51 protein-coding genes and 1 riboswitch (1 of these 52 running past the window's edge) are annotated in these 57,671 nt (G+C 43.8%); of the genes, 41 read left to right on the forward strand and 10 right to left on the reverse strand.

Annotated elements, in window-relative coordinates:
• The first annotated feature begins 344 nt into the window (after positions 1 to 344).
• The 5 genes from Q1J64_RS04310 (at position 345) to Q1J64_RS04330 (ending at position 5,601) form a co-directional block, all read left to right on the forward strand.
• Positions 345 to 911 carry a TetR/AcrR family transcriptional regulator gene (locus tag Q1J64_RS04310; protein WP_301107852.1) on the forward strand — a complete coding sequence of 189 codons (567 nt, stop codon included), beginning with the start codon at positions 345 to 347 and terminating at the stop codon, positions 909 to 911.
• 62 nt (positions 912 to 973) lie between these two features.
• The gene (locus tag Q1J64_RS04315; protein ID WP_301107853.1) at positions 974 to 2,032 is read left to right on the forward strand and encodes a phosphotransferase family protein; all 1,059 of its coding nucleotides are present in this window, start codon (positions 974 to 976) and stop codon (positions 2,030 to 2,032) included.
• 11 nt (positions 2,033 to 2,043) lie between these two features.
• Positions 2,044 to 2,796, forward strand: coding sequence for a 2-phosphosulfolactate phosphatase (locus tag Q1J64_RS04320; protein WP_301107854.1), 753 nt, complete (start codon positions 2,044 to 2,046; stop codon positions 2,794 to 2,796).
• A gap of 12 nt (positions 2,797 to 2,808) precedes the next feature.
• On the forward strand, positions 2,809 to 4,458 hold the full coding sequence (locus tag Q1J64_RS04325; protein ID WP_301107855.1) for a long-chain-fatty-acid--CoA ligase: 1,650 nt from the start codon (positions 2,809 to 2,811) through the stop codon (positions 4,456 to 4,458).
• Positions 4,459 to 4,659: 201 nt separating this feature from the next.
• Positions 4,660 to 5,601, forward strand: a complete 942-nt coding sequence (locus Q1J64_RS04330) for a carbohydrate kinase family protein (RefSeq protein ID WP_301107856.1) — start codon at positions 4,660 to 4,662, stop codon at positions 5,599 to 5,601.
• A gap of 283 nt (positions 5,602 to 5,884) precedes the next feature.
• Here the strand turns inward: Q1J64_RS04330 and Q1J64_RS04335 are convergent, their stop codons facing one another.
• A complete protein-coding gene (locus Q1J64_RS04335) occupies positions 5,885 to 7,570 on the reverse strand; it encodes a methyl-accepting chemotaxis protein (RefSeq protein WP_301107857.1) in 1,686 nt (561 codons plus the stop codon).
• 301 nt (positions 7,571 to 7,871) lie between these two features.
• Between Q1J64_RS04335 and Q1J64_RS04340 the strand changes: the two genes are divergently transcribed.
• The 4 genes from Q1J64_RS04340 to Q1J64_RS04355 all read left to right on the forward strand — a co-directional run bounded on the left by Q1J64_RS04340 (position 7,872) and on the right by Q1J64_RS04355 (position 11,980).
• On the forward strand, positions 7,872 to 8,309 hold the full coding sequence (locus tag Q1J64_RS04340) for an SRPBCC family protein (protein WP_301107858.1): 438 nt from the start codon (positions 7,872 to 7,874) through the stop codon (positions 8,307 to 8,309).
• A 116-nt stretch (positions 8,310 to 8,425) separates the two neighbouring features.
• Positions 8,426 to 8,803, forward strand: coding sequence for a MerR family transcriptional regulator (locus Q1J64_RS04345; protein ID WP_301107859.1), 378 nt, complete (start codon positions 8,426 to 8,428; stop codon positions 8,801 to 8,803).
• Between the two features lie 4 nt (positions 8,804 to 8,807).
• On the forward strand, positions 8,808 to 10,313 hold the full coding sequence (locus Q1J64_RS04350) for a class I adenylate-forming enzyme family protein (protein ID WP_301107860.1): 1,506 nt from the start codon (positions 8,808 to 8,810) through the stop codon (positions 10,311 to 10,313).
• Entirely contained in the window at positions 10,310 to 11,980 is a 1,671-nt protein-coding gene (locus Q1J64_RS04355) for an acyl-CoA dehydrogenase family protein (protein ID WP_301107861.1), read from the forward strand. Before Q1J64_RS04350 ends, Q1J64_RS04355 begins: the two co-directional genes overlap by 4 nt.
• A gap of 65 nt (positions 11,981 to 12,045) precedes the next feature.
• Here the strand turns inward: Q1J64_RS04355 and Q1J64_RS04360 are convergent, their stop codons facing one another.
• The 5 genes from Q1J64_RS04360 to Q1J64_RS04380 form a co-directional block, all read right to left on the reverse strand.
• Positions 12,046 to 12,330, reverse strand: a complete 285-nt coding sequence (locus Q1J64_RS04360) for a hypothetical protein (RefSeq protein WP_301107862.1) — start codon at positions 12,328 to 12,330, stop codon at positions 12,046 to 12,048.
• 537 nt (positions 12,331 to 12,867) lie between these two features.
• On the reverse strand, positions 12,868 to 13,632 hold the full coding sequence (locus tag Q1J64_RS04365) for a 3-oxoacyl-ACP reductase (RefSeq protein ID WP_301107863.1): 765 nt from the start codon (positions 13,630 to 13,632) through the stop codon (positions 12,868 to 12,870).
• Positions 13,633 to 13,688: 56 nt separating this feature from the next.
• A riboswitch (TPP riboswitch) is annotated at positions 13,689 to 13,787 on the reverse strand.
• A gap of 61 nt (positions 13,788 to 13,848) precedes the next feature.
• Positions 13,849 to 15,171, reverse strand: a complete 1,323-nt coding sequence (locus Q1J64_RS04370; protein ID WP_301107864.1) for a CitMHS family transporter — start codon at positions 15,169 to 15,171, stop codon at positions 13,849 to 13,851.
• 188 nt (positions 15,172 to 15,359) lie between these two features.
• The gene (locus Q1J64_RS04375; protein ID WP_301107865.1) at positions 15,360 to 16,061 is read right to left on the reverse strand and encodes a response regulator; all 702 of its coding nucleotides are present in this window, start codon (positions 16,059 to 16,061) and stop codon (positions 15,360 to 15,362) included.
• Between the two features lie 12 nt (positions 16,062 to 16,073).
• Positions 16,074 to 17,717, reverse strand: coding sequence for an ATP-binding protein (locus Q1J64_RS04380; RefSeq protein WP_301107866.1), 1,644 nt, complete (start codon positions 17,715 to 17,717; stop codon positions 16,074 to 16,076).
• Between the two features lie 306 nt (positions 17,718 to 18,023).
• Here Q1J64_RS04380 and Q1J64_RS04385 point away from each other — a divergent pair, with 306 nt between their 5' ends.
• From Q1J64_RS04385 to Q1J64_RS04490, 22 genes are all read left to right on the forward strand, one after another.
• Positions 18,024 to 18,479: an RbsD/FucU family protein gene (locus Q1J64_RS04385; protein ID WP_301107867.1), complete on the forward strand. Its 456-nt coding sequence runs from the start codon at positions 18,024 to 18,026 to the stop codon at positions 18,477 to 18,479.
• Positions 18,464 to 19,243, forward strand: a complete 780-nt coding sequence (locus Q1J64_RS04390) for a DeoR/GlpR family DNA-binding transcription regulator (RefSeq protein ID WP_301107868.1) — start codon at positions 18,464 to 18,466, stop codon at positions 19,241 to 19,243. Before Q1J64_RS04385 ends, Q1J64_RS04390 begins: the two co-directional genes overlap by 16 nt.
• Before the next feature lie 127 nt (positions 19,244 to 19,370).
• Complete coding sequence (locus Q1J64_RS04395) at positions 19,371 to 20,870, forward strand: sugar ABC transporter ATP-binding protein (RefSeq protein WP_301107869.1); 1,500 nt, start codon at positions 19,371 to 19,373, stop codon at positions 20,868 to 20,870.
• 24 nt (positions 20,871 to 20,894) lie between these two features.
• Positions 20,895 to 21,887 carry an ABC transporter permease gene (locus Q1J64_RS04400; protein WP_301107928.1) on the forward strand — a complete coding sequence of 331 codons (993 nt, stop codon included), beginning with the start codon at positions 20,895 to 20,897 and terminating at the stop codon, positions 21,885 to 21,887.
• A gap of 65 nt (positions 21,888 to 21,952) precedes the next feature.
• On the forward strand, positions 21,953 to 22,933 hold the full coding sequence (locus tag Q1J64_RS04405; protein WP_301107870.1) for an ABC transporter substrate-binding protein: 981 nt from the start codon (positions 21,953 to 21,955) through the stop codon (positions 22,931 to 22,933).
• Between the two features lie 71 nt (positions 22,934 to 23,004).
• Complete coding sequence (locus Q1J64_RS04410) at positions 23,005 to 23,976, forward strand: Gfo/Idh/MocA family protein (protein ID WP_301107871.1); 972 nt, start codon at positions 23,005 to 23,007, stop codon at positions 23,974 to 23,976.
• A 16-nt stretch (positions 23,977 to 23,992) separates the two neighbouring features.
• Positions 23,993 to 24,649 carry a class II aldolase/adducin family protein gene (locus Q1J64_RS04415; protein WP_301107872.1) on the forward strand — a complete coding sequence of 219 codons (657 nt, stop codon included), beginning with the start codon at positions 23,993 to 23,995 and terminating at the stop codon, positions 24,647 to 24,649.
• Between the two features lies 1 nt (position 24,650).
• Positions 24,651 to 26,120, forward strand: coding sequence for a rhamnulokinase (locus Q1J64_RS04420; protein WP_301107873.1), 1,470 nt, complete (start codon positions 24,651 to 24,653; stop codon positions 26,118 to 26,120).
• An 11-nt stretch (positions 26,121 to 26,131) separates the two neighbouring features.
• Positions 26,132 to 27,916, forward strand: a complete 1,785-nt coding sequence (locus tag Q1J64_RS04425; RefSeq protein ID WP_301107874.1) for an L-fucose isomerase — start codon at positions 26,132 to 26,134, stop codon at positions 27,914 to 27,916.
• 16 nt (positions 27,917 to 27,932) lie between these two features.
• Positions 27,933 to 29,603 carry a ribulokinase gene (locus Q1J64_RS04430; RefSeq protein WP_301107875.1) on the forward strand — a complete coding sequence of 557 codons (1,671 nt, stop codon included), beginning with the start codon at positions 27,933 to 27,935 and terminating at the stop codon, positions 29,601 to 29,603.
• Positions 29,604 to 31,673 (forward strand): bifunctional aldolase/short-chain dehydrogenase, encoded by a 2,070-nt coding sequence (locus Q1J64_RS04435; RefSeq protein ID WP_301107876.1) that lies wholly within the window; start codon positions 29,604 to 29,606, stop codon positions 31,671 to 31,673.
• A 136-nt stretch (positions 31,674 to 31,809) separates the two neighbouring features.
• Positions 31,810 to 32,676: an ROK family protein gene (locus Q1J64_RS04440; RefSeq protein WP_301107877.1), complete on the forward strand. Its 867-nt coding sequence runs from the start codon at positions 31,810 to 31,812 to the stop codon at positions 32,674 to 32,676.
• A gap of 50 nt (positions 32,677 to 32,726) precedes the next feature.
• The gene (locus tag Q1J64_RS04445) at positions 32,727 to 33,431 is read left to right on the forward strand and encodes a CoA transferase subunit A (RefSeq protein ID WP_301107878.1); all 705 of its coding nucleotides are present in this window, start codon (positions 32,727 to 32,729) and stop codon (positions 33,429 to 33,431) included.
• Complete coding sequence (locus Q1J64_RS04450) at positions 33,431 to 34,072, forward strand: CoA transferase subunit B (protein ID WP_301107879.1); 642 nt, start codon at positions 33,431 to 33,433, stop codon at positions 34,070 to 34,072. Before Q1J64_RS04445 ends, Q1J64_RS04450 begins: the two co-directional genes overlap by 1 nt.
• A gap of 376 nt (positions 34,073 to 34,448) precedes the next feature.
• Entirely contained in the window at positions 34,449 to 35,828 is a 1,380-nt protein-coding gene (locus Q1J64_RS04455; RefSeq protein ID WP_301107880.1) for a trypsin-like peptidase domain-containing protein, read from the forward strand.
• Positions 35,829 to 35,944: 116 nt separating this feature from the next.
• Positions 35,945 to 37,375, forward strand: a complete 1,431-nt coding sequence (locus tag Q1J64_RS04460; protein WP_301107881.1) for a helix-turn-helix transcriptional regulator — start codon at positions 35,945 to 35,947, stop codon at positions 37,373 to 37,375.
• Positions 37,376 to 37,544: 169 nt separating this feature from the next.
• Positions 37,545 to 39,227: a urocanate hydratase gene (gene hutU / locus Q1J64_RS04465; RefSeq protein ID WP_301107882.1), complete on the forward strand. Its 1,683-nt coding sequence runs from the start codon at positions 37,545 to 37,547 to the stop codon at positions 39,225 to 39,227.
• Positions 39,228 to 40,481 (forward strand): imidazolonepropionase, encoded by a 1,254-nt coding sequence (gene hutI, locus Q1J64_RS04470; protein ID WP_301107883.1) that lies wholly within the window; start codon positions 39,228 to 39,230, stop codon positions 40,479 to 40,481.
• Between the two features lie 90 nt (positions 40,482 to 40,571).
• Positions 40,572 to 41,891, forward strand: coding sequence for a YjiH family protein (locus Q1J64_RS04475; RefSeq protein WP_301107884.1), 1,320 nt, complete (start codon positions 40,572 to 40,574; stop codon positions 41,889 to 41,891).
• 142 nt (positions 41,892 to 42,033) lie between these two features.
• Complete coding sequence (locus Q1J64_RS04480) at positions 42,034 to 42,735, forward strand: CBS domain-containing protein (protein ID WP_301107885.1); 702 nt, start codon at positions 42,034 to 42,036, stop codon at positions 42,733 to 42,735.
• A 19-nt stretch (positions 42,736 to 42,754) separates the two neighbouring features.
• Positions 42,755 to 43,498: an ABC transporter ATP-binding protein gene (locus Q1J64_RS04485; RefSeq protein WP_301107886.1), complete on the forward strand. Its 744-nt coding sequence runs from the start codon at positions 42,755 to 42,757 to the stop codon at positions 43,496 to 43,498.
• The gene (locus Q1J64_RS04490) at positions 43,498 to 44,262 is read left to right on the forward strand and encodes an ABC transporter permease (protein WP_301107887.1); all 765 of its coding nucleotides are present in this window, start codon (positions 43,498 to 43,500) and stop codon (positions 44,260 to 44,262) included. The genes Q1J64_RS04485 and Q1J64_RS04490 overlap by 1 nt, the downstream gene beginning before the upstream one ends.
• Positions 44,263 to 44,264: 2 nt before the next feature.
• Here the strand turns inward: Q1J64_RS04490 and Q1J64_RS04495 are convergent, their stop codons facing one another.
• Positions 44,265 to 45,596, reverse strand: a complete 1,332-nt coding sequence (locus Q1J64_RS04495; RefSeq protein ID WP_367183428.1) for a cation:proton antiporter — start codon at positions 45,594 to 45,596, stop codon at positions 44,265 to 44,267.
• A gap of 144 nt (positions 45,597 to 45,740) precedes the next feature.
• Here Q1J64_RS04495 and Q1J64_RS04500 point away from each other — a divergent pair, with 144 nt between their 5' ends.
• The 5 genes from Q1J64_RS04500 to Q1J64_RS04520 are packed head-to-tail and all read left to right on the forward strand — an operon-like array spanning position 45,741 to position 49,276.
• On the forward strand, positions 45,741 to 46,712 hold the full coding sequence (locus Q1J64_RS04500; RefSeq protein ID WP_301107888.1) for an ABC transporter substrate-binding protein: 972 nt from the start codon (positions 45,741 to 45,743) through the stop codon (positions 46,710 to 46,712).
• A 4-nt stretch (positions 46,713 to 46,716) separates the two neighbouring features.
• Complete coding sequence (locus Q1J64_RS04505) at positions 46,717 to 47,748, forward strand: FecCD family ABC transporter permease (RefSeq protein ID WP_301107930.1); 1,032 nt, start codon at positions 46,717 to 46,719, stop codon at positions 47,746 to 47,748.
• Entirely contained in the window at positions 47,735 to 48,526 is a 792-nt protein-coding gene (locus tag Q1J64_RS04510; RefSeq protein WP_301107889.1) for an ABC transporter ATP-binding protein, read from the forward strand. Before Q1J64_RS04505 ends, Q1J64_RS04510 begins: the two co-directional genes overlap by 14 nt.
• The gene (locus Q1J64_RS04515; protein ID WP_301107890.1) at positions 48,516 to 48,935 is read left to right on the forward strand and encodes an ankyrin repeat domain-containing protein; all 420 of its coding nucleotides are present in this window, start codon (positions 48,516 to 48,518) and stop codon (positions 48,933 to 48,935) included. Before Q1J64_RS04510 ends, Q1J64_RS04515 begins: the two co-directional genes overlap by 11 nt.
• On the forward strand, positions 48,935 to 49,276 hold the full coding sequence (locus Q1J64_RS04520; protein WP_301107891.1) for an antibiotic biosynthesis monooxygenase: 342 nt from the start codon (positions 48,935 to 48,937) through the stop codon (positions 49,274 to 49,276). The genes Q1J64_RS04515 and Q1J64_RS04520 overlap by 1 nt, the downstream gene beginning before the upstream one ends.
• Before the next feature lie 281 nt (positions 49,277 to 49,557).
• Here the strand turns inward: Q1J64_RS04520 and Q1J64_RS04525 are convergent, their stop codons facing one another.
• On the reverse strand, positions 49,558 to 50,928 hold the full coding sequence (locus Q1J64_RS04525; RefSeq protein ID WP_301107892.1) for a YjiH family protein: 1,371 nt from the start codon (positions 50,926 to 50,928) through the stop codon (positions 49,558 to 49,560).
• A gap of 181 nt (positions 50,929 to 51,109) precedes the next feature.
• Here Q1J64_RS04525 and rbsK point away from each other — a divergent pair, with 181 nt between their 5' ends.
• Both rbsK and Q1J64_RS04535 read left to right on the forward strand, forming a co-directional pair.
• Positions 51,110 to 51,994: a ribokinase gene (rbsK, locus tag Q1J64_RS04530; protein ID WP_301107893.1), complete on the forward strand. Its 885-nt coding sequence runs from the start codon at positions 51,110 to 51,112 to the stop codon at positions 51,992 to 51,994.
• Between the two features lie 156 nt (positions 51,995 to 52,150).
• Positions 52,151 to 52,681, forward strand: a complete 531-nt coding sequence (locus Q1J64_RS04535) for a DinB family protein (protein ID WP_301107894.1) — start codon at positions 52,151 to 52,153, stop codon at positions 52,679 to 52,681.
• A 60-nt stretch (positions 52,682 to 52,741) separates the two neighbouring features.
• Here the strand turns inward: Q1J64_RS04535 and Q1J64_RS04540 are convergent, their stop codons facing one another.
• Positions 52,742 to 53,653, reverse strand: a complete 912-nt coding sequence (locus Q1J64_RS04540; protein WP_301107895.1) for a methyl-accepting chemotaxis protein — start codon at positions 53,651 to 53,653, stop codon at positions 52,742 to 52,744.
• Positions 53,654 to 53,885: 232 nt separating this feature from the next.
• On the opposite strand from Q1J64_RS04540, the gene Q1J64_RS04545 reads away from it, so the two are divergent.
• Entirely contained in the window at positions 53,886 to 55,760 is a 1,875-nt protein-coding gene (locus Q1J64_RS04545) for an ABC-F family ATP-binding cassette domain-containing protein (protein ID WP_301107896.1), read from the forward strand.
• 19 nt (positions 55,761 to 55,779) lie between these two features.
• A complete protein-coding gene (locus tag Q1J64_RS04550; protein WP_301107897.1) occupies positions 55,780 to 56,898 on the forward strand; it encodes a virulence factor in 1,119 nt (372 codons plus the stop codon).
• Between the two features lie 127 nt (positions 56,899 to 57,025).
• On the opposite strand, the gene Q1J64_RS04555 is transcribed toward Q1J64_RS04550, so the two are convergent.
• The gene (locus tag Q1J64_RS04555) at positions 57,026 to 57,202 is read right to left on the reverse strand and encodes a hypothetical protein (RefSeq protein WP_301107898.1); all 177 of its coding nucleotides are present in this window, start codon (positions 57,200 to 57,202) and stop codon (positions 57,026 to 57,028) included.
• Between the two features lie 135 nt (positions 57,203 to 57,337).
• Here Q1J64_RS04555 and Q1J64_RS04560 point away from each other — a divergent pair, with 135 nt between their 5' ends.
• Positions 57,338 to 57,671 carry the beginning of a hypothetical protein gene (locus tag Q1J64_RS04560; protein WP_301107899.1) on the forward strand. Its footprint extends 1,388 nt past the window's final position, so 334 of the gene's 1,722 nt are visible here — the first part of the coding sequence; it begins with the start codon at positions 57,338 to 57,340; its stop codon lies off the right edge, out of view.

Below are 57,671 nucleotides of genomic sequence, written 5' to 3' on the forward strand. Positions count from 1 at the left end.
GGTTATTATTAGGGGTCAAGTAGTCGATGCCTTGACACCCCCGAATCATACCAAGGGGACTTTTCTATTTCAATAGGGCTCCACTAACCAAACAGGAATGCTCTGGGAGGATCAGCCCGACAGGTGATGACAACTTAGGGGAGCGAAGCGACCAAGTTGGCTCACCGCGGGCCCTCCAGAACGCGTCCGCCTGGAGCGGAAAGCAACTGCCTATGGGAAATGATCAGTATACTATTTTTTACTGTTAACTTATTCATTCAGAATACTTCAACAAGCAGGATTCGATCCGCTAAAAATGTGATATAGTATTGGATAAATAACACGAAGAGGATCGGGGACTTATCATGAAAGAAAAAATTACAAAAGCCAGTATTTTATTGTTTGAAGAAAAAGGATTCAGCGAAACTTCAATCCAAGACATAGTCGAGGCACTCGGCGTAACCAAAGGAACATTCTATTACTACTTCAACAGCAAAGAACAACTACTAATGGAAATTCATCTCGACTATATTTCGGATCTGCTCAATCGCCAACAGACTATTTTGGAATCAAGCAATCTGTCAAACCGCAAGAAACTGGAAGGAATCATCTCACTGCTCATCCATGACATTCAGGACAAAGGGCCGAGCGGACGTGTGTTTTTCCGGGAAATGCGCCATCTGATCGAAGAAAACGTCAAATCAATCGAGAAACAGCGCGATCTGTTCCGTCTGCATATCGAACAGCTTATTACAGACGGCATAGCAACCGGTGAATTCCGCAAAGACCTGCGTGCGGATATTGCTGCGTTTGGCGTATTAGGCATCGTAAACTACAGTTATAACTGGTTTAATCCGATGGGTGAAATATCCGCTAATGAATTAAGTGAACTGTTTTCCAGTATGTTGCTCGAAGGAATCGTTCCACGATAAGCTGATCGTTCTGCTTGTCTGTGTTCAACATACCTACTGGTTAGTATAAAGGAGGATTTAGCATGAAAGATGCAACGACAATTACAGTAAGAACTGGAGAAGAACTCGATAAAGAAAAACTGCAGAAGTTTATTCGAGAGTACATTCCAGAAGCCCCTGAAGGAGAACTGCAAATCCGCCAATTCAGTGCAGGACATTCTAATCTGACCTATTCGCTGCAAATCAATGAGTGGGAAGCGGTATTGCGCAGACCACCGCTTGGGCCAGTCGCACCGAAAGCGCATGATATGGAAAGAGAATATCATATTTTATCGAGCTTGCATCCGTATTTCAAACCGGCTCCAAAATCCTATGTGTATTCTGATGATGAAGAAATTGTCGGAAGTCCATTTTTTATTATGGAGCGCCGGAACGGTATCGTGCTGGATACGGAGTTTCCCGAAGAAATTACCTATACGCCGGAGCTTGGGCGTAAGATTTCAGAGTTGCTGGTTGAGCAGCTTGTGAGCCTGCATCAAGTAGATTATAAGAAAACAAAGCTTGTGGACATGGTGAAACCTGAAGGCTTTATGGAACGGCAGGTTGCTGGCTGGATCGGACGCTACGAACGGTCGAAAACAGATGAAGTAAAAGGTGTGGATGAACTGACCGATTACTTGAAAAATCATGTGCCGGAGTCAGCGGAACCAACAATTATTCATTATGATTATAAATTGAACAACGCGATGTTCTCAGAAGACTTTTCGGAAGTGACGGGGCTGTTTGATTGGGAAATGACGACGGTCGGAGATCCCTTGGCGGACGTTGGTGCAGCGATGAGCTACTGGATTCAGGCGGATGATCCAGAAATCTTGAAAAAAGGTCTCGGCAAACCGCCTGTGACGGTGATGGACGGGTTCTTCACAAGAGATGAGTTCATTAAGCTGTATGCAGAAAAAAGCGGACGTGATGTCAGTTCAATTGATTATTATTTGACGTTTGCTTACTTTAAACTAGCGGTCATTTGTCAGCAGATTTATTACCGTTATAAAAAAGGGCAGACGCAGGATCAGCGCTTTGCTCATTTCAATATTTTTGTAGAGAATCTGATTCAGTATGCCTTGATGAGTTCGAGAAAGTAAGGAGTGACAGGATGAAAATTCACTTGCTATTCAAGAAAGAAGAGCTGGACGAGACAAAGCTAGATGCTTCCAAAACAGTCGTGGTCTTCGATATATTATTGGCTACTTCCACAATATCGGCCTGCCTTTCATTCGGAGCGCGTGCAGTGATTCCAACGGCAGATGAAGACGAAGCATGCGAGATGGCGAAGAATTGGCCAGCTGAAGAAATTTGTGTGGCGGGTGAATGGAACGGTCTGCCGATTGATGACTTTTCATATCCGCTGCCTCTATTAATTAAACAGGAAGTTGCGAATAAAACACTGATTCTCTCGACGACAAACGGTACGGTGGCCATTCGAAAAGCCGCGGCTGCCCGCAAAGTCTGGATTGCTTCATTGCTCAACAGTCCGGCAGTTGCTCGCAAAGTATATGCGGAATATGAAGACAAGACGATTTTACTTGTTTGTGCGGGATCAGCAAATCAATTCAGCCTGGAAGATTTCTATGGCGCAGGCTACTTCCTGACCGAGCTGATACGGCAGGTAGGAGAGGAGTCGGTAGAATTAACCGATAGTGCGCTCAGTGCAAAGTTGTTTTACGAGAGTCAGGCAGACCGCAGTGAAATTTTATTGGCCGGCTCAAAAGTCGGTGTATCTCTGCTGGATCTTGATTTAAGTGAAGACCTCTATTTCGTTAGTCAGAAGAATCAGCTGGAAACAGCCCCTTCTCTATCAGGAAATCAAATAATCTGTGATAAAAATGTAAGCATATATAAAGCGTGAGGAGTGAAGTGAATGAAACATACAGCTCATTTTGAGTTTTGGCCGCCACGGATTGCGAAAACACTGACAGTACCTGAAACGACACTCTATGATAATTTAGCGATTACCGCGAAGAAATATCCGAATAAAACCGCATATGAATTTTACGGCGGATCGGCAACATACAGTGAATTGCTGAATGAAACTGAAAAAATGGCTGGCTATCTCGAGCAGGAATGCCAAGTGAAAAAAGGCGATCGAGTATTGTTGCTTATGCAGAACTCCCCGCAATTTCTCGTCAGTTTATTTGCGATCCTGCGAGTCCGTGCGGTTGCTGTCGCGATCAATCCGATGAGCACGACGGAAGATCTGCAGTTTTTCCTGGAGGACGGCGAAATTAACATGGCATTTGTGGGACAGGAATTGTATTCGAAACTGGCGCCGCTGATCGGCACAACGACACTCAAAACAGTGATTGCTGCAGCCTATTCAGACTGTATTGATGAAGGGAAAGCTCTTGGTGTGATTCCTGAAGAAGTGAAGACGCCGGCAATGGAACTGCCGAAAACGGTTTCTTGGTCAAAAGCATTGAATGCTGATCAAACGCCTTCCGCCTACACAGGTGCAAGTGACGATATGGCAATGATTCCTTATACATCCGGGACGACAGGCGCGCCGAAGGGATGCATTCATACAAACCGCACTGTTCAGGCGAATACGACAGGTTCTTATCACTGGATGACAATGAGTCCGGATACTGTGGCGCTGACGAGTCTGCCTTTATTTCATGTGACTGGATTGACGCACAGCGCGCTGAATCCTATCCTGGCAGGGAGTAAAATGGTTATTCTCACTCGGTGGGACCGTGATTATGCGATCAAAGCAATCGAACATTTCAAAGTCAGTCACTGGATCAATATTAGTACGATGCTGATTGATTTCCTGGCGAATCCGAAGCTTGCGGATTATGATATTTCTTCATTGGATGTTGTTGGAGGAGGGGGAGCCACGTTGCCCGTTGCTGTTGGTGAAAAGCTACGTCAGTGGACGGGGCTTGATTATGTCGAAGGGTACGGCTTATCTGAAACGATGTCACATACCCATTTTAATCCTCCGAATCGGCCGAAACTGCAGTGTCTGGGCATTCCGGCGTTCGGCGTGGATGTGCGCATTATTGATCCAGCAACCGGCGTGGAACTAGGAGTAGAGGAAGAAGGAGAGCTGGTCGTCAACGCGCCGCAGATGTTCAAAGGCTACTATAATCAGGAAGAAGAGACGAAAGCGAGTCAGCTTGTGATTGACGGTAAGGAGTTTTTCCGTACAGGTGACATCGTGCGCATGGATGACGAAGGCTACTTCTTTATCGTGGACCGCGTCAAGCGGATGATCAATGCGGCGGGCTATAAAGTGTGGCCGACAGAAGTGGAGTCGATTCTCTATAAGCACCCTGCTATTCAACAGGCTTGTGTTGTACGGCATCCAGATGAAGTGCGCGGCGAGACGGTCAAAGCTCTACTTATTTTGAATGAAGAGTATAAAGGAAAAGTGACTGGTGACGAGATTATCGAATGGTCGAAGGATCAGATGGCGAGTTATAAGTATCCAAGGATTGTCGAATTCCGCGACAGTTTCCCAACGACAAGCAGCGGGAAGATCTTGTGGCGTCAGCTGCAGGATGGCTGAAATGCGGAGAATGAAGCTGATTTGAGAGATGTCATGTCTTTCAGATCAGCTTTTTCTAATGAAAATGGATCGGGAGTGGGGGCGTCGCACGAAAAAGCTTCATGAGCGAACCAAAGCCGGTGGTAGCCGCGCCAAACCGCCACTTTTACTCAACCCCAGAGAATGATAGGATAGAAAGAAACGTAACGGGAGGCTTTTCGAATGAAACAGCCAACAGAGAAGCATGTGCTGATCTATGGAGATGTTTTTGTAGATTATATTGCAACAGATGAAACGAATACAGAATTCGCGACTTTCCTTGGAGGCGCGACAGTGAATGTGGCGGCAGGCGTTTCACGGCTTGGAGCAAAGTCATCACTCATTACAATTAGTGGAGACGATGAAGGTTCGCGGGTTTCTTTTGAAGAATTGAAGCGGGAAGGCGTCGATCTGACTTATGCGGTTCATTCGTCCGATAAGAAAGTGAACGGGGTGTATGTGCATTTGACATCGGATCATGACCGGGTGTTTGCGAAATATGTCGACGATACGCCTGATTTACAAGTTGAGCCGAGTGATTTGCAGGAAACAGCTTTTCTTGATGCTTCGATTCTGCATATCTGCTCAGGCACGATGTTTCAGCCGACTGCTTTAGAGACGACGAAGCGTGCAGTCGAGCTTGCGAAGTCAGCAAATGTGTTGCTTTCATTCGACCCGAATATACGACCGCTGCGCTGGGAAAGTGAAGAAATCTGCCGGCAGACGATCTTACCTTTTATTGAGCAGACGGATTTACTAAAGCTGACTGAGGAAGAGCTATGTTTCTTGATGGAGACGGAGGAAGTGGAAGTCGGCCTTGCTAAATTAGCGGCTTACGGGGTGCCGGTTGTCATGCTGACGCTGGGGGCGCATGGCACACTGGCGATTATTGACGGTGTGCAACAGCATGTCGGCGTCAAGGCGATTGAACCTGTCGACACAACGGGAGCAGGAGATGCGTTCATCGCTGGCGTGTTGCGGGAAATTCAAATGAACGGCAAACCGGAGACTACGGATGAGTGGCTTGAAATAATCTCGTTCGGCAATCAAATGGGTGCGCTCTGTGCGCTCAAGCCGGGCGCTTTGTCTGCGATGCCGCATGCGAATGAATTGGGCGGGCTATGAGCGTCTGGCGGGGATGTATGATCGGGCTTCATTTGGGTATGAGCGCGCGAAGAGCTGCTATGATCGAGTTTGATGTTTCTATGAGCGCTCAGCGGGGGTGTATGAGCGTTTAGCGTGGTTGAATGATCATACACTGCGGTTTTTCGGTAAAATGTTATCTGCTGTGCAAAACATCGAGCACAAACCACCATCTGCCACACATTCTCGCAACAAGTGGCTGATGTAAAAAAAGGACCATCCAAAAGTCAGATAGACATGACTTGTTGAATGGTCCTTTATGCTGTTATATCTTGAATTCCTGGATAACGTGCTGCAGCCTCATAGCTTGATCGCTGAGATCGCGGGCTACTGTATCAATTTCTTCAATCGTAGCCATTTGCTCCTGTACAGCGCCGGAGTTCTGCTCAGTTTGTGCAGACGCTTCATCCGCTTGGCAAGCGATTTCTTGAACGGAAGCAGATACTTCTTCAGCACTCGCCGAAATTTCCTCCGTAGCGGCAGAAATATCTTCAATCTGACCGCCCATTGCCTGTATAGCTGTAACGATAGTTGAGAAAGCTTTGCCGGCGTCTTCAATGACTTGCACGCCTTGCTCGGCATTTTTCAAACTATCTGCAACAGAAGCTTCGACATTTTTTGTATCAGTCTGAATATCGGCAGTAAGTTTGACAATCTGGGTCGCTGAGTTTTTGGACTGCTCTGCGAGGTTTCGTACTTCATTGGCCACGACGGCAAAGCCTTTACCTTGTTCACCTGCTCTGGCTGCTTCAATGGCGGCGTTGAGAGCGAGAAGGTTCGTCTGCTCTGTAATTTCTGTGATAACTTTTGTAATATTTTCAATTTCGATCGTTTGCTTGCTGAGACGCTGAATCAATTCGCTTGTCAGATGAGAAGAATCGTAAATGATGCTCATCTGATCTTTCGCCAGCTGTACGGACTGTTCGCTGTCGCCCGCCAGTTTTTCTGTTTCATCTGCGCTTGTATTCAGACGCAACGCAGATTCTGCGATCCGTTGTACACCGATTGCCGTCTCTTCCATTGCCAATGAACTTTCTTTTGCGGAAGCAGCAGAGGTTTGCGCACCGGATGAAATCATATCCATATTACGGCTCACTTCCTGCGATGCTTTCGTCACTTCCTGCGTACTTGCGGATAATTCTTCTGCGGAGGCAGTAACGTGCAGTGCGTTGTCATTGATTGTACTAATGACATTCCGCAGATTATGTTTCATCGTATTGAAGGAATTCGCCAGGTCACGAAGTTCGTCTTTCGCTTTCACATGGACATCTTCCTGTGTTAAATCACCGCTCGCCAAGACCGCGGAAGCAGCAGATAGACGTCTGATCGGTCTTGAGATTGTCCGATAAATGAAATAGGCAATTAACATAGCTAGAATGGTATCGGTAATAATGGAACTCACTAACGAGCTTTTGGACTTAGCAGCATCTGCTTGTGCTTCGGAACGTTTTTTATCGAGTTCTTCGTTCTGATAAGCGGCTATTTCTGCAGCAGCCGATTCAATGCCGACACTTGCTTGACTCGTTTCTTCCACCATTATTTTTTCAGCTAAATCATAATTTTTTGCTTGCACAGCAGCAACGATTTTATCGGCATTCGCATCAAATATCGCAATGTTATCGTTTGTTTGCTGTACGAGTTCTTTCATCTGTGCTGACTGTACGACATCAGATAGATGGTTGACTTCATCTTTCAGTGTCTGCTGGTGTTCGCGCAGTGATTCTAACGTTATATCCGAACGCTCGCTCATATAAGCGCGGATATAAAGACCTTGCATGGCCATTTCCTTCAAAATGTTATTTGCTGTATTTGCACGATCTACTTGTGTGTCCAGCATGCCTTCATAGTCCTGTGTAACCTTCGCCAACTGTGAAATACTGAAGAAAGCAAACATCAGCAAGACAGCAAGCATGACACCAAATCCTCCAAAAATCTTTTTCCCTATGGTCATAAGATAACCCCTTTCATGACTAATAACCTATTTATAATTATATTTTACTATAATCTACTGATTTAGAGGTAATCAATTCTTAATTAACAAAAAAATGTTCTCTTATATAGACTAAAGTATGACACAATCTATCTATATATCGGCAGTGTTTTTAGAAAATTAATAGAAAAGGCATACAAAGTTTGAGAATCATTTCAAATGAAAAAGTCTGGTGTCTATTTATTCAGAATAATTTGTATGAAAGGTGTTTCTATGGTAGTATAATGAACACATGATAATAGAAGAAACTGGGGGAATTTAGATGCCTAACGGTACGCAGAAAGAACATATTTCAAAGCCGAAAGAAAATGTTTGGACGTTTTTGCAAGATATTAATAACTGGGCGCCGCTTATTCCTGGATACATTGAGCACGAAGTACTGAGCGATGATCAATTTACATGGAAGTTCCGCGCTGATTTAGGAATGATGCAAAAGAATATCGTACTGCGAGTTGATGTAATGGAGAAAACGGAAGCCTCGAAGATTAGTTTTAATTTAGAAGGCCTGAATGAAAGTTTAGACGGCAATGGCTACTTTGAATTGTATGAGGCAGCTGATCAAACAACTGATCTCACAGGCTATCTTGATATAAAAGGCAAAGGTATGATGGGCTCTATGATTAATACAATGATGAAAAACTATGTGCCACAGACGGTTGAGGAATTGACAAGATCGATTGGCAGTAAGGCAGCGCAATAATAAAGATGAATACCAGGACTTTTCCATAATGGAGAGGTTCTTTTTTTTATATCAGCTTGCCCTTTACGTTAACGTAAATGCTATCATTATAAAAATAGAAGAAAGGGGAATGCGAGGTGAAGACGATTCGGGAGACCGCGGAGCTGTTTGATGTGTCGACGAGGACCATCCGCTATTATGAGGAAATTGGTTTATTGTCACCTACTCGTACAGAAGGCAATCAAAGACTCTACACTTCATCGGAACTGGCCAAAATAAAATTAATTGTACGCGGCAAGAAGTATGGTTTTTCATTGGATGAGATTAAGGAAATGGTGTTGCTATTCGATAAGGATCGCACGGGACGAAAACAGCTGGAGCGGACGATTGAATATGGTGAACGGCGGATTGAAGAAATTGAAATGAAAATTCGGGAGCTGCAGGAAATGAAGTCTGAAATGCAGCAGCTGCACAAAATGTTCCAACATAAGCTTGTAAATTCGAAGGGAGAATGAATAGATGAATAGTTCAAAGTTATTGTCGCGCAACGCACGCAAGTATCCAAATACTGAGGCGGTTGTCAGTATGGGGAAAAGAATGACGTATAAAGAGCTCGATCAACAGGTGAATCAATTCGGCCATGCGCTTCGAAATCAGGGTGTCAAAGCGGGAGCGAAAGTCGCGTTATTCTTACCAAACGTTGCAGAGTTTGTCATCGCGTATTTTGCGGCGCAGCGTATCGGTGCAATTGTTGTTCCGATCAATGTGAAACTGACTGCCAAAGAACTAGAATTTATTTTGGAGCATGCCGATGCCGAGGTGCTGATCGCGCATGAATTAGTATTTGAAGCAGCAAGTGAAATGAAAGCGCCTTCATTGCGGATTAAGACGGGTGGAGCGGCTGACGGCTGGCTGGATTTCCATGAGTTACTGGAGCAAGGCGATCAGACTGCTATTGAATGTGAGTTAAAAGAAGATGATGAATCGACCATTTTATATACATCAGGAACGACTGGAAGCCCTAAAGGCGTACTCTTCAGCTACCGCAATATTTTAACGGTTGCTTCGATGATTTCGGTGGAAATGGAAATGAAACCGGAAAGCCGCATTTTACTGATGATGCCGCTCAGCCACTCGGCACCGCTTCATTTGTTCATGATGGCCGGGGTGTACATGGGTGCAACGCTTGTGCTGACACCGATGTTCACACCAGACTTGTTCATTGATACAGTCGAGAAAGAGAAGACAACACACTTCTTCGGAGCACCGGTTGCCTATCTGCTTTCTGCAGGAAATCCGAAGCTGCAACAAGCCGACCTTTCTTCAATGAAATGGTGGGTCTACGGCGGAGCACCGCTGTCTGCTGAAGAAGTGAAAAAGGTGAAAGCGGCGTTCCGTACCGATAATTTGGTTTGTGTGTATGGACTGACGGAAGCAGGTCCGAGCGGTTCATTATTGATGGCGGATGAACATGATACGAAAGCGGGCAGTATTGGACGGCGTGCACCTTTGCACACGGAACTGCGCATCGTTGATGAAAACGGAAGTGATGTTGCAGCGGGAGAAGTCGGTGAAATTGTGCTGCTCGGTGAAGGGAATATGCTTGGCTATTATAAAAATGAAGAAGCGACGAAAAACTCCTATTACGACGGCTGGCTGCGTACCGGCGATATGGCGATGGAAGATGAAGACGGATTTTATTGGATTGTCGGACGTAAGAAGGACGTGATTTTATCCGGGGGTGTCAATATTTATCCGCAGGAAATCGAAGAAACGATTGTACAATTCCCGGGAATGACCGAAGTGGCGGTTGTTGGTGTACCACATGCGGAGTGGGGTGAAACGGTGAAAGCAGTCTATGCGGCGTCGGGTGCGATTGATGTCGGCGATCTCCAAGCCTATTTAAAGGAGAACTTAGCTTCATTCAAAATTCCGAGAATCTATGAGCAGGTAGAAGCACTGCCGCGAAATGCTTCCGGTAAAATCCTTAAACAGCCGTTGCGGGAAGGAGAATTTGTACAATGAAAGTTTTACAGAAAACCGATCATTATGAAGCGGAAAATTTTTTCATAGGGGATGAAACGCTCGAACTCATTTTACGGGAGCGGCTGCAGGGGCCGTTTCTCGATTACGCACTGCGGGAACTTGACGAGTTCGGAAGGGCATGTGCCAATGAAATTGATCAGCGTGCAGCGCATACCGACCGAGAAGGCGAGCCGCGTTTGCTTCGCTATAATAAATTCGGTGAAGAAGTTTCGGAAGTATGGGTCAATGAAGGTTATAAGCAAACGGTTCAGCAATCGTATGACACGGGAATAGTCGGCTACGTCCATAAAGAAATTCCTGAGCTAGGTCATAAGGGGAATTACACCTATAGCTTTGCGCAAGGGTATTTGTTGTCGCATGCGGAGCCTGGATTTTACTGTCCGGTCACACTGACGATGGCGACGGCTTATCTGCTTGATCATTTTGCTGATGATGAAGTGAAAAAACGCTTCCTGCCGCATGTTTGCGCAACGGGTGATGTTCCTTTATTCGAAGGTGCCACGTTTTTGACAGAGCGTCAGGGTGGATCTGATGTCGGTGCGAACATTGTGCGGGCAGTAGAGGAAGACGGCGAGTACCGATTGTATGGAGAAAAGTATTTTGCTTCAAATGCCGGCATGGCAGGCGTTGCGATGGTATTGGCGCGAAAAGAAGGGGCACAGGAAGGTTCGAGGGGGCTGACATTGTTTGCGGTTCCTTGGCGGAACGAAGAGGGAGAGCTAAACAATCTCCGTGTACGCCGCCTGAAAGATAAACTTGGTGTACGGGCTGTGCCGTCGGGCGAGGTGGAGTTCGAAGGGGCGGTCGCGTATATTGTGGGAGATCCGACGAGAGGACTTGCCTATATGCTGGAGGCATTGAATTTATCGCGTATTTGTAATGCCGTCGCGTCACTCGGAATTATGCGCAGAGCTCTATTGGAGTCAGATACGTATGCCAGCCGCAGAAATGCATTCGGCCAGCCACTGACGGATTATCCGATGGTACGTGATTCGCTAGGTAAGCTGCGTGCGAAGTTGCATGCCGAAACGGTAACGGTGTTCGATTTCATTAAGCTATATGAAAATGTCACGGATGGCAAGGCGAGTGAACGGGAGCAAGTGTTGAACCGGCTTTTCATTGCGCTGATTAAGAAAGAAACGGCTGAGCAGGCGATTCATTTTTCACATGAAGCGATCGAGATGCATGGCGGCAACGGCTTTATCGAAGACTTTGTCACTCCGCGTCTGCTGCGGGATGCGCAGGTGTTGACAGTTTGGGAGGGGACAGCAAATATTTTAGCGCTGGAGCTGATCCGTCTCGTTTCCAAATTCAACGCGCATGAATTGTTTATTGATGAAATGAAATTGCGAATTTCGGGCTTGGTTGATAGTCAATTAAAGCGGGTGCTCGAAGCGGAGCTCGCTAATCAAAACGAGGGTCTCACAGCATTTTCCGGATATGATCATGCACTGCAGACATTCGAAGCAAAGAAGTGGATGAAGCGTATGTCCGATCTCTATGAAAGTGTTGTGACGCTTGAGTGGGCAGATAAATATGGTGAAAAGTATGAGAAGTTGGCGGATGTTTTTATGGAAGATACGTGGAATCTACGGCATTCAGGTGATCGAATGAAGACTGTAGAGTACTTTGAAGATATAATGTAAAGAAAGACAGCGGGGCAGTTTTATGCCTGGCTGTCTTTCCTTTATGCTGGTCTGAATGAAGAGCGTTAGGTTTGATATTTGATCGTACAGATTTCTGATAGAGAGAATTCCTTCACGGTGGTATCTCCGAAGGGCTGGAAATGAACGGTACGGGTACTTCGGTTGAAATCCAAATAATAGCCGGTTAGTTTTGTGTCTTTCGAATTAATTAGCGTGAGTACTACAGGCGTGCCCATCACGAAATCAGTGATGATATGGACCAAATGCAGTTCTTCGTAACATTTCGATTCTCGCTCAGGAATACGTGGAGAATCACAGCCGCTGCAAGGTCTGAATTTTCTAGATGACATAAAAGTATGCACCTCCTTCTTTCCTAGCTTATGTTGATATTTGAAGGGGAGCTGTGCCGTTTTGGTAGGTAAATTGCCGGTTATGAGCACTTACGGCGATTTCATGATCATTTGACGGGGCGTATGGATCATATCTGAAGAGGCTATGATCACTTGGCATATTGTCATGATCACGCTCGCGGGATTTATGAGCGTTTGCGGAGCAGCAATGAGCATCAGCCGGAAATTCGAATGAAAACGGCGGCGGTTTTTCGGCACATGGCATGTACTAAGAAAATGGTAAGAGTATCTTACGCTCAGCGCGCCAAAACAGCAGTTTCCTGAACCAAACTACTCCGACTGCGAACCAAAAACAAGGACTGCCGCACATTTTCTGCTTTGCCCCGCACCAAACCACTGTTCGAACGCACCAAACCGGCCGGCTGCCGCACCATTGCCCGAAAATATTATCAGAGAAGTTCCGATAAACAAAAAAGCTATTCGAAGAGTCTAGAAAACATGACTCTTCGAATAGCTGAGCAATACCTTGCTAATCTATTAATCCATCACCAATCCGCCATCAACAACCAGGTTCTGACCTGTAATCGCGCGGCTTGCAGGGGAAGCGAAGAATACGACTACGTCTGCTACTTCTTCCGGTGTCACGACGCGGTCGATCGGTGTGCTGGCTTTGATGATGTCGAAAACTGCGTCGGGTGTTGCAGCGCTTGCATCTGTTTTCAATAAGAGGCCGCCCGATACCATGTTGACTGTGATGCCGTCAGATCCGAGTTCTTTTGCCATGCTGCGTGTCATGCCGAGAAGTGCCGCTTTGCTTGTGTTGTAGTCGTGATAGGGAACTACCGGATTTTGTACGAGATTCGTTCCGATGTTGATGATTCGTCCGAATTTCTGAACCTTCATTCCTTCTCTAACTGCCTGCAGCGTATGTAATGTCGCGCCGACAGAGCCTTCGAGCTGCTTCAGGTAATCCTGCCAGTCAATTGTATCTAGCTTTTCACGGTCATCTCCGTTGAATGAAAAGTCGATAAGCGCGTTGTTGACGACTGTTGTAATAGGCTGACCGAAATAATTCTTAGCATCTTCCACCAATTTCTGCAGTTCTTCCGGATTGCGCACATCCGCTTTCAGTGCAATCGCACGGTCTGCTCCAATTTCATTGACGACTTCCTGCGCTTTCTCTTCGCTTTGGAAGTAGTTCACAACTACTTTGGCTCCTGCTTCGCCGAATGCTTTTGCTGTTGCCGCCCCTAATCCTCTGCTTGCTCCTGTTACCAGTATAACTTGATCTTTTAATTCCAATGAATACAGCTCCCTTTTACCTATCATCACAAAAAAGACCACTGAGAGTCAGCGGCCTTTTAAGAGCGCCACTTCCCTACGCCGGTGTTAACCGAATCAGGTTCAAAGGGTCGGAATAAATTCCTCTCAGCCAATTGGCACCCCTAGTGATCTTGTTATATATGTGTCTAGTAAGTATAGCATAATGGTAATATTCTGTGTTTAGATGAAACTCTCTTAAAATGTGATAACACCTAGAGCCATAGTGATTAGGAATAATACGATACTGAATCCCCACATGATCAGGAAAGAGTAGCGAATATGTTTCCCCATCTCAAGACCTGCCAGACCAAGTGCAAGCCAAAGTGCAGGAGAGAACGGGCTGACGAATGTTCCAATGATGTTTCCGACGATCAGCGCATAGGCAGCGGAGATCGACGGTATGCCGAATCCGGAAACAACTTGTTCGACGATTGGCAATAGAGCAAAGTAATAAGCGTCTGTACTCAGCAATAAATCGAATGGTACACCGAAGAATCCGATGATGATGTGTAAGTAGGGAACGATGAATGCCGGAAGAACTTTTACTAGATCGGTAGCGATGGAATCCAGCATGTTCGCGCCGTTCAAGATTCCCAAGAATGAACCTGCAGCCAAGATGATTGCAGCCATCAGCAACGCATTCGGTGCGTGCGCTTTGATCCGCTCCATCTGCTCAGTCACAGAGCGATAGTTCAATGGCAGTGCAATACTGAATCCTACCATGAAGATAAAGCCGGCCGGAACTTCTCCCCAAACGAGCAGTCCTATGACACTTATTGCGATGATCACGTTTAGCCAAAGCATTTTAGGACGCTGCAGCGAATTAACAGTTTTGGCAGATTCATCTTCTACAACTGCTTCCTCTTCTATAACTTCTTCTTCCATTCCATCGGCTGCCCGCTTTGCAATACGACGGTTCTCACGCATACCGAGAATGAATGCGACCGCAACCAGAAGCACTAAACCAATGACCTGGATCTTAATCAATGGGCGCCATAGCTCTGTGACATCCATACCGAGAACTGCTGCTGCACGGCCAAGTGGACCGCCCCAAGGTACCATATTGACAATACTTGCAGATGTTCCTACGAGCAGCAAAAGCAGATAAGGACTCATCTTTAGACGTTTATAAAGAGGTAATAATGCAGGAATCGTAATTAAAAACGTCGAGGCACCTGAACCGTCCAGCTGCGCAATTGCTGCAATAACGACAGTTGCCATTGCAACAGCAACAACATTTCCCCGTGAAATACGAATCATTGTATTAATGAGAGGGTCGAAAACGCCGGCATCTTGCATGATTCCGAAAAACAGAATAGCGAAAATGAACATAATAACGACACTGATGACCGAGTCGATCCCGCTTCCGAAGAACTCCCCAATTTCTTTGAAGTTAAACCCGGCAAAGAAGGCACCGAAGATCGGCACAATAACTAATCCAACAATCGGTGTAATCCGACCGCTGATCAGCAAAGCGACAATAATAAAGATGGTTAATAAACCAATAATACTTAACATAGCTTTTCCCCCTTATAAGAATAAGTTTGAAAAGAAGGATGTAAGCGGATACAAATGAAACAATCCAATAAGTCCTTCTTAAGTTGTTCATACTGTAACATGGGGGAAAGGTGCTAAAAAGCTTATGATGATAAGTCCAATAGAGTTTATTCTATGCATTTTGTTCATTCTGCTCACGGCTGGAGTAGTCAGATTTTCAAATAGGTTCGCTCAGGTCTTCCGACATCGCCGTAATGAAGCTGTGCTTTCGCTTTATCCGCAGATACCAGATATTCTAAATAGCGTCTGGCGGTGGAACGGCTGACCCCGGCAGCCTGTCCGACATCAATTGCGTTCATGCCGTCTGCTGAACTGCTTGTCAGAACTTCTTCAATTCGTTCCAGTGTTAACTGATCAATTCCTTTTGGCAGGCCTTCCGACGTAGCGGTGGAAGAAGGACTTAGATCTATTCCATATAACAGACGGTCCAAATCCTCCTGATTAACTTCGTCTTTTGAAGACAGTAAGATTTTGCGTGCCCGATAGCGTGTAAATGTTTTGTGAAAGCGGTCAAAGTCTACAGGTTTAAGTAAATAATCGACAACACCTCCATGTAAAGCTTCCTCTACAGTTAGCGTCTCTTTTGCCGCAGTCACGAATATGATGTCGATAGCTGGGAAGTCATGCCGAATGCGCCAAAATAGTTCAAGTCCGGGGCTGTCCGGTATGTATACATCCAATAAAATTAGCTCAGGGAGTTGCTCTGTCTGCTGTAAAAAAGCCATGGTATCTTCTGCTGTTTTCATTTCTGCAAGGATGTGAAAGCCGGTGATTTCTTCAATAAGTTTCCGATTTATTTGCGCCACACGAAAATCATCTTCCACAATCAATACTCCTATTGTCTGTACCATATCTACCATCCTCTATTCATTATTTTTTGGTATCGACACGACAAAACAGGTGCCCCCAAGTTCACTCGGTTCAATAGACAGCTGGCCGTTTACTGCATCGACTGCTTGTTTCGTCAGTGCAAGGCCGAAGCCTCTGCCAATTCCTGTTTTTGTCGAAGTACCTTTTCTGAAAATATCGTCCAGCAACGAGCTTGCAATACCAGGTCCAGCATCGTCTATTTCAAATAGCAAATCTTGTCCAATATCCGTAAAAAAGACAGATATTTCCCGGGAAATTGCTTTTTCATCATAAACTGCGTCAAACGCATTATCCAATAGATTTCCGACAGCAGTCAACAGAGCCTGCCTATTACGGTCGGATAAAGGTGAATGCAGGCGGCTGCCAGGCTGAATCGTCACGTGGATCTGTATTTCACTCGCTTGGTTTAATTTCCCGACAAGCAAACCGCTGACATAAGGATCTTCAATTTCATCTAGCAATGCATCCATCCATTCCTGCTGAATATTCATTTCATCCTGAATAAAATCTAAAACTTCTTCTTTTTTTCCCAAGCGGGTCAACCCCATGATCGTATAAAGCTTGTTGGAGAACTCATGAGTCTGAGAACGAAGAGCATCGGCGTATTGCTGGATATGCGTCAGTTTTTTTGTCAGATTCTCGATTTCTGTTTTATTTCGGAAAGTCGCAACTGCACCCCATATGTTATTTTCGTAGAAGATGGGCACGCTGTTTACGTACACGCGGTGTGTGCCAAGAATCTTTTCCTGATCAAAGAGAGCCAACTCGGTTTCCAGCACGTACGGCAAATCAGAAGTGGGGAAGCTCTCTTGAATCGATTTGCCAATCCATTTATCCGCCTGAAAATCATCGTCTGTCAACAATTTCAAAGCGGCAGAGTTAATCATCGTGATCTGTCCTTCTTTATTAATTGCGACAATCCCTTCGTGAATAGAATGGAGAATCGTTTCATTTTGGAATAATAAATGGGAGATTTCCTCGGGTTCAAGGCCGTATAAAGTCTTTTTAATATAGTTTGCAATGAATACAGCACCGATGATGGCAGCGGTACTAATTCCAAGTAGAACAAGCCATATTTCTTTACTGTAATCCCATATAACTGAATTAATCGACTCTGCTAAAAAGCCGACAGATACAACACCGACAATCTCTCCGTCTGAATAAATCGGAACTTTTGCACGCAAGGAACTGCCAAGGGTCCCTGTAGATTTAGAAGTGTACGATTCGCCGAAAGTAAGTGCGCGTTCATTATCCTCTCCCACCATCTTCTCACCGATGCGGTCGGGATTCGGATGGGCATAACGAACTTCTTCACGGTTACCTATGACAATAAACTCTGCATCTGTCTGGTCCTGTATTTTTTGTACAACTGGCTGGATAATGGAGGAAGGGTCGTCCGAATTGAAAGCATCAATAACCTCTGGAATCAATGCCACGCTAGTTGCTACGCTCAGCGCCCTCTCACCAATCTGTGTTTCCAGCGTATCCGTAACGAAAAAACTCATGAATCCGCCGATCAGTAAAGTGATCGTTACAACGAGTGCTCCGATCAACCCCACCATTTTCATATGTAAGTTAATGAAGGATTTTGGTTTTATATGATGAATATGCAAGTCTTGTTTATTAATGCGGATCATGAGCGGACATCTCCCCGTAAGTAGCGATAGGTTTAGCATACCATGTGCGTTGTTCAGTCAGGGGAAAATAAGCAGGCATGACAACGAGTGTTAACAGAAATTCTCTAGCACTTTGATAACACCAATTTCCTTCGACAATACTAATTGGAACCCCCGTGATTTTATATGTAAGTCATGAATTCCTTATAGGTACCGTACACTTATTCTTATTGTAATAGAGGGGGAATTCCGACCAAAATAAAAAACAAGTTTTCTTTTTCAGAAAGTTTGTTAGAATGAAATAAAGAAAAGCAAAGGAGAAACCACATGCTCAAAAATATTCCCAACAATTTATCTCCTGAAATACTCAAGGTATTAATGGAAATGGGCCATGGAGATGAAATATTAATAGCTGATGGTAACTTTCCATCAGCTTCACATACAGCTAACATACTGCGTTTAGATGGACAAAACGCACCTGAGATTCTGCAAAGTATCCTTTTTCTATTAGAGTTGGATGATTATGAGGAAGGTGGCGTTATGTTGATGAAACCAAAAGAAAATGAAGAGACTCCAATTATATGGAACGACTATAAAGAAATCTTACAACGAACAGATAATGATCACATTTCAATTTTGAAATTAGAACGCTTTGCATTCTATGAAAAAGCTAAGAAAGCCTATGCAATTATTGCAACGAGCGAGCAAGCATTGTACGCAAATATTATGCTACGAAAAGGTGTAATTAGAATAGGAGATGAATCGTTATGTTGGCAGGAGTAAGACATCATAAAATTAAAGAAATGGTAGATGAACGAGGCACTATTCGGGTTACAGAGCTTAGTCAATTGCTTGGTGTGACAGATGAAACGATCAGAAGAGATTTAGAGCGCTTGGAAGGACAAGGTAAATTGTATCGCACACATGGCGGTGCAATAAGTGCGAAACAAGAAGAAGATGATGTACCTCATTTTCAGAGGGAAGTGATTAATAAAGAAGAAAAAATCATCGTGGCAAGAGAGGCAATTAAATTAATAGAAGAGGGAGATATTATTTTCCTTGATGCAAGCTCATCCGCTCTTTATTTAGCACGTTTAATTCCTGATATGCGGCTAACTGTTTTGACAAATTCTATTCAAATTTGCGTTGTATTATCTGGACATTCAAAGATCCAAGTCATTTCAACAGGTGGTAACCTATCTGCCAGATCCATGTCTTATGTAGGGCAAGTGGCGCTAAATACACTGGATTCTTATTATGTAGATAAATTATTTTTCTCCTGCAAAGGCTTAGATGAAGATTGGGGAATAAGTGACGGGAATGAATTACAGGCATTGGTGAAACAAAAAATAATTGAACGTGCAACTAAGAGAATTTTATTACTTGATCATTCGAAGTTGGGGAAAAAAGCATTTGCTAGAATATCAAGTTGCGCTTGTATTAACACAATCATTGTAGATTCAAAGACAGAGCTTGATAAGCTAGGTTTTTTGAAAGACCAAGGAACTGAAATCTTATTACCCCGGTTAGCAAAAGAAGCTCATTAAAAGAGCTTCTTTTTAGAATTGTTAAAATTCGTATTGCGTTTACAATATTTATCATCTATAATCAACAACAACAAAGAAAAACAAACATTACCAAAGAAGAAAGAAAATTCTGTTTAGGAGTGAGTGCATGGTGCCTGTTTTGCTTTCTATGAGAAACATATCTAAATCATTCCCTGGAGTGAAAGCGCTATCAAATGTAGATTTAGAATTACGGCATGGCGAAGTTCTTGCTTTGGTTGGTGAAAATGGGGCTGGCAAGTCTACTATGATGAAGATATTGAATGGGATCTATTCTAAAGACGAGGGGAAAATTTTATTGGAAGGAAAAGAGGTAAACATTGAAAATATTAATCAAGCGCAAGAGTTAGGTATCTCTATCATTCACCAAGAACTGAACTTAATGAGAGACTTGACAGTCGCTGAAAATATTTTCATCGGGCGGGAACCTAGAAGTGCTTTTAACTTCTTTTTAAAAGATAGAGAGCTAAATAAAAAAACAGCCGACTTATTCCGAAGGTTGAATATAGAATTAGATCCACACACGAAAGTGGCAGATTTAACGATTGCTAAGCAGCAAATGGTGGAAATCGCGAAAGCCCTTTCTTTTAATTCTAAAATTATCATTATGGATGAGCCTACAACAGCGCTAACTGAAACAGAGATCGATTCGTTGTTTGTGACAGTTGAGAGTTTGCGCAACGATGGTGTAGGTGTAATTTATATATCTCATAGAATGGATGAACTTAAGAGAATTACGGATCGAATCACAGTGATGCGGGATGGAACTTACATTGATACGTTAGAAACGAAAGATACTGAGATGAGTAAAGTTATACAATTGATGGTTGGTAGACAAGTATACATAGAATCGAAACCAACCTCAATCAACGAAAATCATGAAACAATTCTTAGATTAGAAAATGTTTCGACCAAAGATCACTTGAGAAATGTTTCATTTGAGTTGAAAAAAGGTGAAATTTTAGGGTTTTCCGGATTAATGGGTGCAGGACGTACGGAAGTAGCCAGAGCGATTTTTGGTGCTGATAAAATTGAAAGCGGTTCCATTTATTTGAATGGTAAGGAAGTAAAGATTAAGTCTCCGAAAGAAGCAGTGGAAATGGGAATAGGTTATGTGTCTGAAGATCGCAAACATTTAGGTTTATTGGTGGATATGGATGTTAAAACCAATATGGCCTTAGCCACTATCAAAAACTTTACCAAAGGAAAATTAGTAGTGAGTCAAAGAGAAATGGGGAAAGTGGCAAAAAAGTATGTGAAAGAGTTGAAAATCAAGACTCCATCTGTACATCAGAAAATTCGATTTCTTTCGGGCGGCAATCAGCAGAAAGTAGTTATTGCAAAATGGTTATTGCGGAATTGTGATATTTTGATTTTTGATGAGCCTACTCGGGGCATTGATGTAGGTGCGAAAGGTGAAATTTACAAGTTGATAGATGAATTGGCTGAAAGTGGGATGGCGGTCATTATGATTTCGTCCGAATTGCCTGAAGTATTGCGTATGAGTCACCGGGTAATTGTGATGTCGGAAGGGAGAATAACAGGCGAACTATCATCTGCGGAAGCTACTCAAGAAAAGATTATGGAGTTTGCCACAGCTGCCAAATAAAGAATGGAGTGAGATGGTTTGAGTATAGATACAGTTATAAACGAAGAAAAGAATAAGAAGTCAGGCAGATATAGAATTCCATCGGGAGCAATTCAGCAAGTTTTGGCGTTTGCCAGTTTGATTGCCTTAGTTATTTTCTTCTCAATTGCTTCAGGAAGTTTCCTTCAATACAGCAACATCATAGGGATTCTGCTTTCTACTGCGGTCATTGGGATTTTAGCGTTAGGTGCAACATTTGTCATCATTACGGGAGGTATTGATTTATCTGTTGGAACGGTCATGACTTTGTCATCTGTCATGATCGGTGTAATCGTCGTAGATGGCGGTATGCCAATTTGGGTGGGTATTGTCGGTGGTGTTTTAACGGGTGCATTATGTGGTCTGTTAAGCGGGTTTGCGATTGCGAAATTAAATATTCCGCCGTTTATAGCGACGCTGGCTATGATGATGATTGCAAAAGGTTTGGCGCTGGTAATTTCAAGTGCAGCCCCCATTTACTTTAATGATCATCCTAGTTTCACAAAGATTTCTTTAGGTTCTATTACTCCTGTTATTGAAGTTCCGAACGCTATTCTAATCTTTTTCATAATGGCGATTATCGGCGGCGTTATTTTAAGTAAAACAATTCTTGGAAGATACAACTTTGCAATCGGCAGTAATGAGGAAGCGACAAGATTATCTGGTGTGAACGTGAATTTCTGGAAGATGTCTATTTATACACTTGCAGGAGCTTTTACAGGCGTAGCGGGTGTGTTGATGGCAGCTCGTTTAAATTCAGCGCAGCCGGCACTAGGTCAAGGCTATGAATTGGAGGCGATAGCTGCTGTTGTCATAGGGGGTACTTCACTAAGCGGTGGTAAAGGTACAATCGTCGGAACCGTGATCGGTGCTTTAATTATGAGTGTTTTAACAAATGGTCTGCGGATTATGTCTATACCACAAGAATGGCAGACTGTGGTTGTTGGTTTGGTTATCATTCTCGCAGTCTATGCAGATACGTTACGTAAGAAAGCCTAATGGATGGTAGGATGTCTGAAATCAGACTGATTATAAAGTGAAATAGAAAAAGGGGAGGAATAATTATGAAGAAGAAGATGGGGTTATTAAGTGGGATTCTTGCAACATCATTACTGTTTGCAGCATGTTCAGATGATGGAGCAAGCGGTGACGGCGCTGGGGAAGTCGAAGAAGGCAAGCCATACGTTGCGATCGTATCTAAAGGTTTCCAGCACCAATTTTGGCAGGCAGTAAAACAAGGTGCGGAAGAAGCAGCTGAAGAGTTCGATGTAAGCATTACATTTGAAGGACCGGAAAGTGAGTCACAAGTAGATAAACAAATTGAAATGCTTCAAGCGGCATTGGATAAGAAACCGGACGCTATTGGTTTTGCAGCACTGGATTCTAAAGCAGCTTCTCCATTATTAAGCGACGCGGACGGCAAGGACATTCCAATTATTGCATTTGACTCTGGGGTAGAAAGTGATATTCCTTTAGCAACTGCATCTACAGATAATAGAGCTGCTGCGTCATTAGCGGCTGACAAGATGGCTGAAGCAATTGGTGAAGAAGGTAAAATTGCTTTAATCGTTCATGATCAGACATCTGTTACAGGGACAGACCGAAGAGATGGTTTCAAAGAGCAGATTGAATCAAAATATCCCAATATTGAAATCGTAGACATCCAATATGGAGGTGGGGACCATCTGAAGTCTACTGACCTAGCAAAAGCGGTTATGCAGGCGCATCCTGACCTGAAAGGAATTTTCGGATCAAATGAAGGGTCAGCTATTGGAGTAGTAAACGCAGTAAACGAATTAAATAAAGATGGGAAAATTACGATAATTGGATTTGACTCAGGGAAACAGCAAATTGAAGCAATTAAAAGTGGTGTCATGACAGGTGCGGTTACTCAAAATCCGGTTGGAATAGGATATGAAACTGTTAAAGCAGCAGTTGAAGCACTTGACGGTAAGACATTAGATAAAGTCATTGATACTGGTTTCTACTGGTACGACAAAGACAATATTGACGATGAAGAGATTCAAGCAGCTGTTTATCAATAATATACTGAAGAAGCTGGAACTCGCGAGGTTTCCAGCTTCTTCTATAAAAATAATAGAAAGTAGTGTTGATTATGGAACAGCTTAGATGGGGTGTTATCGGTGCCGCTAATATAGCTGAGCGCCAAATGATTCCAGCTATTTTAGAGACTGGATCTGGAATAATCACAGCGATTGCAAGCCGCAGTGGTAAAGCGGACAATCTGCAGAAAAAGTTTGGAATCCCTTTTGCCACAACTAATTATGAAGAATTATTCTCTATGGATGCAGTGGATGCGGTATACATAGCAACACCCAACTCAACGCATAGCGAAATAATCAAAAAAGCGGTATTTGCAGGTAAGCATGTGTTATGTGAAAAACCAATTGTATTAAAAAGAGAAGAGTTAGAGGAGATTTTTCAATTAGCCGATCAGCATAACGTCTATGTGATGGAAGCAATGATGTACAGATTTCATCCGCAAATGGAAGCTTGTCGGGATCTATTGGAGTCGGGCGTGATTGGAGATGTAGTCACCATACATTCCAGGTTTCATTTTAAGCTGGAGAATTGGGAGTCTAACATCCGAACTAGCAGTCAATTAGGTGGAGGATCACTGAATGACTTAGGCTGTTACTGCATTAATGCAGCGTCGTATCTCCTAAAACAAGAACCACAAACTATACAAGTGCTAAATTCAAAACGAAATCAATCGGATGTTGACACACATGTGTCGATGCAGATGTATTACGCTTCAGGTGAAACCGTTCTGAGTGATTGCAGCTTCCACACTCCAATGAATAATGAAATTGAAATTCTAGGGACGCTGGGATCTATTAAATTACCGCATGCATTCAGGCCGGATTTAAACGGTGATGTGGGAGACGTTTATATTAACAAGCAAGGCAAAGAAGAAAAGGTTTCGCTGACAGCAAAGTCTTATGTCGAACAAGTCCGTAGTTTTCAAGAGACTATTCAAAATAACGGCAAGCTGTTTTACAGCCAAGATGACATGTTACTGCAAGTAGATCTATTAGAAAAAGTCTTTGACAAATTGAATATGTGAGGAAAGGGGCGAAATTATGTCAGTTCAAGTACTGAAAGATCTTAATAAATATGCAGCGAAATTAGTAGATTCAGGCTTAGTCGTCGGAGCTGGAGGAAACTTAAGTATGCGTGACGGAGAGTTTATGTATATTTCGCCAAGCGGATTTGATTTGAAAGAAATAAAGGATGAACACTGGGTGAAAGTGCATATTGAAACAGGAGAAATTCATGGGAGTTTAAAGCCGTCCTCAGAAATACTGATGCATCTGGAATGCTTCAGGAAAAATGATGAAATTAAGGCCGTCTTACACGCGCATCCTACATATTCGGTAGGTGTTTCATCAGCCGGTAAAGATATTCAGCCGATGTTTCCTGACTTTCCGGCAATGGTGAAGAGAATAAAATATATTGATTATGTCATTCCGACAACTCATGTACTTGCTGACGCCGTATCAGAAATTATTGAAGATGCAGATGCAATCATTATGCGTAATCATGGAGTCTTGACAGTTGGAAGAACGATGAAAGAAACGTTCTTTTTCATGCAGTTGATTGAAGAAGCGGCAAAGGTTTATTATATCAGCTCGACTGTAGGCACGCCCAGGATTTTAACAGATCAAGAATGTGATGAATTGAGAAACCTTTCTGCTGAAACCTATCGCTCAAAACTGTTGCAAGAAAAGAGGGAGTAACATGACGCAGGTTTTATCATTTGATATCGGCGCATCAAATGGAAGATTAGTTCGTCATCACTTTGATGGTAAACGTATTACCAGTGAGATTGTTCACCGTTTCGATAATAGTCCCGTCATACGAAATAATAGTTATCATTGGGATTTTACCTATCTAATGGATCAGATTTATACAGCCATCAGAAAAGCCCAATCTTTACCGGACGATGCCGCTAAGAGCGTTGGTTTCGATACGTGGGGAGTGGACTTTGGTGCAATAGATCAATCTGGAAATATACTATTTGAGCCTTACTCTTATAGAGATGAACACACAGTTCCGTATATGCTTCAGACTTTGAAAGAAATTGATGAATATGATCTTTTTACGTTAACGGGTAATGCAGTTTCTTCTATTAATACGTTATTTCAAATGCTAGCAATAGCTGAGAAAGAATCATTCGACAATGCAGCGCATCTGTTAATGATGCCGACACTTTTGCAATACCAGTTAACAGAAATCGCGATTAATGAATTTACTATATGCTCGACCACTCAAATGCTAAAAACAGGAAAACAAGAATGGAATACAGATCTAATCGATAAAGTACTGAATCCAAATCTTCCGCTGACAGATATTCAGTTGCCGCATCAAATAATTGGACCTGTTTCAAATAGAATTCAACAACAGGAAAATATCGATCCCTTGAAGGTTGTGCTAACTCCAGGACATGATACAGCATGCGCGCTGTCTGCTCTTCCTATGCTGATAGATAACTCATTCTTTATGAGTATCGGTACATGGACCATTATCGGCACGGAATCAGAGTGCCCCGTTGTTACGCCGGAGTCATTTGAAAAAGGCTTTACAAATGAAGGGACCAGCGAGGGCACCTATCGTTTTCAAAAGAATAGTATAGGGTTTTGGATTTTGCAGGAACTGAGGAGAGAGTGGAAAGAAGCTGGCCACGAGCTAGATTATGAAATAGAAAACGAAATGGTCTATAACAGTCAGCCTTCGAATACGTTCATTGATCCGAATGCAGATGTGTTTTTCAATCCATCCTCCATGATCGCAGCGATCGAGCTGTTTTGTCTTCAGACGAATCAAAGAAAGCCTGAATCTATAAGCGAAACCATACGCTGTGTGTTGGAAAGTATGGCGTTAAGTTATGCCTGTACGATCCGTCAGCTCGAGAACATTATAGGCAACTCAGCTCAAGCCATTTATGCTGCGGGCGGAGGAATTCAAAATACGTATTTATGTCAATTTATTTCAAGTGCAACGATGAAACAAGTGGTTACTGGACCGGTTGAATCGAGTTCTCTAGGAAACGGATTATCACAGTTGCGGGCTCTTGGTTTGATCTCTTCTTTACAGGAAGGTAGAGAAGTGATCTCTAATTCTATTGAACAACAAGAATATAAACCGATGGATTCGGAACATTGGACATATGCGTTGAGCCGCTTCGAAGAAATCATAGAAAAGAAATGAGGTTCTAGAAAATGAAAAAAGACCGTTATATTGGTGATTTACCTAAGATAGGTATTCGTCCGACGATTGATGGACGAAGAAACGGTGTTCGTGAATCATTGGAAGATACAACGATGGATATGGCGAAAGCTGTAGCAAAGCTGTTGAGTGAAAACTTGAAATACTACAATGGTGAGCAGGTAGAGTGCGTCATTGCAGATTCTTGTATCGGCGGTGTGGCGGAAGCGGCTGCCGCGGCGGCTAAATTTGAACGCGAAGGTGTAGGCGTATCCATTACTGTCACTCCGTGCTGGTGTTATGGCTCTGAAACAATGGATATGAATCCTACTTTACCTAAAGCGGTATGGGGCTTTAACGGAACAGAACGTCCGGGTGCTGTATATTTAGCTGCTGTTTTAGCTGGCTATAATCAAAAAGGTCTGCCTACATTCGGTATCTATGGACAAGACGTTCAAGACGCAGGGGACGAAGAAATACCGGCAGATGTTCGGAAGAAATTACTTCGATTTGCAAAAGCGGGAATGGCAACAGCGATGTTAAAAGGAAAGTCTTATCTGTCCATGGGAACTGTTTCTATGGGGATAGCAGGCAGTATGATTCAAGAAGAGTTTTTCCAAAAACACCTTGGCATGAGAAATGAATACATCGACATGACGGAGTTTGTCCGCCGATTTGATCTGGAAATATATGATACAGAAGAATATGAGCGCGCGTTGAAATGGGTAAAAGAAAGTCTTCACGAAGGCGAAGACCTGAACGCCGATGACAATAAAAGAACAGCAGTACAGCTGGAGGAAGATTGGAAGACTTCCGTGAAGATGGCACTCATTGCCAGAGACTTAATGATCGGCAATGAGAAGTTGGTGGAAAAAGGATTCATTGAAGAATCAATGGGACATAATGCACTAATTGCCGGGTTCCAGGGACAGCGTCAGTGGACTGACTATTTCCCGAATGGAGATTTCATGGAAGCAATCCTGAATTCTTCATTTGACTGGGATGGAAAAAGGGCACCTTATTTACTGGCCACTGAGAATGACAGCTTGAATGGCGTAACGATGGCGATGGGACATTTGTTGACGAATACTGCTCAATTATTCGCAGATGTTCGAACGTATTGGAGCCCTGATGCCGTTAAGAGAGTAACGAATAAAGAGCTGACGGGGAAAGCTGAAAATGGGTTCATTCATTTAATTAATTCGGGTCCTGCTGCGTTAGATGGTACTGGAAGACAGATGCGGGACGGTCAGCCTGTGATGAAGCCGTACTGGGAGATTACTGATGAAGAAGTGAAGGACTGCTTAGACAATACACTTTGGAGACCGGCTTCTACGGAATATTTCAGAGGCGGCGGATATTCATCGGATTTCACCACAAAAGGTGAGATGCCTGTTACAATTGCCCGTTTAAATATTGTAAGCGGATTGGGTCCTGTTTTGCAAATTGCAGAAGGATATACAGTCGAGCTTGAAGATGAAGTACATGATGCATTGGATTCAAGAACAGATCCGACATGGCCGACTACCTGGTTCGTGCCGAATCTGACAGGTGAAGGTGCATTTGCAGACGTCTATTCCGTCATGAATAACTGGGGCGCAAATCACTGTGCCATGTCTTACGGCCATATAGGAGACGATCTGATTACGATGGCATCCATTTTGCGGATCCCCGTTACTATGCATAATGTGGAAAACGAGCGAATCTTCAGACCAAGTGCATGGAATATGTTTGGTACGGAAGGCAAAGAAGCGGCAGATTACAGAGCCTGCGAAAATTTTGGACCATTATATAAGTGAGAAAGGGATCGCTTATATGAAAAGAATATTTACACTTGGTGCAGATTTTGGATCTACTTCATGCAGAACAATAGCCGTTGATGTAAGAGACGGAAGTATTATTTCAACAGTTGACGTGCCATACGAGCATGGTGTATTGACTGAAAATCTTCCAAGCGGTGCTGCCTTGCCGGGGAAGCGCACAGCACTGCAAGTACCCAATGATTACGTAGAGGCATTAACAGCGGGCATTCATTCAATTTTAAATGAAACAGATATAACGAAAGAGAACATTATTGGAATAGGAATTGATTTTACGGCGTCCACCATTCTTCCAGTCGGAAAAAACTTTCAGCCTCTTTGTGAGCTTGAGAAGTTCAAAGATCACCCTCATGCATATGTGAAGCTTTGGAAGCACCATGATGCTGAGCGTTTTGCGGTTAGAATGAATGACTTGGCTCAAGGTGAAGAATGGATCAAACGCTATGGAGGGAAAGTTTCTGCAGAGTGGATGCTGCCAAAAGTATCCGAAATTGCAGAGGAAGCGCCGGAAGTATTTAAGGAAACAGTTATATTCATGGAAGCATCTGATTGGATCGTGGCTCAGTTAACAGGAGAACTCGTCCGGAATAGTTGTGCTGCGGGATATAAGGGATGCTGGCATAAGCGAGAAGGCTATTTATCTAATGAATGGCTGAAAGAGTTACATCCTTTATTAGATGGAATCTATGAAAGCAGGTTACGCGGTGAGGTATCGCCGGTAGGCATAAAAGCCGGAACTCTGCGAGTGGAAATGGCGCATTCATTCGGGTTACAGGAAGGTATTGACGTAAGTGTTGGAATGATTGATGCTCACGCCGCACTTCCCGGCCTGGGCGTTAAGGGTCCGGGAGAGATGGTCGTTGTAATGGGAACCTCATCCTGTCATCTGATTTTGGATGAACACGAAAGAAAGGTTCCGGGGATCAGCGGCGTTGTGGAAGATGGCATTATTCCGGGGTTCTTTGCATATGAAGCGGGACAGGCGGCTGTTGGAGATTTATTCGCCTGGTTTGTGAAAGAGCAAGTGCCGCCTTCTGTTCATGAAGCAGCACAGCACCAGGGCCTGTCGATTCATGAGTATTTATCGAAGGAAGCATTGAAATTAGAACCTGGCCAGTCAGGATTACTTGCGTTGGATTGGATTCATGGCAGCAGAACACCTTGGGTGAATATGTCTCTGTCCGGCGCGATTATTGGAATGAAACTTTCTACAACACCTGCTGAGATCTATAGAGCGTACCTTGAATCGACAGCGTTTGGGACACGGGTAATTGTTGAGCTGTTTGAAGACAACCAAGTACATGTGAAACGCTTGATCACTTCGGGAGGAATCCCACAGAAGAATCCGTTACTCATGCAGATCTATGCAGATATCCTGCAAAAAGAGATCATTGTGGATACGTGTGAAAATGCTTCTGCGCTGGGCGTTGCTATATTATCTGCTGCCACGGCAGGAGCAGATAAAGGCGGTTATGACGATGTATCGGAAGCGATCAGCAGGATGAGTTCAAGAAAACAAAAAATCTATTATCCGAATGAAAAATATAAAGAAGTGTACGACGAGCTGTTTCATTCTTATAAAGAGCTCAGTGACTATTTTGCAGACAAGTCATCTGTAATGAGCGGATTGACTGAACTGAAAAATAGATTTGAAGGAGGAAATTAATTGATAAAGAATAAGTGGAATCCAGAGGAATCAAAAGATCAATCTTCCGCATTGGCAGAATTACGATACCGCTCAAACTTAATTGGTTCAGACCGAAGAATTTGTAACTGGGGCGGCGGCAATACGTCTGTCAAAACGACTGAAAAAGACTTTAAAGGTGATGATGTTGAAGTGATGTGGGTGAAGGGCAGCGGTTCTGACCTGTGTCATATGGAAGAAAAGCATTTTACAGCTTTAAAATTAGAGGATATCCTGCCACTAAAAGAGCGCGAAGATATGAGTGATGAAGATATGGTTGCCTATTTGGAACATTGCATGGTGAATCCCGCAAACCCGAGAGCTTCCATTGAAACCTTATTACATGCGTTTCTGCCATATAAGCACGTAGATCATACACATCCAGATTCCATAATTAGTATTTGCTGTGCGCCAAACGGCCGGGAGATTGCTGATGAAATTTTTGAGGACCGCTATGTATGGGTGCCTTATATCCGTCCAGGCTTTCTGTTGTCCAAAATGATTGCAGAAGGTGTAGAGCAAAATCCTAAAGCGGAACTGGTTCTTATGGAAAAGCACGGTTTGGTTGTGTGGGGAGAGACCGCAGAAGAGAGCTATAATAAAACTGTTGATATTATTAATGAAGCAAAATCATATATTGATAACAAGTTGGAACAGACAGCGGCTTTTGGCGGACAAAAGTATACCTCTCTTGCGTCAGAGGAAAAGGAAAATCTTCTTCATACGATGCTGCCGGTTATCAGGGGCTTAGTGTCGCAGGAAGAAGGAATGATTTTGCAGGTTGATGTGGAAGATGATGTGATGGAATTTGTGAATAGTGAAAAGGCAAAAGATCTTTCACAGGTAGGTGCTGCATGTCCGGATCACCTGGTTCATACGAAGCGCACACCATTGTACATTGAGTTTGATCCGGTGTCTGAAGGTGAATCCGAGTTGATAGAAAAGCTTGAAATTGGCATCGCCGAATATATGAAAGACTATAAAAGTTATTTTGAGAAATATGCGGAATCAGGCGATAAGATGTTTAATCCGGCACCGCGGGTAATATTGATTTCGGGGGTCGGCATGATCACAACCGGTAAAGATATTAAAAACGCGGATGTCAGCAGGCAACTTTATCATAGAGCTATTTCTGTTATGAAAGGGTCTGATGCAATCGGTGGATTCATTTCATTGAATGCTGAAGAGTCATTCCGAATTGAATACTGGCCGCTGGAATTATACAAACTGTCACTTGCACCAAAAGAAGGTGATTTCTCCAGAAAAGTATGTTTCGTAACAGGCGGAGCAGGCGGGATTGGAAGCGAGACATGCCGTTTGTTTGCCTCACAGGGCGGTCATGTAGTCATTGCTGATTTGAATATGGAAGGCGCAGAAAAAGTTGCGGATGAAATAAATGAACAATACGGAGCTGGCCGGGCGATCGCTGTTAAGATGAATGTCACAGTGGAAGAAGAAATTCTTCAGGCATACAAAGAAGTGATTATAACGTATGGCGGTGTAGACGTTCTGGTAAATAACGCGGGTCTTGCTACGTCCAGCCCCTTTGAAGAAACTACGCTGAGCGAATGGAATTTGAATATGGAAGTCTTGGGAACAGGCTATTTCCTCGTTTCCAGAGAAGCTTTTAAAATCATGAAAGCACAGCAGGTTGGCGGAAGCATGGTGTTCATTGGTTCTAAAAACTCCATTTATGCAGGAAAGAATGCTTCTGCGTACAGTTCTGTTAAAGCACTGGAAGCACATCTGGCGAGATGTATTGCTGCTGAGGGTGGCGATTACGGCATTCGCGTTAACTCAGTATTACCGGATGCGGTGCTGCAGGGGTCAGCTATTTGGGGTTCAAAATGGCGTGAAGAACGTGCGGCTGCCTATAATATTGATCCGGATGAACTGGAAGATCATTATAAACAACGGACGGTTTTGAAAGTCAATATTTATCCTAGAGATATTGCGGAGGCCATTGCGTTCTTTACCTCTTCGAAATCATTGAAAACAACTGGCTGTATGCTTACCGTGGATGGCGGAGTGGCAGCTGCCTTTACAAGATAATTAGAGCGGCCGCTTCTTATAAAGGAGCGGTTTTTATTTATTTGTATTGTTAAATGAAAAAGTGCGGAATTTTGCATAGATTCAGTTAAAAAGTTATTCTTATGATAAGAAGTTAAAGAGAATGGGAGTGTTTGCCATGTTATATGGTTCGATTGAACTTGGAGGCACAAATTGTAACTGTGCTGTCGGATTGCAGGATGGCACGATAGTAAAGAAAGTTCAGTTCCCGACTGAAGCTCCTGATATCACGGTGAGAAAGATAGTGAGTTTCTTTCAAGAGAATCAAGCGGCAGCAATAGGAATTGGATGTTTCGGACCCGTCAACGTGGATGAAAACAGTTCAGATTACGGTATGCTGCTGGATACACCTAAAAAGGCCTGGGTGCATTATCCTTTCCTAAAACAGCTTCTTCACGCACTTAATATACCTATACGATTGCATACGGATGTAACGGTTTCTGGATTAGGTGAAATGAGTTTGTCAGACAAAAAGGGCATAGTACTTTACGTCACAATCGGAACAGGTGTTGGCGGTGGAATTATTCTGAATCATGAAGTACCGGGTTCTCCCAATCATGCCGAAATGGGTCATGTGACATTGCAGAGAGTTGCAGGTGATGATATGGAGAGTGCGTGCCCGTTTCATTCGAATTGTTTTGAAGGTCTGGCATCCGGTACAGCCATTCAGAAACGGTGGAAGCAAAAAGGCAATAATCTCCCGCCGGATCATCCAGCTTGGGAAATGGAAGCAGATTATATTGCACAAGGCCTCTGCCAGTTCATTTATACGCTTGCGCCTGCACAGATTATTATAGGTGGCGGTGTAATGAAGCAAAAGAATTTATTGCCAATGATTCATCAGAAAGTAAACGAGAAGCTGGGCGGCTATTATTTCTATGATGAGTTACAAAATATTGAAGAATTAATTATCCTGCCGCGACATGGAGAAGATTCTGCTTTAGTAGGTGGGTTGTTAATGAGCCGGCAGATTGGTCTTATGTGAACCGCAAATTCGTATCATCGGATGAAATCTAAAAATTGGAGGAGAGTCGAATGAAAACGATCTACTCAACGGCTTTGGCAGCTGTTTCTGGTATTGAAGACGGTGCCACACTGATGGTCGGAGGTTTCGGGCTGGTCGGCATACCCGAGCAGCTGATTATGGCGCTGACTGAAAAAGGTGTGAAGGATCTGACGGTTATTTCAAATAACTGTGGAGTTGATGATTGGGGCCTTGGATTACTATTAAAGGAAAAACAAATTAAGAAAATGATCGGTTCTTATGTCGGGGAGAATAAAGAGTTTGAACGGCAGGTGCTGTCGGGTGAACTGGAAGTCGAACTAACGCCGCAGGGTACACTGGCGGAGAAGATTCGTGCCGGCGGGGCAGGGATTCCGGCTTTTTATACACCTGCAGGAGTGGGGACGCAGATTGCGGAAGGGAAAGAGGTACGTGTTTTTAATGGCAAGGAGTATTTATTGGAGCACGCCCTTCATGCAGACTTTGCGCTGATCAGAGCCCATAAAGCCGATCGTTTTGGAAATTTAATTTATAACAAAACCGCGCAGAACTTTAATCCGCTGATGGCAGCGGCCGCTTCTGTAACGATTGCAGAAGCAGAAGAAATCGTGGAAGCCGGCGTGCTTGATCCCGCGATGATCCATACACCGAGCATTTATGTCCAGGGATTGCTACAGGCAAAGCAGGAAAAACGAATAGAGCGTCTGACTACCCGCGCGAAAGGATGGGATGCGTAATGAAACCGATACAATTTCGTGAGCGAATTGCGAAACGTGCTGAGCAGGAAATCCGTGACGGCGATTACGTCAATTTAGGAATCGGTATGCCGACGCTAGTGGCGAATTATATTTCACCGGACAAAACAGTGATTCTGCAGTCGGAGAATGGATTACTTGGCATTGGACCGTATCCTTTCGAAGAAGAAGTCGATCCGGATTTGATTAACGCGGGGAAAGAAACAGTGACGACGATTCCGGGGTCAGCTTTTTTCTCCAGTGCTGAGTCATTCGCGATGATTCGCGGGGGACATATTGATGTGGCGATTCTCGGTGCGATGGAAGTATCGGAAACGGGCGACCTGGCGAATTGGATGATTCCTGGAAAAGTCATCAAAGGCATGGGGGGTGCGATGGATTTGGTGCATGGCGCGAAAAAAGTTATTGTGATCATGGATCATGTGTCAAAAAATGGAGACCCCAAAATTAAAAAGCAATGTTCACTGCCACTGACAGGTAAAAGTGTCGTGAATAAGATTATTACAGAACGTGCGTTGATTGAGGTTACCTCAGATGGTTTAGTGCTGAAAGAAGTGTTTGAAGGGTTTACGGCAGAAGATGTGATCCAGGCGACAGAAGCAAATTTAATTTTGTCTGTGTAAAAGTGAACTATTTGAAGAAGCCATCCGAAAAGTCATGTGCGTCTGACTTTTTAGATGGTTTTTCTCATTATTTAGAAAGGCAGGTTGGGAAAGGTGCGGTGAATGACTGCTTTGGTTCGTTGCGCGTAGACTTTGGTGCGGCGAGGCAACAGTAAGGTGCGGCAACTCAGAACATTGGTTCGGTGCCGTTGATTTTTGGTGCGGATAATCAAGATATTGGCGCGGTACTGCATCCTTTATACGTGTTAAAGGACAATAGGAACCATATGTTTCTCTAAAATAGCTGTGTCTTTTGGAGTGTGTCTTATGATATAATTGGCATATATATAGTTGCAGGTAATTAACAGTATAAGGGTACATGGGGAAGGGTGTGAAGATGATGTTTTGTTTGAAATGCGGCCATGAAAATAGTAAAGAGGCGAAGTTCTGTGCTGGCTGTGGCGCTGAAATGGGTCAACCTGTTAAAAGTAAATGGATTCCAGCAATTTTTCTTACATGCATCATTGTTTTAGCGGGGACGGGTGCGGGGTATGGTTACGCGACGGACTGGAGTTTTAAAATTCCAAAGAAAACGATCGCTTCGCCTGTTACAGAGGAGCTGGCAGATACTGAAGACGAAAGCGGTATTAAAATAAAAACTACCCCGGCAGCTGCGAAACAATCAAAGGAACAGACGAAAGACAAAACAGTGCTGATCAAAGAATCACTGCCGAGTGTTTTCACAATCGTTACCGGTTCGGGATCAGGATCTGGTTTCCTTTATAAAAAGGGCGGATATATTGTTACCAATGCCCATGTGGTAGCTGGATTCACCGACGTCGTTGTCCGAAATTCCAAAGGCGAAGATATGAGTGGAAGAGTGGTCGGGATTTCTGATAAATATGACGTGGCCTTAATTAAATCAGATGCCAATAAAAATGTAAGAGCATTCGTTACGGAACAAAAAGAAACGCCCATCGGTACGGAAGTCATTGCAATAGGCAGTCCGAAAGGGTTTGAAAACACTGCTTCAATCGGTTATTTGACTGGATTGAACCGGAATGTCCAAAAAGACTTCACCTATGAAAAGATATATCAAATTGATGCGCAAATTGACCATGGCAGCAGCGGGGGGCCGCTTTTGGATGCAAATACCGGAAAGGTCATCGGTATCAACTCCCTTCTATATAAGGAGAATACCGTGTTTGGTTTCTCCATTCCGATGTACAGCATGCAGGCTTTAGTCGACAAATGGATTAATCAGCCGATGAGCGGCAAGCAGGTCGCTTCGTTATTCGGTGTCTACGAAGATTATGTTCCTGAGCGTTACTATAATTACGAAGATGACTATAACTATGATGATTACGATAGTTACTATGATGACGGTGCAGAAGAGGAATACTATCCCGAAGATACAGAAGTCTATGATGAGGACGTTGCTCATTTCATTCAAGAGTTCAGAAGCCAGTATGAAGTGGCGCTTGCGAATGAAAATTACGCGTATATTGAAGACTTTGTAGCAGGAGGAAGCTCCGCCGCCAATGAATTATCGAGCTACTTGGATGAGATGTCCGGCCAGAACGTCTACTTTGATTTCATTGAAAGCACCTTAACTGATGTAATGTACTATGATACTTCATTTGAAGCGTATACGTACGAAACATTTAATTTTACAGATATCAGCGGAAACACAGATTACATCGAGAAAAGAAAGATCTATACAATCGTAGTGGATGAATATGGACACTACCAAATCATGAAAATAGTAAATCAATGATGAAGCGAAGCTGCCAGGAAAATAACTTTCCGGGCAGCTTCTTTCGTTGACTTAGTTCCAAGTTATCAGACCAGATGCTACAATACATAACAACAACTGCGCGAGGTGAATGAACCGTGAATATATTGCTGCTCATCAAAGATCCGCTCGAAGCACAGGGCTTGAAATGGCTGCTGACTTCTCAGTGGAATGATATTACAGTCGAAGTCAGGGATCATCCCGAAGCACTTCGAACATTTCAGGATGCCTATTTGTACATTATCGATATGGATTTTATTATGAAAGAAGAGGTTGAGCTGCCTTCGCATGCTGTGTGGCTTGGTATTTCCTCGGAACGAACATTTCAAACTGTGTACAAGGCGCTTTCTCTTAAAGCGGAAGATGTCTTGTTTCGGCCGTTTCCCCCGGAACGTCTGATGAAACAAGTACAGCAGATCCGTTTTCTTTGGCGTAATGAAAAAACAGCTTTGGCTGAGCCTTCTTCGCAGGAAAAGAATCCGATTTCTTATGAGGATCTGCTGATTCGAGAGACAATAACGGAGCGGCCGGTGGTCATGAGTCTGTTGGCGATTTCGAACCTGGAAGCGCTGGACATACTTGTGGAGAAGCTTAAAAGTTATGATTTTCCGGGAATATTTCAAGTGTTCCTGTTTTCAGATCACGTGCTCGTCATTCATCAGCTGGAAGACATGCAGCCGCTAAACGAAGCGTACCGCGTGTTTTTTTCACAGTGGAAGCTACAATATGAACCGTTGCTGACAATTTATCTATATGCTGCAGATGAACGATTGAGCTACCGCGAGTTCTATAAGAAGATGCGGTTGTTCCATGAACGCATCTTTTATGACGGATATGATATCCTCACGCAAATTGAAGAAGACTTTCAATGGAAGGAGCTTGACCCGTTCCTGTCGCCAATTGATCAGCAAAAGTGGATTGAAATGCTTGAGAAACAGCAATTGGTCAAGATTCGTGAATGGCTAGAGTACGATTTCTTGACGCTTGAGCCGCCATTTCCTAATCCTGAGATGGTGCGTGTCAGACTGACAAGTATTCTTGCGCAAATCAGACGTTACATGACGGCGAACTCTTTACAGTCAAATAAACTGGAGCAGGCATACCATGCGCTGTTCTACAAAACGGTCCGTGAACCTGTCGTCTATGACATCGTTCAGTCATTCATTGCATTCAGCGGTGAATTAATCCGTACATCGAAAGATTTATCCATATCCCAAGACTTTGCTGGAAAAGTGAAGGAGCGAATGCTGATGAATTATTGGGACTCTGCCTGGAACCTGGCTGACTGTGCAGATGAAATGAAGCTTCATAAAAGTACATTGAGCCGGAAGTATGCAAAAGAAGCAGGGGAGCCTTTCAGTGAAACATTGCTTGGAATTCGTATTGAACAGGCCAAACGTTTATTGAAGGAAACCGATTTATCCATTGCAGAAGTTGCGGAGACATCTGGTTTCTCGCATCCTGCCTATTTCAGCAAACGTTTTAAGGAAACAATACATTGTACAGCTTATGAATATAGGCAATCGTAAGAAAATGCACACTTGATTGATAATACAAATAAATAAGTATTGTTAAAGTATAATTGAAAACGTTTTCCTTTAATTTCGGTAAACAAAATATAAAATGAACAATATATTATAAAAATGCAAGCGGTTTCTTCATAGTATACTAAGAGTAACTTATGAGGAGGTATTTTACATGACAAGTAAATCGACTAATATCGCAGCAGAAAAAGTAATTCAATATACAGGTACAGAGCTTCATACAAAAGGCTGGCAGCAGGAAGCAGCACTTCGTATGCTTATGAATAACTTACACCCTGACGTAGCAGAACACCCGGATAAACTAGTTGTATACGGTGGAATCGGTAAAGCGGCACGTAACTGGGAAAGTTTTGACGCGATTGTTCGTTCATTGAAAGAATTAGAAAATGACGAGACATTGCTTGTGCAGTCAGGGAAGCCTGTTGTAGTGTTCAAAACTCATGAAAATGCACCTCGCGTATTGATCGCAAATTCAAATATCGTGCCAGCGTATGCTAATTGGGATACGTTCCATGAGCTAGATAAAAAAGGACTAATGATGTACGGCCAGATGACAGCAGGAAGCTGGATCTACATCGGTTCTCAAGGAATCGTACAAGGTACTTATGAAACTTTCGCAGAGCTTGCAAACCAGCACTTCAACGGTTCATTAAAAGGAACAATTACCGTAACAGCAGGCCTAGGCGGAATGGGTGGCGCTCAGCCACTGTCCGTAACAATGGCTGGCGGTGTATGTATCGGAATTGATGTAGACGAGACACGTATTGACCGTCGAATCGAGACTCGTTACACAGACGTTAAGACTGATTCATTGGACGAAGCAATCCGTATTGCAGAAGAAGCAAAAGCAGAAGGCAAAGCATTGTCTATTGGACTTGTAGGAAATGCGGCTGATATTCTGCCTGAAATGATCGAAAAAGGATTTATTCCAGATGTATTGACTGACCAAACATCTGCACACGATCCGTTGAACGGCTACCTTCCATCTAAGATGACAATGGAAGAGGGAGCAAAACTTCGCGAATCAAATCCTGAAGAGTATGTAGCATTAGCTAAGAAATCAATGGCACAGCACGTTTCAGCAATGGTGGAGATGATGGATAAAGGCGCAATCACATTTGACTACGGAAACAACATCCGTCAAGTAGCGAAAGACGAAGGCGTAGAGCGCGCATTCGATTTCCCTGGATTCGTTCCGGCGTACATCCGTCCACAGTTCTGTGAAGGTAAAGGACCTTTCCGCTGGGTAGCACTTTCAGGAGATCCGGAAGATATCCGCAAAACAGATGAAGTGATCCTTCGTGAATTCAGCTATAACAAGCACCTTTGCAACTGGATAGAAATGGCGCAGGAGAAAATTCAGTTCCAAGGCCTGCCTTCCCGTATTTGCTGGTTAGGTTACGGCGAGCGTGCTCGTTTCGGTAAAATCATCAATGATATGGTAGCAAGCGGCGAGCTAAGCGCACCGATCGTTATCGGACGCGACCACTTGGATTCAGGTTCTGTTGCATCACCAAACCGTGAGACAGAATCAATGAAAGACGGATCAGACGTAGTATCTGACTGGCCAATCCTCAATGCAATGATTAATGCAGTAGGAGGAGCAACTTGGGTGTCTCTTCACCACGGTGGCGGTGTCGGCATGGGGTATTCCCAGCACGCCGGTATGGTTATTGTCGCAGACGGAACAAAAGAAGCAGAAGCACGTCTAGAGCGCGTATTGACAACGGATCCGGGAATGGGTGTTGTTCGTCACGCAGATGCAGGCTATGATATTGCAATTCAAACAGCAAAGGAAAAAGGAATTAAAATGCCGATGTTGGAAGGTGGAAAATAATTGAAACCTGTATGGATTAAACATGCAAAAGAATTGGCAACAATTGCCGGATTCAATGGACCGCGTAAAGGCAAGGAAATGTCTGACTTAGCGATTATTGAGGACGGCAGTGTTTGGATGGAAAACGGGAAAATTGCTGCGGTAGGTACAACAGCAGAACTGGAAGCACAATATGCTGATCGTGCAAATGAAGCAGAAGTAGTGGATGCGACAGGACGCCTGGTAACACCGGGCCTCGTCGATCCACACACACATGTCGTATATGGCGGAAGCCGCGAACGCGAGTTTGAAATGCGTTTGGAAGGTTCCACTTATATGGATATTATGAATGCAGGCGGTGGAATTCACGCGACGTCCCGCATGACACGCGAAGCAACGGAAGACGAATTGGTCGAGCAGGCCTCACGCCGTTTGGATTCATTTGCTAAACACGGTGTTACAACAGTAGAAGGGAAGAGCGGCTACGGACTTGATTTGGAGACGGAGCTAAAGCAATTGCGCGCGGCGAAACGTTTGAATGAACAGCATGCAGTCGAGATTGTTCCTACATTCATGGGCGCTCACGCGGTACCGACGGATTATAAAGGTAAAGAAGATGAATTTGTTGACCTGGTTGTCAATGAAATGTTGCCGGTCGTAGCAGAAGAAAAACTGGCAATCTTCAATGATGTGTTCTGTGAATTGGATGTATTCACACCTGAACAATCTGAACGTATTTTGGAAGCAGGGAAAAAGCTTGGCTTAATCCCGAAAATCCATGCGGATGAAATTGCTTCATACGGCGGCGCTGAGCTGGCTGCTAAAGTAGGCGCAATTTCAGCAGAACATTTATTGAAAGCATCTGAACAAGGCATTAAAGATATGGCGGAAGCCGGCGTAATTGCCTGCCTGTTGCCTGCGACTGCACTGTATTTACGTGAAGAAGCAGCGCAGGGACGTCATATGATTGATTCAGGAATGGCAGTGGCAATTTCTACTGACTGCAACCCGGGTTCTTCTCCGACAACTTCTATGCCGCTTGTCATGAACTTGGCTTGCATTTCGATGCGCATGACGCCTGCAGAAGCGTTAGTTGCCGCAACGATCAACGCAGCCAGCGCGATTAAAGTAGAAGACCGCGCAGGTTCATTGGAAGTTGGAAAGCAAGGAGATGTCGTGATGTGGGACATTGGAAGCTATCAGGAATTGCAGTACCTATTCGGTGTCAATCATGTAGATAAGGTTTGGAAAGAAGGCCGCAAAATCGTCGGTTGATCAATGAATAAACTGTGCAAAGGCGTAAAAAAACGTCTTTGCACAGTATTTTCCTATTTGGATCCAGACAACTAAGAGGGGTGAAGAGAAATGCAACAAGTGAAAGAACATACATCGAGTAAAGTGACCCCGGGCATGTGGAAGTTTTTCGTATACAGTGCAATTGGTGCCTTTATGTTTTTCGTGCCCGTCACCATTGATGGTAAAGACTCGATTATGCTAGATCACATCGTAACTTGGTTTCAGACGAATGTAAGCGCTGTCCTGCCGTATTATGCGCTACTTATTTTATTGGCGGGTGCAGTCTATCCATTTATTTCGGGCACGTGGAAAAAATCATCAGTAGATATAGTGTTCTCCATTTTTAAAGTGCTTGGATTAGGAGTAGGGATTCTTCTGATTTTCAATATCGGGCCAGCCTGGTTATTTGAAGCGGATATGGGGCCATTTCTCCTCGAAAAATTAGTAATTCCTGTTAGCCTGTTGGTTCCAATCGGTGCGATTTTCCTTGCACTGCTGGTCAGCTATGGGTTGCTGGAGTTTATTGGAGTGCTGATGCAGCCTGTTATGCGTCCTATATGGAAAACCCCGGGACGCTCGGCCGTTGATGCAGTCGCATCTTTCGTCGGTTCCTATTCACTTGGCCTTCTGATCACCAATCGTGTTTATAAAGAAGGGAAGTACACAGAGAAAGAAGCCGCAATCATTGCAACAGGCTTTTCCACTGTTTCTGCCACATTTATGGTCGTCATTGCAAAAACGCTGGATATCATGAGTATATGGAATCTGTATTTCTGGATTGCATTAGTTGTGACGTTCATCGTAACAGGAGTAACAGTCCGTATTTGGCCGCTCGCTTCAATGAAGGACGATTATTACGAAGGTTCTGAACCTCAGCCGGAAATGAAACCGGAAGGCAGCCGTTTTGCTGCTGCCTGGAATGAAGCGATGGAAACAGTTTCAACTGCTCCCGGTATTGTAAGAAATATAGGGATCAACGTAAAAGACGGATTGATGATGACGATGGCTATTCTGCCTTCTATTTTGTCAATCGGCTTACTTGGTTTAGTGTTGGCTGAATTTACGCCGGTATTTGACTGGATAGGCTATATTTTCTATCCATTTACATACTTGATGCAAGTGCCCGAGCCAATGCTGGTAGCAAAAGCCAGTGCTCTTGGTATTGCGGAGGTATTCTTACCAGCTTTGCTTGTTACGAAATCTGTATTGGTTTCCAAATTCATCATAGCGGTAGTTTCGGTTTCAGGTATCATATTCTTCTCTGCGCTCGTTCCTTGTATTGTCGCAACGGAGATTCCGATTTCTATTCCGAAGCTAATCATCATTTGGGTGCAACGTGTTATTTTGACAATTATTATCGTGACCCCAATTGCTTTTTTAGTACTGTAATATGAAAACCCTTTCATCACTTGATGAGAGGGTTTTTAGCATTTTTACTGACAACAAGCTGCAGATCATTGCTCTCGTTTACACAACTAAGTATAAACGAATATATGATATACTCTACCTATATTTGAAGGGTGGAGTGAAGATGGCACCAAAAAACTCAGACCGTTTTATTGTAGCGTATAATCGAATAGACAAATCTTTAGCTAAAATTACTGATATGCCGAGTCATTTTTCATTTTCGAGGAAAATCGACAAAGCGAAAGTAAAGAATGTACTTATTAGAAATTATGAGGATGAACTGCATGAGTTTGGCAGTCTGCGGAATGCAATCGTACATAATCGAACCGGACTGGATTATGCAATTGCGGAGCCCCACGATACCATCGTGGAGATGATTGAAACGATTGAAGAAAAATTATCGAATCCACTGACTGTAGAAGATTTATTTAAAAGGAAAGTACATACATTACAGTCGACAGAGTCATTGGCTGCGGGTCTGAAATTAGTAAGAGAAAAGAAGTTTAATCAGCTGCCCGTTTATCTGAAAAATGAATTTGTTGGATTGATTACTGCAGAGGGCATAATGAACTGGCTGGCAGATCAGGAAAATGAAAACATTTCCCGGGAAATACCGACATTATTTGACATCCTTACTCATGAAAAACGTAAAAATACGTTTAGGTTTATAAAAAGTACATTATCTGTCTATGAAGCTGAAGAATATTTCAGGAAATCTATTATTTCCGGTAATCGACTGGAAGCTTTACTGATTACTGAGCAAGGTGGAAAAGATGAAAAACTGATAGGCATTGTGACGCCAATTGATTTGTTGAAGATAGATTGAATGAGAAAAGGTGAACAGTATGAATACCGAATGGACAGCTTCACTTTACGAACCTGCGCTTCATTTTCAGCGCGTTTCTTTTGGAACGGCAACTACAAAAATAATTGATGAAGTGACGGGTTCTTTCCCAAAACAGCAAATTACGGTCTTGGTCGGTCCTTCCGGTGCAGGTAAAACGACATTGTTGAAGTTATGCAATGGGTTATTAAATCCCACAAGCGGAGAAATTTATTTGGAAGGTAAGCCCATTAAAGAGATGGCACCTACAGACTTGCGTCGCCGGGCGGGAATAGTTCTGCAGCAAACACCTATGATTGACGGTAGTGTGTATGATAATTTAGCGCTAACTTTGCGTCTTCAAGGAAAGGAATTAAGCCAAGAAGAAGCTTACGATATTTTGGATCAAGTAGGACTTGAACGTAAATATTTGCAGAGTGACAGTGACAGTCTCTCTGGGGGACAGCGTCAGAAAGTGTCGATTGCCCGTACGCTGTTGAATAAATCCGAAATTTTATTGCTTGATGAAATTACTTCAGCCCTTGATCCTTCTTCATTGCATGAAGTGGAGGAATTGATTCGGAATTTACATAAAGTTTATGGGATTACGGTTGTTTGGATTACACATAATTTAGAACAGGCAAGGCGAATGGGGCATTATGCGTGGATTATGATGGACGGAAAAGTGAAAGAGACTGGCGAAATCTCCGTTTTAGAGCATTCCGAAAAGCCTGAAGTTCAAAGCTTTTTGAGAGGAGATTATTAATGACAACTACTGCCTTATTGCTGACGCTGGTTTTTGTATTCATACCGATTATTTTGTCGAAAACACTCGGGCTGCAGCTCGAAAAAGATACGATCGTCGCTACTGTTCGCTCCACTGTTCAGTTGCTGCTTGTTGGCTTTGTCTTGAAATTTGTCTTTGATTCAGAAAGTTATCTGTTCATCTTTTTGATGGTTGCGCTTATGATCGCAGCTGCTGTCCAAAATGCCCGCAAAAAAGGTCAGCAAATCAGGGGGATTACTTGGAAGCTGGCTGTTACGTTCATTTTTCTGGAGGTGCTGACACAGGGGATTTTGCTTGGCTTTGCTATAGTTCCTGCAACAGCACAGTACATTATTTCATTGACAGGCATGGTGATTGGAAACTCCATGGTATTGGCCATTCTGTTTCTCAACCGTTTTGTAGCGGAAGTAGAGACGCACCGTGCGGAAAGTGAACTGATCCTCTCTTTAGGAGGCACACCGAAACAAGCGATCCACCGTCAGTTGATCCGATCTATACAAGCAAGTATGATCCCGACGATAGAAAGTCAAAAAACGATTGGTCTTGTACAGCTGCCAGGTATGATGAGCGGACAGATTATCGCAGGGGCAGACCCTTTAGAAGCAGTGCAATTTCAATTGCTTGTCGTCTTTCTTTTATTGACAACAGCTGCCTTAACTAGTGTTTGTTTAGGCTTATTATCTTATCCAACACTATTCAATGAACGCATGCAGATGATTCAAAAAGAACCTGCTGACAAATGAAATCATTTGGTCAGCAGTTTTGAAAGCGGATAAATCCCGATGCTTTGAACGACAAGTGAAAGAAATACTACAGCGAATCCGAGCGAGACCAGCATATTTGCTTGTTCATCTGCGCTGTCTGCTAAACTCAGAAGCAGGAAAATGGACATAGTTCCCCGTATGCCTGCCCAGGATAAGAGTGTAGCTTTTTTGAAATCCAGCAGTTTGCGGTATCCGGAGAAAATCTGCATCGTTCCCGAGATGACAGCAAATCGGATGAGCAGAGAAATGACGAATATTCCTGTTGCCAGCAGCCAATTAGTATACGGCATCAAATAACCGGTTGCCGTCATGCCAATAACAAGAAATAAAACGGAGAGCAGCGCCGGTTCTGCCACTTCCCAAAAACCATTTAGCGAACCACGATACTCCTCTTCACGTGAAGTACGTTCCAACTCAGCAGAAAGCATGATTCCCGCAGCAACAGTCGCAAGCACTCCAGAAAACCCCAAAGCTTCCGCCAGATGAAATGCGCCATATGCAATCACAATACTCAGCAGCACTTGATTCTCTCGCTCAGCAGAAATGTGAATGGCCTTACTGATTAGCCACCCCGCTGCCAGACACGTACCAATTCCTCCAATCGAAACAGAAAAAAACTTCCCAACAAATGACCAGAAAATAAAATCCTGCTGCTCAGTAAACATCGTCAACAAGACAGTAAACAGCACGACACTCGTCCCGTTATTGATCATGGATTCGCCATCCACGATTTCAGAAACAGAAGGATCATCCAATGATTTTTCTAAGATGGAGACAACGGAAACAGGATCAGTCGGTGTCAAAATCGATGCGATCAATAAAGCGCCGACGAGAGAGAGGTTGATCAATGGAGAGCTGATCCAGTAGATGACCACTCCTAATATAATGGCTGTAGCAAGAAGGCCTACAGTACTTAACGTCCCGATGATCACTGCGTGTTTCTTCAGTGATTTTGCTGAATAATGATAGGCTGATACAAATAATAATCCGGGCAGAAAAATATCATAAATGACTTCTTTTGATACGGAAATAGTAGAAAAAAAGGGGAGGAAGGACAGATCAAAACCAATTGCTGTCAAGAAAACAGGAAGCGGAAAGTTCTTCTGTTTTCGGTCAATTGTCATTGCAATATAACCTATTGAAAGTAATACCAACACTTGAATAACATCCATCCGTACTTCACTCCTCTCTGTATATTTCTTTAATCTCTCTAGTGTTCTCTTTCCCTGCTCATCATTGTCAAAAACAAAGTTTGCATCTTCCAGTACGTTGATTTCCGTTCCGGGCGGCCCGCGGTAAGTCACCTGGAGCACGTTTTTGTCTCTCGCTGCATGCACTCATCATCTATAGTCTTATTGAATCATAATGTGAATTCTAGTTGACAACGATTCTCATTATCAATTAAGATGATTACCAATGAGAAACGTTCTCATTAAAACAAGGGGGTAAAGAGAGAAATGAAAAAACTAGCAAGTGTATGTAGTGTGCTCATGCTGCTGTTTGTCTTAAGTGCATGCGGTACAGAAAAAGATAAAGCAGATGATAAAGCAGCCGCAACTGCTGTAAAAGCGGAAGAGCCTGCTGCAAATGAATCTGCGGTAGAAGTGACTGATATGACGGGGCAGACGTTGACATTTGAGAAAACGCCTTCATCTGTTGCCACATTGAGCTCAGGAGATCTCGATATGCTACTGGCACTTGGAGTAAAAGTAGCGGGCCGTCCTACAGTACAGGGAGCACCAATTAAAGAGTTGGAAGGGATTGCTGAAATCGGAAATCCGCATCAGCCGAATTTCGAGAAGATTGCAGAGATTAATCCGGAAGTATTAATTGCAGCTCCAAGTTTCAAGCAGCATGAGGAGAACATGAAGCGTCAGGGTACAGAAATTGTTTACACAGCTGCTAATTCCGTGGAAGACATTACACAGACGATTGAGTTGTTTGGCCAGTTATTTAATAAAGAAAATGAAGCAAAAGCTATTCAAGATAAAATTTCAAAAGAGATTGAGCAGAGCACAGAGCAAAAAGCAGAAGCTGTGAAGACATTGCTCGTTTACGGAGCTCCGGGAACTTATATGGTGGCACTACCGAACTCGCTGTCAGGCAATTTATTGGAATTGGCGGGGGGAGAAAATATCGCCAGTGACTTCCCGAATGAAGAAAAATATCCGCAGTATGCCAGCTTAAGTGTAGAAAAAATCATTGAGCGCAATCCAGAAATGGTGATGTTGATTACACACGGTGAGCCGGAAGCGGTGAAAGCAGCTTTTGAAGGGGAAATGTTGAAGAATCCGGCGTGGAAAAGCCTGGACGCAGTAAAAGCAGGCAATGTGATTGTTTTGCCTTCTCACTTATTTGGAACGAATCCAGGAACAAAAGTAGTGGAAGCACTAAATGTAATGAAAGACAGCTTAGGACAGGTTAAATAAGATGATTGCTGCTTCAGAAAAAACGCAGACAGAACGCCATCCACTTGCCAGAAAGCGCTTCATCGTACTTGTGACTTGCAGCAGTTTGCTGGTGATCGCAGCGATGGTCAGTTTAATAATCGGTCCTGTGTCATTCTCCATGCAGGAAATCTGGAATGGCATTTTTCAAGCGAATGACACGATGGAACGACGGATTGTCTGGGAACTGCGGTTTCCGCGTGTATTGGTCGGTATGATTGTAGGAATCAGCCTGGCCGTGTCGGGTGCGATTCTTCAGGGAATTATGCGCAATCCGCTGGCGGATCCCGGAATCATCGGTGTCTCTTCAGGGGCAGGACTCTCGGCTACCGCCATCATGATCATTTTTCCGGCATACATCATGTTCCTGCCGCTCGCCGCATTTTTAGGCGCATTGATCACGGCGCTGGTCGTTTACGCTCTGTCATGGAGAGGCGGCGCTTCTCCTTTGCGGATTATTCTCGTTGGTGTCGCAATTAATGCCGTCATCGGTGCGTTTATGAGTGCGTTGATGCTGCTTTACAGCGATCGTGTGCAAGCTGTTTTACCTTGGCTTGCGGGAGGCATCGCAGGTGTCGGCTGGGTGCAGTTTGAGATGATCATTTATTATGCCATTGCCGCATTTGTGCTCGCTGTCTTTTCGGTCAAGCATATCCGAATTTTACGCCTTGGAGATGAAGTAGCGAAACTGCTTGGGCATAATGTGGAGCGCAGCCGGTTCTTTCTGATTGTGCTCAGTACGCTGCTTGCCGGTATGGCGGTCAGTGTATCGGGTCTGATAGGGTTCGTGGGACTTGTGGTTCCGCACATTATGCGGACGATTGTCGGGGGAGATTACCGATTTCTTCTGCCCGCTTCTGCGCTTGGCGGAGGGTTGCTTGTCATCGTAGCAGATACGATTGCCCGGACAGCATTCAATCCGATTGAACTGCCTGTCGGTATCTTACTGTCATTCCTAGGCGGACCGTTCTTCTTGTATTTAATTCAAAAACGGAGGGATTCATTTGCTGATAACTAAGGAACTTTCCTATCGACATTCCGCTTCTTTCGAATTATCTTCTATTAATCTTCATATTAAGCAGGGGGAAATCGTCAGTCTACTCGGTCCGAATGGTTCAGGCAAGTCCACGTTCCTTCGGCTGATATCACGGCTCATTACGCCTGGAAGTGGCGGCGTTTTACTGAATGGCGAACAATTGAAGCGAATGAAATCTCAGGAAGTAGCCAGGAATTTGGCGATGCTGCCGCAGATGCAGGATCATCAGCTCGATGTCACAGTAGGCGAGCTTGTGGAATTCGGCAGACATCCGCATCGTTCAGGATACGGCAGAATCAGTTCCGAAGATCAGGACATTATCGACTGGGCAATCGACGTAACGAAACTCGGTGACTACAAGAATCGGATGCTGCAGTCGCTGTCAGGCGGGGAACGGCAGCGTGCGTGGATTGCCATGGCGATTGCCCAGCGGCCTAAAATTTTATTGCTGGATGAACCGACGACGTACTTAGATATTTCCCATCAGCTGGAAGTAATGGAGCTGGTGACGGAGCTGAATGAAACGTACGGGATGACAGTCGTCATGGTGCTGCATGATATCAATCAGGCAGCGAGCTACAGTGACCGGTTGATTGTATTGAAAGACGGTACTGTTCGGTTTGACGGAATCCCGCAATGCGTTTTGTGCAAAGATATGTTTCATTCGATATTTGAAATTGATGCGGAAATTTTCATGAAGAATGGCAAATGCTTTTTCACACCAAGCAAATTGCGAAAGGGAGAATGTTATGAGAGCTGAGGGGGAAAAGAAACAACCGATTGATCAGGCGTTAGTAAGGCAATATGTAATTGCAGCACACGGGAATTTTGTAGAAGTAGAAAAACTGGTCGGTCAGGAACCTGATTTGGTGCATGCCGTGATGAATTGGGGCGGCGATGACTGGGAGAGTGGTTTAGGGGCGGCCGCACACACAGGGAATCGTGATATAGTGGAGTTTTTATTGGCACGGGGTGCACGCATGGATATTTTTGCGGCGGCGATGCTCGGTGAAGTGGAAATCGTAAAGTCGATGCTGAAATGGTATCCAAACTGGAACGAATTAAAAGGACCGCATGGCATACCGTTGTTGCGTCATGCAGCAGCAGGCGGCGAACAGGCGGCATCTGTCCTAGAATACTTACAAACAATGAAATTGGAGGCCGTATAATGCAGAAGATGACAGCAATTAATACGATATTTGTGGAAAAAGGCAAAGGAGAGCAGATAACTGCAAGATTTGAAAAAGCGAAAGCAGTGCACACATTTGAGGGCTTTATTCGCATGGAAGTTTTGCTCAGTGAAGATGCAGAAGACCGGGATGAAGTGAAAGTCTGTACGACTTGGGAAGACCGAAAGTATTTCGACAACTGGCTGCACAGCCGGGAAAATGAAAAATCTCATAACGCCAAATCTCCGTCTGCGGAGAAGAGCCCGATTCTCGGTAATGAATTGACGACATTTGCTGTGAAAGTACAGCATCTTCCGGCTGAGGCTGAGAAAGCCAAGTAACCAGTGTTGAGGCAGGTTCGTACATACGAATCTGCTGTCCTGAAATTTCCGAATGTGATCTATGCATCTTTTCGGATGTATAGATGGCTTTCGGAATTTGAAAGCATTACGGTATATCGCGTAACAGTTGAAAGTGATTTGTCGGAAATCTGCTCATCGCAACCCTCCCAAACTTGCGGACATTCACTGAATTCCAAAACTTTCATGCTGTTCATTTGGCTGCTTTTCTAAATTGAAAAGCAGCTTCTTTTTGTAAAAAAAACTGCTATAACCTAAAGAGGTTACGGCAGTCCGACGATCTTGAATAATAAGTGTGCTGCACCTGCAATGATCGGCAGGGCAATAATTGTACGCAATAAGAAAATAACGAGCAGGTGGAAAATGTTTAATGGGATTTTGGTTCCGAGAATTAATCCACCGACTTCTGACATATAGATCAGCTGAATGACTGAAATAGCTGCGATTGTAAACAGAGTAACCGGTGAAGTGATGACGCCTTCTGCCAGAATAACAGGCAAGAACATATCAGCGAAACCGACAACCATTGTTTGTGCAGCATCTGCAGCTTCCGGAATCTGCAGGAAGTTCAGAATGTATTCAAACGGCTTACCAAGAATACGGAAGACGGTAGTGAATTCTGCAAGCATCAGTGCCACTGTACCGAACGCCATAACGACCGGCGTCACGCCGACCCACATATCGAGTACGTTCTGCATGCCGGAACGGAATGTTTTACTGACTGATTTCTGCTTGGAAGCTGTATTCAATGCATTGGACAGGCCCGATGAAAAAACATTCGTTCCTTCAGGAAGTTTTTCATCGTCTGGAGAAAACTCTCTTTCGTCAATATACGTATTTTTAATTGAGCGTAAAGGATAGATACGAGGCATGATCAGTGCCAAAATAATTCCTGTTATGATGACAGTGCCGTAAAAAGGAAGGAAGTAATCTCCAAGTCCGACGTAGTCAATGATGACCAATGAAAACGTAATAGATACAACAGAGAATGTTGTTGCAATAATCGCAGCCTCACGCTGAGTATAATGTCCTTCTTCATACTGTTTGCTAGTTAATAACACTCCGATTGTACCGTCACCAATCCATGAAGCAAGCGCATCGATGGAAGAGCGGCCCGGAAGGTTGAATAGCGGGCGCATGACCTTGACCATGAGCGTTCCGAAAAATTCAAGCAATCCGAAGTTCAACAATAATGGAAGTAGAAGTCCTGCAAATAAGAAAATACTGAATAAGAATGAAACAAGTCCGTCACTCGCAAGCAGCAAGCCACCGGTATTTTCGCTCCAGATTGCTTCTGGGCCGATTTTATAAACGACCATGATGGAGAATATCGCACCTAGGATACGTGTAATTGTCCAAAATGGCGTCACTTTAAATAGATTGACGAGGAATGATGGACGGTTCGGATCATTTTTTACGAATAAAAATAAAATGGAACCTAGTGCAGAAAGTGTAATTAATACCATCATCAGCTGAGGGATGATCGGTTCGAGTGAGCCGGCCAGCATATCAGCCAGTTTCGCAATCGGTACTTTCCAGCCGCTTGCGAACGGCAGGGGGATCATGAATAAGATAATCCCGAGCAGTGAAGGGATCAGAAATATGAACCATGTACTAGCAGTATGTTTTTTCAAGGTGTATCTCTCCCTGTCATTAATCATTTTGATGTATAATTATACATTATACTGTGTAATCTCGCATTGTAAATACTTTAACACAAAGTTGAACTTTTCAGTCAGAGAATAGTCTATACTTCTACTATATAATACATCGAAATCAGCAATCGAAAATATGTGGTGAGATGGGGAATGTGGAATGATAACGGTTGTCGGCAGTGCGAATGTGGATGTAATTGCAGAAGCGGAAATATTCCCTGTTCAAGGGGAGACAGTGAGAGGTAAGAGCTTTCAGACGGCACCAGGGGGGAAGGGTGCGAATCAGGCGGTAGCTTGCGCAAAGCTGGGGGAAACCGTCCAACTGATTGGTTCCATTGGTTCGGATGAATTCGGTCAGACCATCTTAGCGAATTTACGGAATCAAAAAGTGGGTACAGCGTATATATATCAAACGGATGGGCCTTCTGGTGTTGCAGTGATTCTGCTCACGGAAGAAGACAATCGAATTATCTCAATACCGGGTGCCAATCACGCCTTAAAGCCCGAGCGGATCAAAGAACTCCTGGACGTGATTCGCAACAGCCAACTCGTCATGATTCAGCTGGAACTTCCGAAATCAGTCGTTTGGCAAGTTCTGAAGCTATGTAAACAATTTCAAGTTCCGGTTGTGATGGATCCCGCACCGTCCGGCAGTTTTCAATTGGATTTCATGCCCTACCTAACTTATTTGACGCCGAATGAAACAGAATGTGCTGCGATTTTTGGTGCATCAATGGAGGAAGCCGCAGAGAAATATCCGAATCAATTGCTTGTGACTCTCGGCAGTAAAGGGGTTTGCTATCATGATGGCGAGCGGCTGATTCACGTGGATGCTGTTCCAGCAAAAGTTATTGATACGACAGGAGCGGGTGACACATTTAATGGAGCGCTTGCTAGCCAGCTCGTCCGTCAGTGTGACTTACAGCAGGCCATCCAATTTGCAAATGCTGCGGCTTCATTATCTATAGAAAAGTTCGGAGCACAAGGCGGGATGCCGAGCCGACAGGAAGTACTGAGGAAAATTGAGGAAATGAATAATGCATAAAACCTCGCGTGAAAAACGTCGTATACGTGACTCGTCACATTACTGTCAGCACTCATGATGTCGAATATATGAAAATCAAACTTTCCACTTTAAATTTCGTTAAAAAGAGCGTATGCTATTCCAATAGTTAAGACTAAGACGAAGAAATGGAGGAGGATGTTGGTGGTTTTTGGAGAAAACATCAAAGTCCGTAAACGCATCTTACAGTTGATTGATAGCTTGACAGATGACGAATTTAACGGAACACCATCATGCGGCGGCTGGTCTCCTAAGCAGATTGTGGAACACTTGGCGTTAATGGAATGCAGGGTCGCTACAGACATCGCAAAAGAATTGAAAAATCCTGACAGTATCCGTGTATTCAAAAAGCCGATCAGTGTATCGGCGAGTCCTCTTCTCAAATCTGATTTGCTGGAATTTACACGGCCTTCTGATAGGTATCTGTCTATTTCAGAAATAAAAGAACAACTGCACGAATCCAGGAACTTTTTATTGGATATTTATGAATCTTCTACAGTTGAAGAATTACGCGCCAAATCGTTTAAGCACCCGGTGTTTGGCAACGTTCCGCTGATTCAATGGTTCCGTTTAGTAGGATTTCACGAAAGACGTCATCTAAAGCAGCTGAAACGTGCAGTGGAGTTAATTAAAATGGACTCCGGCAAGTTCTATCAGTCAACTAAATAATATAGAGAAAAGGACTCAGCCCTTATGGCAAGAGTCCTTTTTGCATTTACTGACAGACTGTTAAATAATGCGTCCGACTTCCTGCGATTGATTTTCTAATTCTAAAGCGGAAGCGGCGATGGACTGGAAGCCTTTCATCGTAATTTCGATTTCCTGCTGGCACTGTTCAATACTCTGCTGAGCTAATGAAGTGCCTTCTGACATCACTCCGATATCGGTAGTGATTGTCTCAATGCCTTTTCGTACTTCAATTATGGAGTCGTCCACGTTGCCAGATAGTTTTCGTACTTCTTTCGCCACTACATCGAATCCTCTGCCGTATTCTCCTGCGCGGGCTGCCTCTATGGCTGCGTTAAGCGCAAGCAGATTGGTCTGGCTGGCAATCTTACGGATCGTCGTGACAATGCCTTGGATATCTGTAGAATGCGTTTCTAAATTTTGAAGAGAGGTAATGTTCTGTACAGAAACTTCTGCAATTCCTTCAATCATAGAAAGCAGTTCATTACTGCGGTTCATGCCGATTGTCGCTCTTTCAGACAATGCTTCGGCCATTTTATGCATTTCATCCACGACTTCAGCTAGGGAATTATGACGTTCTGTAATGTTTGTAGCGATTTTTGAAACGCCGATAATGTGGCGGTTATCTTCATCATAAACCGGCATATAGGTAGCTTCGAGCCAAACATTTGAGCCATCTTTTGCTTTACGCTGAATTTTCCCCTGATAGCTAACCCCGTTTGATAAGTCTTTCCAGTGCTTTTCGTAAGCCGGTGTTCGTGAAAAGTTTGGGAAGCACAAATTTTCGTGTTTCATTCCAACCATTTCTTCAGGCCTGTATCCAAGCGTTTCGGCGAAGTTTTTATTGACGTACGCAATTCGGCGGTCCATCGTAAAACGAATCATAGCTAAATGTTCTTCCATTGCCTTTACAACGAGCTGATCTGTTGCTTGTTGGTCGAATGACTGCAACATAGTTACTCCTCCTTATAATTCAAACGGACTATTATTATTGTAAAAAAGTTATTATATCCATTAAACCATAGAGTCTATTGGAATAGAACGGAAATTATAAATAAACATCGACGTTTGTCTATAATTCGAACTGACTAGTCGAGAAGGGGCTTCCTTTTTCTCATCATTTTCAACTTTTGACGTTTTCAGCTATACTAAGTACAGTAGTAGCTTAAAGAATGGATGTGCGAAAATGAGTCAATTATCGATAGAAAAACTAACCAAAACAGTGGGGGACAAAACCCTGTTTAACAATATAGAGTTCACTATATCAAGTGGAGAAAAAACAGGTTTGATTGGAATTAACGGGACAGGTAAATCTACTTTATTATCTATCCTCGCCGGAAAAGAAGAAGCGGACTCCATTTCGTCGGATCATCCGAATAAATATCGGATTGCATGGCTCCCTCAGGAACCTGAAGTGAATCCTGAATCAACGGTTATGGAAACCGTTTTCGAAAGCGATGCACCGATCATTCAATTGAACCTTCAGTATGAACATGCATTGCAGGAACTTACGGTTGATTCGGCAAATCCTGAATGCCAAGAGCGTTTTTCCCGTTTGCAAAATGAAATGGATTCAACAGGGGGATGGGACCTGAATGCACAGGCTCGGACGATTCTGATGAAGCTCGGAATTGATACGTTTGATAAAAAGATGGGTGAGTTGTCAGGCGGTCAGAAAAAGCGTGTAGCACTCGCCAAAGTTCTTATTGAACCGGCAGATTTATTGTTGCTGGATGAACCGACGAACCATTTAGATGTCGAATCAATTCAATGGCTGCAGAGTTTCCTGCAGAATGTCTCAGGAGCCGTATTGTTCATCACACATGACCGATACTTTTTAGATCAAGTGGCAACACATATATATGAGTTAGCCGATAAAACCCTTTATTCGCATACTGGAAACTATGCGGATTATTTGGAATCGAAAGCACTGCGCGAAGAAATGGGTGCGGCTTCTGAGCAGAAAGACCGCAATCGTTACCGCAATGAATTAAAATGGATACGGCGCGGGGCCAAAGCGCGCTCAACGAAACAAAAAGCCCGAATCGGACGTTTTGAAGAACTGGAAGAAAAGGTTAAGCAATCAGATTCTTCATTGGATCTCGAAATGGACTTGCAGACATCGCGTCTCGGTAAGAAAGTGCTGGAAATCAATGATATTACGAAGCAATTTGGCGAAAAGGTCATTTTGCATCCATTTTCGGCTATTTTACAGGCGAAGGACCGGATTGCAATTGTCGGACCGAACGGAGTCGGGAAGACGACGCTTCTACAAATACTAGATGGAACAATTATGCCGGATACCGGTGAAATTGATCGCGGTACAACTGTGAAAATCGCACACTTCCATCAGCACATTCCTTCCATGCCTGAAGATCAGCGCATCATCGAATATATTCGGGAAACGTCAAATGATGTGGAAGACGGAACGGGGGCAAGGCTCTCGGCAACGCAAATGCTAGAGCGATTTTTATTCCCTTCATCCGCACATGGAACGCCGATTGGAAAACTTTCAGGCGGCGAACGAAAACGCCTTTATCTGCTAAAGCTCTTAATGGAGCAGCCAAATGTTCTGCTGTTGGATGAGCCGACGAATGATCTGGATTTAGAGACGCTTTCTGTGCTGGAATCTTTCATTGATACATTTACAGGAGTAGTCATCACGATTTCTCACGACCGCTTCTTCCTGGACCGCACCTCGCGGAAATTGTGGGTGCTCGACGGCTCAGCCGACGTGGATGTATGGCTTGGACTTTATTCGGATTATTTGACGGAAGTGCCTGCTAAGAAAGAAAAAGCAGCACCAAAAGCAGAGCCCGAGCCAAAAGAGCAACCGAAGGCAAAGAAAAAGATGACATTTGCAGAGAGAAAACAATGGGAAACCATTGAGCAGGATATAGAAGCATTAGAACAGAAAATTTCAGAGACCGAATCCGAAATGGCGGCCTCGGGTTCTGAATACGACCGGCTTCGTGAGCTTGATGAAAAGCTATCAGAGCTGAATGGGCAATATGAAGAACTCATCGAACGCTGGTCTTATTTACAGGAATTAGCCGACTAATCAACTGGAGGAGATTTTCTTGAAGATCAAAACAATAGAACCGACACCAAGCCCGAATTCAATGAAAATTGTTATGGATACGCCGCTTCCTGATGGGACGAGCCATAACTATAAAAAGAAAGACGAAGCACAGGCGCCTGAACCGATTCGTTCATTGCTTGCTATTCATGGAATAAAAGGAATTTATCATGTGCTGGATTTCATGGCAGTAGAACGGATCGGTAATGTACCGTGGGAAACGATTTTGGCAGAAGTGCGTGCTGTATTGAATGAAGAAGGAGAAACCGCGGAACAATCAGCAGCAGCGGAAATTGATGAGCACTACGGAGAAGTATATGTTCATGTGCAAACCTATAAAGAAATTCCGTTGCAGGTCAAAGTATTCAATAGTGATGAGGAAAAACGCTTTGGATTGAGCGAACGATTTGTCAACGCGATGCAATCTGTCCATCATTCTGAAGTAGAAAACTATATTTTATTGAGAAAATGGGCAGATTACGGAATCCGATACGGCGAATTGCAGGAAGTAGGCGAGCAGGTCGTTCAGGAATTGGATGCGGCCTACCCGCCATCGCGACTGCAGGATTTAGTGGAAAAAGCTGACCAGGCAGACAATGAAACAAAACTGCGCGGTCAAAAAGTGACACTAGCAGAGTTTACAGTGCCTGAATGGGAGAAACGGTTCCAGCTACTCGACCAGATGCCCGATCCTGATGCTTCAGATTATCCAGTGCTGTCAATTGCACTGGAAGATGAGAAGATGTCGATTCGTAGATTGGCTACCGTCTATTTAGGAATGATTGAAGATGAATCGGTCATTCCGTTTATCGAAAAAGCGATGGAAGATAAAAGCTGGGCAGTTCGGCGTACCGCAGCAGACTGCATGAGTGATCTCGGCTATGTAGGATTCGAACCTGCGGCTATTCGTCTGTTGCAGGATAAAAACAAACTGGTCCGCTGGCGCGCTGCGATGTTCCTCTATGAAACGGGAACAGAACATGCACTGCCTGCTTTGCACGAAGCGGAAAATGATCCGGAATTCGAAGTGAAGCTGCAAGTACGTATGGCGATTGCCCGTATTGAAGAAGGCGAAGAAGCCAAAGGATCTATATGGCGTCAGATGACGGAAAGAACTTAATAGAAGATAAATCAGTTAGCTGTTTGGGAAATCATATCAAGTGATTCCTGGACGGCTTTTTTGTTGGCTGTGCCGCCGGATGATCATTACACTTCGGTAAGCGCTCATAGCGGCAGCTTGACCGCCCCTATTCAACCGTCAATCGCTCATACCGGCCTGCCAAGCGCTCATAAAGACTGCGGACTTGCTCATATCGCTTCCTCTGGCGCTCATAGCAAGTTGGGGTGGATGGTGATTTTGTTGTTTTTACATGGACAGCCTGCCCTGTCACTCCTAAATGAATAAAACTTAGTAGTAAATTCATTGAAGAAATCACTCTATTTTGATTGTTATTCATTGACAGACTATTAAAACGAGTTTATTATAAAAGTAGATATTCGGAATAGGTTTCCGTTATTCGTAAATGTATCTTTGTGGGAGTAGAAGAAGGAGGATGTATATGTTAGTCAACCAAGCTATTGAACATTCAGATGCGCTCAGACCAGCATCTGAAGTAATGCAAATCCAAAGACTTGGGGTCATGCGCTCGACGAGTCTCAGCTTTCTACGTATCTTGTTTCGCAAGGTCATGAAGGAAGCTTGGAAGATTGAGCAGACTACTTTTAATTTAGACGATGAAGGCTATGGAGAAGCTCTATACAGTATTACTACCCCACAAGGACAGTACACATTTGTTGCTTTGTCCCGTGAAATCAGAAATGAAAATAGAAGCGATCGCGTGATTTCAGAGAGATGGGATGTTACATTTGCGCTTTGCGAAGGAGATATTTCCG

Origin of the sequence: Sporosarcina sp., from assembly GCF_029257255.1 — a bacterium.
In the GTDB taxonomy this organism is placed as follows: domain Bacteria; phylum Bacillota; class Bacilli; order Bacillales_A; family Planococcaceae; genus Sporosarcina.

What these genes read in the sequence shown, in the direction of transcription:
- Q1J64_RS04310 (WP_301107852.1), top strand. Translation starts at nt 345, where the DNA reads ATGAAAGAAAAAATTACAAAAGCCAGTATTTTATTGTTTGAAGAAAAA.
- Q1J64_RS04315 (WP_301107853.1), top strand. Translation starts at nt 974, where the DNA reads ATGAAAGATGCAACGACAATTACAGTAAGAACTGGAGAAGAACTCGAT.
- Q1J64_RS04320 (WP_301107854.1), top strand. Translation starts at nt 2,044, where the DNA reads ATGAAAATTCACTTGCTATTCAAGAAAGAAGAGCTGGACGAGACAAAG.
- Q1J64_RS04325 (WP_301107855.1), top strand. Translation starts at nt 2,809, where the DNA reads ATGAAACATACAGCTCATTTTGAGTTTTGGCCGCCACGGATTGCGAAA.
- Q1J64_RS04330 (WP_301107856.1), top strand. Translation starts at nt 4,660, where the DNA reads ATGAAACAGCCAACAGAGAAGCATGTGCTGATCTATGGAGATGTTTTT.
- Q1J64_RS04335 (WP_301107857.1), bottom strand. Translation starts at nt 7,570, where the DNA reads ATGACCATAGGGAAAAAGATTTTTGGAGGATTTGGTGTCATGCTTGCT.
- Q1J64_RS04340 (WP_301107858.1), top strand. Translation starts at nt 7,872, where the DNA reads ATGCCTAACGGTACGCAGAAAGAACATATTTCAAAGCCGAAAGAAAAT.
- Q1J64_RS04350 (WP_301107860.1), top strand. Translation starts at nt 8,808, where the DNA reads ATGAATAGTTCAAAGTTATTGTCGCGCAACGCACGCAAGTATCCAAAT.
- Q1J64_RS04355 (WP_301107861.1), top strand. Translation starts at nt 10,310, where the DNA reads ATGAAAGTTTTACAGAAAACCGATCATTATGAAGCGGAAAATTTTTTC.
- Q1J64_RS04360 (WP_301107862.1), bottom strand. Translation starts at nt 12,330, where the DNA reads ATGTCATCTAGAAAATTCAGACCTTGCAGCGGCTGTGATTCTCCACGT.
- Q1J64_RS04370 (WP_301107864.1), bottom strand. Translation starts at nt 15,171, where the DNA reads ATGTTAAGTATTATTGGTTTATTAACCATCTTTATTATTGTCGCTTTG.
- Q1J64_RS04375 (WP_301107865.1), bottom strand. Translation starts at nt 16,061, where the DNA reads ATGGTACAGACAATAGGAGTATTGATTGTGGAAGATGATTTTCGTGTG.
- Q1J64_RS04380 (WP_301107866.1), bottom strand. Translation starts at nt 17,717, where the DNA reads ATGATCCGCATTAATAAACAAGACTTGCATATTCATCATATAAAACCA.
- Q1J64_RS04385 (WP_301107867.1), top strand. Translation starts at nt 18,024, where the DNA reads ATGCTCAAAAATATTCCCAACAATTTATCTCCTGAAATACTCAAGGTA.
- Q1J64_RS04390 (WP_301107868.1), top strand. Translation starts at nt 18,464, where the DNA reads ATGTTGGCAGGAGTAAGACATCATAAAATTAAAGAAATGGTAGATGAA.
- Q1J64_RS04395 (WP_301107869.1), top strand. Translation starts at nt 19,371, where the DNA reads ATGGTGCCTGTTTTGCTTTCTATGAGAAACATATCTAAATCATTCCCT.
- Q1J64_RS04405 (WP_301107870.1), top strand. Translation starts at nt 21,953, where the DNA reads ATGAAGAAGAAGATGGGGTTATTAAGTGGGATTCTTGCAACATCATTA.
- Q1J64_RS04410 (WP_301107871.1), top strand. Translation starts at nt 23,005, where the DNA reads ATGGAACAGCTTAGATGGGGTGTTATCGGTGCCGCTAATATAGCTGAG.
- Q1J64_RS04415 (WP_301107872.1), top strand. Translation starts at nt 23,993, where the DNA reads ATGTCAGTTCAAGTACTGAAAGATCTTAATAAATATGCAGCGAAATTA.
- Q1J64_RS04420 (WP_301107873.1), top strand. Translation starts at nt 24,651, where the DNA reads ATGACGCAGGTTTTATCATTTGATATCGGCGCATCAAATGGAAGATTA.
- Q1J64_RS04425 (WP_301107874.1), top strand. Translation starts at nt 26,132, where the DNA reads ATGAAAAAAGACCGTTATATTGGTGATTTACCTAAGATAGGTATTCGT.
- Q1J64_RS04430 (WP_301107875.1), top strand. Translation starts at nt 27,933, where the DNA reads ATGAAAAGAATATTTACACTTGGTGCAGATTTTGGATCTACTTCATGC.
- Q1J64_RS04440 (WP_301107877.1), top strand. Translation starts at nt 31,810, where the DNA reads ATGTTATATGGTTCGATTGAACTTGGAGGCACAAATTGTAACTGTGCT.
- Q1J64_RS04445 (WP_301107878.1), top strand. Translation starts at nt 32,727, where the DNA reads ATGAAAACGATCTACTCAACGGCTTTGGCAGCTGTTTCTGGTATTGAA.
- Q1J64_RS04450 (WP_301107879.1), top strand. Translation starts at nt 33,431, where the DNA reads ATGAAACCGATACAATTTCGTGAGCGAATTGCGAAACGTGCTGAGCAG.
- Q1J64_RS04455 (WP_301107880.1), top strand. Translation starts at nt 34,449, where the DNA reads ATGATGTTTTGTTTGAAATGCGGCCATGAAAATAGTAAAGAGGCGAAG.
- hutU (WP_301107882.1), top strand. Translation starts at nt 37,545, where the DNA reads ATGACAAGTAAATCGACTAATATCGCAGCAGAAAAAGTAATTCAATAT.
- Q1J64_RS04475 (WP_301107884.1), top strand. Translation starts at nt 40,572, where the DNA reads ATGCAACAAGTGAAAGAACATACATCGAGTAAAGTGACCCCGGGCATG.
- Q1J64_RS04480 (WP_301107885.1), top strand. Translation starts at nt 42,034, where the DNA reads ATGGCACCAAAAAACTCAGACCGTTTTATTGTAGCGTATAATCGAATA.
- Q1J64_RS04485 (WP_301107886.1), top strand. Translation starts at nt 42,755, where the DNA reads ATGAATACCGAATGGACAGCTTCACTTTACGAACCTGCGCTTCATTTT.
- Q1J64_RS04490 (WP_301107887.1), top strand. Translation starts at nt 43,498, where the DNA reads ATGACAACTACTGCCTTATTGCTGACGCTGGTTTTTGTATTCATACCG.
- Q1J64_RS04500 (WP_301107888.1), top strand. Translation starts at nt 45,741, where the DNA reads ATGAAAAAACTAGCAAGTGTATGTAGTGTGCTCATGCTGCTGTTTGTC.
- Q1J64_RS04515 (WP_301107890.1), top strand. Translation starts at nt 48,516, where the DNA reads ATGAGAGCTGAGGGGGAAAAGAAACAACCGATTGATCAGGCGTTAGTA.
- Q1J64_RS04520 (WP_301107891.1), top strand. Translation starts at nt 48,935, where the DNA reads ATGCAGAAGATGACAGCAATTAATACGATATTTGTGGAAAAAGGCAAA.
- rbsK (WP_301107893.1), top strand. Translation starts at nt 51,110, where the DNA reads ATGATAACGGTTGTCGGCAGTGCGAATGTGGATGTAATTGCAGAAGCG.
- Q1J64_RS04535 (WP_301107894.1), top strand. Translation starts at nt 52,151, where the DNA reads ATGTTGGTGGTTTTTGGAGAAAACATCAAAGTCCGTAAACGCATCTTA.
- Q1J64_RS04540 (WP_301107895.1), bottom strand. Translation starts at nt 53,653, where the DNA reads ATGTTGCAGTCATTCGACCAACAAGCAACAGATCAGCTCGTTGTAAAG.
- Q1J64_RS04545 (WP_301107896.1), top strand. Translation starts at nt 53,886, where the DNA reads ATGAGTCAATTATCGATAGAAAAACTAACCAAAACAGTGGGGGACAAA.
- Q1J64_RS04555 (WP_301107898.1), bottom strand. Translation starts at nt 57,202, where the DNA reads ATGAATTTACTACTAAGTTTTATTCATTTAGGAGTGACAGGGCAGGCT.